Consider the following 56,240-nt stretch of genomic DNA (forward strand, 5'->3'; position numbering starts at 1 on the left):
CTTTTTAACTCATCGGATGAGCTTCATAATCGCCGCCTTTGCCGTACGTACCCTGTAGGCAAGCATGTAATTATGTCTATTTTTTTGAAGGTGAATTGTGATTTTATCTGTAAGGAAGAAGCTCTACTTGGGCTTTGGTGCCATTTTAGCGCTGTTGACGTTAATGGTGAGTATCATTGCTTATGAAATAGTGGAGTCTCATACGGTGGCGGAAGACGTTCGCACGAATGTTGTACCAGAGGTAGTTGCCTACCTAACACTGCTTGATCAAATGGGTGACGTATATCGTGATGCGGTAGGGACCGTTTCTGGAGTGTCAGGTGCTCGAGAAGGTTATTACAGTAATAAGAGACAATTTGCTGAGGTCTTGCTTGAACTGAAGTCATACCAAGATTCGGGCTCAATTGGCTATCAAAATCTGCTCGAGATGGAGCAGTACATGGAGCAATTTACTCAAGCATTTGAGAGTAAGGCTCTGCCGATGCTTAAAGGGGATTATCGCTATTCAGAAGTGATCCCTATGGTGCGCAGCTACTTTGATTCTTATTTGTTCCCGCTTGAGACCATACTTGACGATATTACCAGCGCGGAAGTCGCAAATTCGAGCCATGTGGTTGGAAGCCTTAGTGATTCATTTAAGACCATCGAATACACTATCGCGGTGCTTTTCTCGATCACCGTTATCGTTTCTTGTAGCGTTGCGTATGTGTTGTCACAATCAATTACAACTCGTTTGACTCGCCTTGAGCAAGTTGCACAAAAAGTGGCTGATGGAGATTTATCTGCAGATTCAATTGTTGATAAATCGGGCGATGAGCTTGCAAGTTTGGCTACTTCGATCAATCGAATGCAACAATCATTACTCTCGTTGATTGGCTCAATCAATACAGTCACGGGAGAGGTCAAGTCGGTGACGTCAGGGCTAACAATAGTCAGCCAAGATCTTGTTCAAGGTGCATCTGAACAAGCAGATAAGGCCCAACTAATCGCGACGGCGTCTGAAGAACTGAGCCTAACAATTGCTGAGGTAGCGCAGCAAAGTACCACCACATATGAGCAAGCGAGTAGCTCTGAAGGTGTTGCAAGCTCAGGTCGAGATGTGATTGTTGAGATGGTGACGAGCATCCAACAAGTCAGTGCGCAGATGGAAGAAATGTCTTTGCAAATGAATGCGCTTGGTAGCCATGGTGAGAAGATTGGTTCAGTAATAAAAGTTATTGAAGGAATCGCAGAACAAACTAACTTATTGGCACTTAATGCTGCAATTGAAGCCGCGCGCGCTGGTGAATTTGGTCGTGGTTTTGCCGTGGTTGCTGATGAAGTACGAGCGCTTGCTGAGCGTACTACAAGTGCGACGAAAGAAGTCTCTGGCATTATCCAAGCCATTCAGATTGGTACTCAAGAAGCCGTCATCTGTACAGAAGATAACCGTCGTCTGGTTGAGCTTGGTGTAAGCCAAAGCACAGGAGCGGTCGGTGCGCTTGAAGAAATTGTTGCAGGTGCTTCTCATGTTCAAAGTATGATTAATTCAATTGCGGCGGCAGCAGAAGAGCAAACGGCTGTTACGCGTGAAATTACTGCGGATATTTCGATGATTAGCGATATCTCTAGCCACTCTTTGAAGTTGGCGAGCGATAGTTCTGGTGATATCAAGCAACTGCATGACAAGGTGCTTGAATTGGAAGCGCTGATGAGCAAGTTTCGTTTAGTTTAACTCAAAAGAAGTCCCAATTTACACTCTGTAATCCGCTACGCAACTGTTTTGGGACAGACCATTTAAGTATATACTCTCGGCTCCTAACTGGAGCCGTTTTCATGTTTGATATCTTATACACCCATAATGACTTTTTGATCATTAATAAGCATCCTGGCGTTTCCGTTCATAAAGATACGGGCGAAACGATGCTGCTTGCAGAGGTGGCAAAAGAGAGTGGCGATAAGCAACTCTACTTAGTACACCGTTTAGATAAGATGACCTCAGGCATTTTGTTACTGGCGAGAAACGCACAAGCGGCAAGTGAGCTGTCAAAAGCTTTTGCTGACAGAGCGGTAGAAAAATTTTATTTGGCAATTGGTTCAAAAAAACCGAAGAAGAAACAGGGTTTGGTGATGGGCGACATGGAACGCTCGCGCCGCTCGGCTTGGAAGCTGATTAATTCTCAGCTTAATCCCGCAGTGACTCAGTTCTTTTCAGCCAGTGCCAGCCCGGGTGAGCGCTTCTTTTTGTGTAAGCCTCATACGGGGAAGACCCATCAGATCCGCGTAGCATTGAAATCGGTTGGCTCCGCGATTGTGGGTGACCCTATATACAACGCAGGTAGTGAGGCTGATCGTGGCTATTTGCATGCTTTTGCGCTCAAATTTAGCTACCAGCATGAGCAATACCAATTCGTCTGTGACCCAAGAGAGTTCACAAGCCTTGGCGAAAAATGGCAAGAGCAAGAAATTCAGCAAGGTATTCAAGCTTGGTTGCACCCTTGGCAACTGGCATGGCCGACAATTAAAAAGTAGTTTTATTGATGCAATCTAATCAAATCCCAGTTTTTCTTAACCATGTGGAACAGCAGCTACAAACCGTTCCAGATGAGGTTCGCCGACTATTTCACGGTCGTGGTCGTTGTTGGCAAGGCTTAGATCAATTGACCTGTGACTGGTTACAAGGTCAGCTAATTGTCAATCTATTCAAATCCGTTGATGAAGAATTTTTAGCGCAATTGAAGTCAGGGCTGTTGGCACTGTCAACATCTAAAGTATGGCAAGAGCGCCAAGGGCGCACAATACTGCTGCAGCACCGTTATGCTGATGGTGCGCCATCAGAAGTGTTGCTGGGCGAGTTAGACACAAGACCTGTTGTTGAAGAGTTAGGGCTTAAGTACCAACTTGATATTGGTCGTAACCAAAACTTTGGCTTATTCCTTGATATGCGTTTAGGACGTGAGTGGACTCGAGACAATGCCAAGCATGCCAATGTGCTGAATTTGTTTGCTTACACTTGTGGTTTTTCGCTCGCGGCGATTGCTGGTGGTGCAGACCAAGTCGTGAATGTGGATATGGCGAAAGCATCGCTGAACAAAGGGCGTGAAAACCACAAGCTTAATGATCATAATCTAAATCAAGTTCGATTTATGGGGCATGATATTTTTAAGTCTTGGGGGAAAATTAAAAAATCAGGACCTTATGATTTGATCATCATTGATCCGCCATCATTCCAGAAAGGCAGTTTTGCTCTAACAAAAGATTACGCCAAAATTTTACGTCGCCTACCGGATCTACTTACCGAGCAAGGGACCGTGTTGGCGTGCGTCAACTCACCTGCGGTGGATTGTAATTTCTTGATTGAAGGCATGGCAGAAGCCGCGCCTGAACTAACGTATATTGAACGACTGGATAACCCAGTAGAGTTTGCCGATATCGATGAGCAAGCTTCTCTTAAATGTTTAGTATTCAAAAAATAACAAAAGCCTCGTAAGAGGCTTTTGTTTTATCTAGGTCCACGGTTCAATTGATGTAAGTACAAGTAGTTAACTGAGCGTTTTGTACCCAGCCCATATCCGTGTAGAGGTAGTAAACCAGCAGGCTGCCCCATACACATAGGCGATTAGGCTAAAGTGTTGGGGCAATAAACAGAACAATACAAAGCAGGCGATGGTTTCCGTACCTTCCGTTAAGCCGCTCATATAATACAAAGACTTATTTTTATAGACAGGATTCTCAATCCCTCGTTTACCCGCCATCACCGCGAACGCAAGGAAACTTGATCCGGTGCCGATAAAAGCAAAGATTAAGAAAGCACCTGCCACCGCATTTTGTTCAGGATTGGCAAGCACGAAACCAAATGGAACCAGTGAATAGAACAAAAAATCCAAACTGATGTCGAGAAAACCTCCAGCGTCGGTGATACCGCGAATTCGAGCGATCGCGCCATCCAAACCGTCACAAATCCGATTGATCACAATAAAACACAGCGCTAAAGGGTATTGCTCTAAAGCCAGAGCAGGCAAGCTCATACAGCCAATGATAAAGCCCAATAGCGTGGTTTGATTAGCCGTTACTCCACGAGCACATAATATAGATGCGGCTTTAGTCAGCGGTGTACGTATTATTTTTATACTGAACTTATCGAGCATTGTTATTCTCTATTATCGATTTTTAGCGGTTAAGTTGTTTAAAATCAGGTCGCGTTATTGGTTTTTTGGGGCTATTTAATGTGTCCCATGGCCAAGTGAACACTTGCGCTCCTTGTGGTACATCATCAATGTCGTGCGTCACCAGCAGGGTCGGAATATTCGCTTGTCTAAGCTGCTCAAACACCCAATCTCGAAACTGGACTCTCAAGGCTTTATCTAGCTTACTAAAAGGCTCGTCTAAAAGGGCGGCTTGTGGATTAGCCAATAACATCCGCAATAAGCTCACTCGCGCTCGTTGTCCTCCTGATATTTGTTCAGGGAATGAATCAGCCAGTTCAGCCAGTTGAACGTTCTCTAAACATTCAAACGCTTGTTGTTTACGATCGGCACGTGGAACCGAGTTTGGCAATGCGAATGCAAGATTTTGCCAAATGTTTAAGTGAGGAAAGAGCAAATCGTCTTGAAACAGAATACCGACGTTACGTTGATGAGGCTCACTATTTTCTATCGCAACACTATTGAGCGAAATTTCGCCATGATATTGGAAATCTTCGGATAAGTGACCCGCGATAAGGTTGAGCAGTGTTGATTTGCCGCAACCACTTGGTCCCATGATAGCGACAATTTCACCGGGAGCTATCTCAATGTTTAAGTGCTCAAGCAGTGGTTTTTCACCCGATTTATAGATGGTGAGGTCGTTTAGACAAAGAGTCATGTGCAGTTCGTTCCTTAACGACAGATGGAGAGCGTCGAGTGGTTAATCGGCTAATAAAGAGCGCAGCAGAGAAAAACAGTAGTGGGAGTAGTGCCTGCCAGAGCGCATAAATCGCAGTTACACGTCGGTCAAATCCACTTGAAAGAGCCACGGCTTCGGTGGTGATAGTGGAAATGCGACCGCCACCCAGCATCAAGGTTGGTAGGTATTGCGCTAAGCTAACGCTGGCACCAACAGCCCAAGCGTACAGTAGTGCAGGTAACAGCATTCGTAACTTTACCATAAGGAATATGTGTATTGGTGACTTGCCCAAGCTCAACCCAGCCTTGGTAAAATTATTATCATAGCTTTTCCATGGACCATCTAAGGCGAGATAGACAAAGGGAAAGGCAAAAAACAGATGTGACCAGATCACCCAAAGCGAAAAGTAATCACTCGCCACATACAGAGTCACTACTTGTATACCAAATAGCATTGAAAGTTGTGGGATCAGCATTGGCATGGCAATCAAGTAGTCGGGTAAATGCCAGCGGTGCTTGAGTTTATATTCATGGGCAACTAGAGCAAGTAACAATGCCAAACTGGCAACCACGGTCGCAAGAACAATACTCGTGATCAATGTGGGAACAACATTACTCCATTCGAATTGCCAAAACCGCAAACTGAATTGGCTTGGAATGAGGTCTGGAAAGCGCCAGCGTTGAGCAAGGCTCCAAATGATCAGTAGCGGTAAAATACTCGTCGCCAGTATTACGGATGTTGATAGGAATGTGATACCCGGAAGAGAAGGTCCACGGCGACCTGAGTATTGCCAGCGATTGCACCAGTTAACCATGGTTTTTTCGACAATCACTAGAGCCCCCATGAGCAAGCTTGCCAGAATGAACAGGACAACGGCTCCTGCCGATGCTCTCGGTAGTAGTGATAAGTCAGGGTCATTGAACCATTGCCACACAACAACCGAGAAGGTTGGAGGGTTGGATGGACCTAAAATTAACGCCACATCGACTACCGAAATACCATAAGTAATCACAGCAAACAGAGCGAAGCGCATTTTGGCGAACCACTGTGGAAATACGACCTTGAACCACATTTGATGCGGCGCGTAACCTAGCATGGTTGATGCCTTGTAGGTTTGTTCAAGCTTGAGTTGCTGTAATACCGGAATGCTCATCAGCAGCAAGAAGGGCAGCTCTTTGAAGGCGAGTGCGAAGGTAAGCCCCAGAGCATACGGGTCATTGACCAAGAAAGCATGGCTACTTGGGTCAGTTTGCCAACCAAACAGTTGGAAAGCGGCGCGCGCTATAAACCCTGTAGGGGCAAACAAAAACGCAAATCCAATGGCGAATGCCACATGGGGTAATGAAAGTAGAGGCGCTAATATAGATTCTACTTTGCGCCAATACTTGCTTAACCAAAGCCTTTGCAAAATAGAAAAGCAAAACAGTGTCGCCAGAAGAGTACTTAGAGTCGCACTGAAAATGCTGGCAAAAATGGATGATAGCAACCCATTCCATTGGGTTAATTGGATATAACCGTGCCAATTTAATTCTGTCATCTCTAGCGGGGGAATATAGCCCAGCGACGAGATGATGACCCCAGCTAAGCCAGGGATCATCGGTACACTGCAAACTAAGATTAAAAAGGCGTAAAAAATTCTAAGCATGTAGTTATCTATTCGACTAGTTTCCGTAGCGCTGCAGCCACTCTTTCTCTAGCGCGATTTGCCAACTAGGGTGAGGTTCAGCGATGGATTTAAACAACGTGGTATTTTTAGCCGAACCTTGTAGATATTGGTTTTCAAGAACAGCAGGATCACCCCAAATATTGAGGTCGCCTTTACGAGACTGTGCTTCAGGGCTGAGCAAGAAGTTGATCACCACTTGTGCGCCTTCTGAAGAGTTAGCATTCCATGGAATGGCGAGAAAATGAATATTGGATAGCGCGCCCGATTCCATGGCATAAGCGGTAGTGCTTGGCGCTAATTTTCCCGTAGCTTGAGCTGAGAAAACCGCATTTGGGTTAAAGGTAATGGCAAGGTCAAGCTGACCATCATCAAGCAATTGCGTCATTTCCGAAGAGCTAGCAGGAAATGTTTTACCTTGACGCCATGCCACTTGATGCAAGCTATCTAAGTATTGCCATAATGGCGCGGTGATAAAGCCAAAGTCGTTTTCATTCACTGGCTGGCTTAGCGATGCGTCATTATTAGTGAGTTCAATCAATAGTGCTTTCAGAAAGCTTGTGCCATGAAACTCAGGTGGACGAGGGTAGCTAATACGGTTGGGAAATGCTTTGGCATAGCTGAGCAGCTCAGCAAAGGATTGTGGTGGATTGTTTAGACGCTCTGTGTCGTGAATAAAAACCAATTGTCCCACACCCCAAGGTGCTTCGAGCCCTTGAGTTGGTTCTGAAAAGTCACTATCAACAGGCAGTGATTTATCTACGAATTGCCAACTTGGCAGTTTCTCAACAAATGGACCATAGAGTAGGTCATTGTTTTTCATGGACTTAAAGTTTTCACCATTAATCCAAACCATATCAACACTGCCGGCACTGTTTTTTCCTGCGGCTTTTTCGGCAATTAAGCGTGATGTTGTTTCGGCAATATCCGTGACTTTTACATGCTTAAGAGTGATGCCGTATTGAGAGTCTACTTCACTAGCAACCCAGCGAAGATAGTTGTTGATCTCTTGGCTGCCACCCCAAGCGTGAAAATAGACCGTTTGGCCTTTGGCGCTATCTGTTGTGTTTTGCCAGCTATCAGCAGCGACACTGGTAAAGGGTATAAATAAAGTGAGTAGAAGGGTAAACAACCTTGTCATAATGCTTCCTATGAAAATGGAGTGCTTGATGAATTGCTAGACCGGGGTAAGCAATGATTTCATTCATTATGACCTAAAAAACTTGAATTTTTTTATATATTTGTGTGGCTTGTTACTTAGTTGTTCTAAAATTGTGCGGTGATATAAAAAAGAGCAGCGATTGGCTGCTCTTATTTCTAAAACGGGTAATTAGTTTTTCCAATCACTAAGTTTGAATTCTAAAGTATGAGCTTCGCTAGTTAGCGTAAGGCTATCTTTAGTCAGAGTCATATCACTCCAATCTGAAAGCGTTTTAGAGAACGCGCTTTCAACATTCATTGACTCGCCCATGCACATTTTCATGGTCATGCCCATTTTTTCAATGCGGAACTGGTTGTCTTTAAGCTCAGCTTGACCAAAAAATGTGTTACAACCGGCGTTGCCGTTTGCTGTCATTTTTTCGCCTACTTCTAAGTTCGGTGCTTGTTGGCCTTCCTCAACTTGGATTGCTTTACCATCTACTTGGGTAAGCGTCCAGTTGTGGTGTTGTAGATCAGCTTGAGTAATAGTTTTCACATCATCACCATTGGTTGCGCAAGCAGTCACGAGAACAGGAAGAGAAAGCGCAGCAAGCAACGTTTTTAAACTAAGCTTCATAGTATTAAACTCCAAAAAACAATAAGGTATATCTATGTACACCACGATGACTTTCATCGCCTCTTATTATAGGCAACAAGTTGGTAATTGTGTCAGTATTTAGTCATGGTTTTTTGTTTTAATTATCAAATTCACTGGCTTATGGAGGAAGTATGGAGCAATTAGAGTTTTTTACTGTACCGAGCCCATGCGTTGGCGTCTGTAATGTTGATGAGAAGGGGTATTGCATGGGATGCATGCGTAAAAGAGAAGAGCGTTTTAATTGGCTATCAATGACACCCGCTCAACAATTGCATGTGATAAAACTGTGTCGCCAACGTTATCGACGAAAAATGCTTGCAAACTCTGCTGCGGATAATTCCTCGCTGATTGAGGTCAATAATCCACAGCAAAATCTATTTGATGAGTGATTTTAGGTAGGTAATAAAGCCGCTGCGTCGATTATTTCATACCCCATTTATCGCTTACCCAGCCACCCGCTTGGTCATCAAAGTGACAACCAGAAAAGCGCTGATTCGCGTCAATGCTCCTATCTATATCAGGTTCATCATCAATCATTTTTTGTATATAGGTAGCTAAAGGATCACCGCTGTGCAGTCGTTCCTGCCTAGTCGCAACTTCTTTAATTATTTGAAGACGATAAGAGTTACTGGCACGTTTCATAGCGATGTCCTTTGTTGATCAGCCTCTAAAAAATTTAGAACTGTAGAGAAACACCGTCAATTAAGATTTAGATATTTTTTCTATAAATTGATTGATAATTAACCGTTAATCGCTGTTAATGAATGGTTAATTGTTATATTTGCCATACATTTAACTACGATTGTGAGTGGCTTAAGTGAAAGAAAAAATTCATACAACTGTAATCGTCAAATAACGATTGGCAAAATAATGTGGGTGAGGGCAAATTTAATCAAGGTAGGCAGTGTGCTTTGCCGTACTAACAAAGCACACCTAGAAATAATATTTTTATTGAGTTTTGCAGCTCTCTTTGGTTACAAACTCATCGAGCATGAGTTGTCCGCGACTATTACGCATCTTCAAACGGTAGCTCAAGCCGGCTTCGAGATTTGCTTTCGTGTCTTTATGCGAGCAGTAGTAACTAATACCATTACTGAGCACTAGATTTATTGGTTTAGCCCCTGCTTGGTCTTGGTTATACACCATCATTATCTCTATTGTGCTGCCTTTGGCATTCGCTCGCATAATAGAGAGGGGACCCGCTTCAAGCGGAAGTTCTGCGGAAAGCACACTTGCGCGATTGTTGGCTAGCAATTCTAGCTGCTGTTGATCTGAATTACTGGCGCAACCAGCGAGTGCCACCAAAGTTACTAGGGTAGCAAAAACACGGGTTTTCATGATTAGAATACTTTCTTAAATGGCTTAACGATGACGGATTGATAAACACCGGCCTCAATATAAGGATCAGCGTCAGCCCAGCCTTGGGCATCTTGTAGAGAATCAAATTGTGCGATAACGGTTGACCCTGTAAACCCGGCATCTGCTGGATTTTCTGAATCGATTGCAGGCATAGGCCCGGCAGTGAGAAGTCGCCCTTCATCTTGCAGAGTTTGTAGTCTAGCTAAGTGTTCTGCACGAACCTTTAGGCGTTTCTCAAGTGAATTTTCTACGTCTTGTGAAAAAATGACATACCACATGCGGACTTCCTTTTGATTGGTATTGATTGAACGATTTAACTCTAACTTAATGTTGAGTGTTACAAATGGTCAGTTATCGAAAGTGTGATTGAATTTATAGTTTGTTAGCAATTGATTGCTCGTGGTTTGCCATTACCGTCGATGGCAACATAGTTGAAAGTGGCATCACAAACCATATAACGATCTTCTAAGCCATGTTCTTTGACGGGTTTTACCCACACTTCCAGATCAATGCTCATCGAGGTGCGACCAATTTTCGTACAGTCCCCATAACAGCAAACAACATCACCGACACGGACGGGTTTTTTGAATGTAATGCTAGATACAGAAACCGTAACGATACGTCCGCCAGAAATCTCTTTGGCTAAGATACCGCCCGCTAAATCCAACTGTGACATAATCCAGCCACCAAAAATATCACCATTGGCATTGGTGTCGGCTGGCATTGCGAGGGTTCGCAGAAGAAGCTGCCCTCTAGGTGAGAAAATTTCCTGACTCATTTTGACATCCACAACATAATGACGTTATTACAACGAGTGAACAGTACGTTTCACATTTAAAAAGCGACCAGTATTGGTCGCTTTATAGAATAATTATACCTTACTACCCAGATGAAGGGAAAACCATCTGTGAGCGATGCGGTTATTCTTCCTGGCTTTCTTTCGGAAGGTGCTTGTAGATATAGATTCCCGATAGAATAGTGAAGCCAAACGTGGCTGCGAGCAAACCGAATACTTTAAAGTTAACCCAAACATCGAGTGGTAGTTCATGCGCGACATAGATATTTAATACCGCACAAAATGCAAAGAAAGCCACCCATGCCCAAGTTACTTTTGCCCAAACGGGCTCTGGTAAGGTGAGTTCTTTACCTAGCATGCCTTTGATGGCTGATTTACCGATCATGTGGCTGATGGTTAAGCCAATGGCGAAGATGGCATAGACAATGGTGACCTTCCACTTGATGAAGTTGTCATCGTGAAGAAAAATTGTCATGCCACCAAAGATAGCGACCATTACAAAAGTAATCAGCTGCATTTTTTCGACTTTTTTGTACAAAGCAAAAGTGAGTACTATTTGGATAGCGCTGGCTACGATAAGTGCTCCTGTTGCTACGTATATGTCGAATAGCTTGTAGAGCACGAAAAAGATAATCAGCGGGATGAAGTCTATCAGTTGTTTCATTAGTCACATCAATTTATATCGGGATACCGTCAGTCTACCCAAATCATGGGTTAAGACAAAGTAGTTCGTGGCATTATGAAACATTCTATCAAAATGAGAATCATTTTTGATGAGGGATAGATGCCTTCATTTCTTCCAAATATCCTTCACATCGCAGGCTGTCAACTGCGGAAACTAGCTCTTCATCGCTCATCGCAGAACAGCTTTCTTTACCAATGATTAAGCTTAGATACTGAGGGAATTCAAGCTCACTGAATTGACCGAGACGGTCGATGAGCAAGCATTCGATACCGTGATGAATAAGACCATAATAAGTATGACGATTCATAGTGATGCCTCCTAGTAAGATCCGGCAAGTAATTACCGTTCTGATGGACACCTTATTCAAAGCATATAGAATGCCAACATTATTAACTTGAATCAGCAAAACCGCGTTTCGGGAGTTAACGCAGTGTTTGTTTTCTCAATGTGCAACAAACTTATGCCAACGCAGCCTCTATGGTTTGCTGTAACTCTTTTTTGGTGGTTGGTTTGGATAAGCGACCGTCCATCGTTTGACTAATTTTTTCTAGTTCGATCTTTCCAGATTCGCCAGAGAGTGCATAAATGGGCAGGTTTGGATGTGTTTTCTTAATGCACGTCGCGGCTTCAAAACCATTCATTACGGGCATTTGTACATCCATTAAGATGAAATCTACCGAATTTCCGTCAAGTATATCGATAGCCACTTGTCCGTTATTTGCCAGGATTACGTCATAACCTAATTGTTGCAGTAGCAGTTTCACTAATTGCCTTTGTACTTCTTTATCGTCTACGACCATGACGGTGGGGACGTTAATATTGGCGGTTAATTCTGCACTATCATGGCTTGTTGATGATTCCGTCTCTCTTTGCATTGCTGGAAGGCTAGTAGGCGGTGATGCCAGAGTACTAGCTGGAAAAGAGAGGTGAAACTCGGTGTATTCGTCGAGTTTTGAGTAACATTGTATTGATCCGCCAAACGACTTCATTACACGTCGACAATACCCAAGTCCAAGCCCACTGCCACCACTTTTGCTATAGGTAAAAAAGTCATCAAATATACGATTGAGCAGTGAGTGGGGGATCCCTGGTCCGGTATCTCGGATAACTAAGAAATTTTCATATTTACCTAATAAGGTTGTAATCACTACACGGCTTTCAGGGTAAGAGTCGAAATAGTAAATAGCATTACGCAACAAATTAAAAATGACGAAGTTAAACAAGGTCTCATTGACCTTGGCACTAAAATCAGGGCTGATGTCGACTTTAATTCGCTCTCGAATAACCTCCGACTCATAGGCGTAGCGTTCTACCGCTTGGGTAATGGAATGTCGAATAGATGTGTCACAAGTGGGCTCTTGTTCAAGCGATGAGTCATTGACTTCACGTAGAATGATGTCAATTAACTGGCGCCCTCGGTCGATGGCCATTTGTCCTTTGGAGAGTTCGAGATCTAGCTCTTCTCGACACGCGTTATGATGTAACTTAGCCTCCAATATCTCAAATTGAAATTGGACTTGGGCAAGAGGGTTGCGCATCTCATGGGCAATAGAATTTGCTAAGGCTTGGGCTTGGTGTACTTTTCGGTCAGCATTAATATAGCCTTGCGCTTTAACAAGAACATGCTGCAACGCTTTTATCTCTTCATAAAAGTAAATTCCCCCACCTTGCTTTTTCTTGGCGAGTAACAAATGACTCATGTTGTTGTTGTCATCGAAGATAGGCAGCACCAACGCCACGTTGTCAGCGTGCATTTTGTCATAGATTTTTTTCGACAGTTGGTTGTTTTCACTATTGGTTATAACGATCTCTTCAATCTCTTCAAATATCAGCACGCTATTTTGGTTATACAGTTGTGATGTATAGAGCTTCTCGTCTTGCAGGTTAGAAACCAACTGTAAATCATGTTGTTCAATTCCCAAGGCTTTCGCTATTTCGATGAAGGCATTGGCAGTCGATTTTTGAAATTCATGGTTCAGTGAGCGGATCTGATGGTCTGGTGACAGTTTTTGACCATAGACCAACCGGCTTGAGTATCGGAGCGTTGATTTATATATTTTGTTCCAAGTAAAACCAGTCACAAGGCAACTGACAATAATGACGACAGTGAAGTCGTTGGTAGAGAGGGCATTCACAACCGTCACTATTGGGGTGATGATTACAATGCTGGTCAAGGTGATTGCTATTGCAGAGTAAGCAACATGCTTATTACTATAAAAACGCGATGTGAGTAGGCCATAGCCTATCAATAGCATTTCACTTACTGCCAGAGTTGGTGGTAACCAGACCAGTGAAAAATCGCCCCATAACAGTGGGATGACACCATGCATGACGATGGTTGAGACCATAAATACACATATGCCCGTGAGCATATATAACGACTTAATTAGGTGTAACGCACGTGCTCTTTTTGAGTAAAGTAAGATGTTACGGACGGTGAGCAGCAGTAGAAATACCACCGAGCTGAAGAACCACGTTGCCATCGGACCAACTTCAATAATGAACGAGCCAATACCCTTGACTGAGACCGCAGAAATCGTTTTACCTGGCTGGAGATTTACATAAAGTGCAAACAGAGTTAAACCGCATAGTATGGCGATTTGTAAGTGGCGAGAACGGCGGGTATCGACATCAAAAACCAGAATGTTAGTGATGAGACAAGCAAAGGCAAATGCTGAAAAAGAAACAAGATTTGCAAACAGAGCAAAATTCAGTACCACCGACTCATCGACCCGAGTGAGAAGTGGTGAATAAAAGAATGTGTTGCTCAATACCCAAAGGAGAATGGAGGTGGAGTATGCAATGTAAGAGAAACCGACTCGTTTATCGAAACTAGAACGCGCGATGCGAAATGATCGAATAAAATAGATAAGCCACCCAGCAATGACTGCCGAGACACCAGCCAAGATGACAAAAATAGGGTGCGAAATTGAATCAAACATTTGCCCACTCGGCAGCTTGGAAGCGCTTTTTCATACGATGATTCGCTTGCAGTTGATGGTAAAAAACGACGGTGACTACATCCATATAAATCAGCATTATGTTTAATTACTACTTTTGTCGTAAATTTATCCACATTTTGACCTCTCTTGTAAACTACAGTCATACGCGTTATGTCGCATTATCTACTAGTTTTTTATCAACTCGGCTCATTTTCGAAGTGAGTAGATAATGGCTGGATGACTGGCTGTAGTTTGCTTTGGCTCAAATCGGGTTATTTTATAGCTGGGGGTGAGATAACCAGATGTAATTTATATACTTACCGAGATCTCACAAAATTTTTGTTTTTTACTGTTAGTCTTATATTTTGTTTTGTTGCTAATTTACAGATAAACGAACTGCTATTATTGACAATTGCTAAGGATAATTTCGTATTTCTGACCAAATTAGTAATTATATCTAACTGATTTGTATGAATTTTCGCTATATTGACATAAAAATGTTGGCGAAAATCATAAGGTTGGCATACACTTCCAATTGATATACCTATGTCATTGATTGACGAGGCGAAATGCTTTGGCGCTGTCGTAATGGCAGTGATGTTTAACACAGCTTTTGAGGATTATTCTATGGCGCTCACAAAAGCCGACTTGGCCGAGAACCTGTTTGAAAAGCTTGGATACAGTAAACGAGATGCCAAGGAAACGGTTGAGGCATTTTTTGAAGAGATTCGCAAAGCGCTTGAGAATGGCGAACAAGTGAAACTTTCAGGATTTGGCAACTTTGACCTACGCGAAAAAAATGAACGTCCAGGCCGAAACCCGAAAACAGGTGAGGACATTCCAATTAGCGCGCGCCGTGTCGTAACGTTCCGTCCTGGGCAAAAACTAAAAGCTCGTGTAGAGACGATTGACGGCGAAAGTTAAAGCGTTATCGATGGATCGATTTCCGGCTGTTGCTTAGAATTTATTTTTGTTTGCACGAATTTTTGTACAAAGCTTAAGTAAACGACAAGTGATAGAAAAACACCCAAGCATGCTTGGGTGTTTTTGCATCTATCGAAACGTAGTTAATCGCGTTTCCATAAAATATGACAGAACTTGTTGTCAGGATCACGGCTTACTAGCAAGCGAGCAAAAACATCATCCAAAACGTCATTTTCTTCGTTAACGAGACCAACACGCACTTCCGCATAGGTTTCTTTGTCAACGTCAAAACCCACGTGTGCTACCCAATCGTCACCTGTTTCAACCAGTTCAGCGGCGCCACGATCTTCAAATTGAGCAGTAAATAGAATGACATCAACGGCTTCGAGGTTATCTGGTGCCATTTCCAAGAAAATGTCGTAAGCGGTGTCTATCACATCATCGTAAGAAATCAGTTCAGTCATAATTATGCACGGCTCATGTATTTACGTTCTGCAGTGTTCACAATGATACGATCGCCAGGTGCGATGTATTCAGGAACTTGTACCGTCAAGCCAGTCGATAGGCGAGCAGGTTTTGTACGAGCTGAAGCTGAAGCACCTTTGATTGAAGGGTCAGTTTCTTCGATTACTAGTTCAACTGTTGCTGGTAGTTCAATAGCAACAGGGTTACCGTCAACTAGAACAACCATCACACCTTGAATTTCTTCAGTGATGAACATTAGATCGTCTTCAATGTCCGCTTTCTTAAACGTGAACTGAGTGTAATCTTCATTGTCCATGAAAATGTACTCGTCGCCATCGACGTAAGAGAAAGACACAGCGCGCTTAAACATATCTACTGTTTCAACAACGTCGTCTGATTTGAAGCGCTCGTCAGAACGTGCACCTGTATTCAAATCAACGCAACGTAGCTTATAGATTTTAGCTCCGCCACGACCACCAGGGGTAGTCACTTCGATATCTCTAATTAGTAGAGTTTTGCCGTTTGAATTGATAGCAAAACCTTTCTTTAGCTCACTTGCCTTAGGCATGAACAATTTCCTTCATATGAGTTATAAGGGCGGCATTATATACCCAAGTAAATGGAAGAAGCTATTTCAACTCGCACGGAAATCACGTGAAATGTGCAAATAGCTACTCGATTATCTTGATTGAAAGGGGACAGTGAGAGAACATACTAGGCTAATTGAAATAGCTTCAGATTCTTTGATGATTTTATCGGTAATTGACCCTAAACAACCATTTCAACAAGATTATAGTCAAGCTGTGCAAGATCTCGTCAATTTCTTGCGTTCGGGACTGGGTGATAATCTCCACAGCGTTTATGTGTACGGTAGCGTTGCACGTAAAACTGCCTCTCCACATCGTTCCAATCTTGACGTGATAGTCGTTACTCATCAGAGTTTTAGCCAACAGCGCATGACGCTTTTTAACACCGTAAAATGGAAATTCCAAAAAACTTATTCGCATGTGACAGAAGTTAGCTTCAAAACCGCGTTGGTGAGTGAAGTGGCGTCACTAGACAGTATTTTCTCTTGGGGTTTTCTTTTGCGCCACTGCGCTGTGTGTGTATTCGGTGAAGATCTGTCGGAGTGTTTTGGGGATTATGAGCCAAGTTGGGAGATTGCCAAATACTGGAACAATGATGTTGAAGATTGGCTTGCGGTGTATCGTAATCGAGTTGCACTCGCTAAAGACGACAGTGAACTACTCAAGTCTCAACATCTCATTGCCAAAAAAATGCTTCGAGCGAGTTATTCATTGGTTATTCCAAGAGATCGCGCATGGCATGACTCTCCGATAGCGTGTGGCAAACAGTTCTTGCATTACCACCCTGAAATGCGTGTGGAAATAGAGCGGCTGGTGATCATGCTATCACAGCGCGTTATTGCTAAACGATCAACCATTGGCATGATTGATTCGTACGGGAAATGGTTGGCTGAACGTTATAAAAAAACCGAATTTCGAATTGGTTAGTACTAATTGAGATACCTCACACAATTTGAGGTAATTGATGTGTATACCACTACACTAGCCAGCAACGATTGCTTAAATTGATTCGACTCACATCTTCTTGCAAATTATTGATTTAGTATGAAATTAATGTTTGTTCAAGGATGAGCTACGAGATTGTCAAATAGAGTCGGTCACTATTTTGAAGGATTCAAAAAGCTACTAACGGAGCAGTTGCAGGCTATTCGCGAAGGTTTGCTTTGGATTCTGCCTAGCTTGATGATCATTTCGTTGATCTTATTTGTGGCTTCGCTTGGAGAGTTCATCTTTGGCAAAGATGAACAATGGGTTAAAACCCTATTTGAGCTTTACTACTTCGTTAACGAACTCTTTCCCATCTTACTAACCGCCGCTTTAGCCTATATTCTTGCCATGCGCTGGCGCTTACCTCGTCCACCTATCGCCTTAGTATTGATTGTTTATCTGTCGGTATTTAATCAACTTGTCAGCGTACAAGAGAGCTCTGTTGTCTTTGAGTTATTGATTTCATTAGTGACGCCACTGTATGCTGTCCCAATGATTGCCTATATCTATGGGCTACGTTGGGTAAAGTTTGTCACCAATAACCACTTGGGGCGGATTGTTAAAGAGTCTTTGAACTTAATCTTGCCGTGTATTGTGGTTGGTATCGTCGTTTTAGTCATTAATACTTCGTTGATTCTACTTATTGAATCAAGCAGTTTGCTCACGCTTTTTACCCTCAACTACAGTGATTCTCCGCTCGAGTTTGGCGTGATCTTTGCCATGCTCAATTCATTCTTCTGGTTTCTTGGCGTCCATGGTTATTATGCGCTGCTCCCCTTGGTTGATATATTGCAAAATGCCGTGGATGTGGCGCAATACGATGTCATGACCAATGGCAGTTCTGGATATTTCGTTAATCACTCATTTATGGCGGTGTTTACTTTTGTTGGTGGTGCAGGGTCGACACTTGGGTTAGTGATGGCGTTGCTGCTATTTAGCAACAATCGTGCTTACAGACTGATTGCCATGGCAAGCTTGCCGCTCGGTATGCTCAATATCAACGAAGTGCTGTTATTTGGTCTGCCAATTATATTTAATCCGCGTCTTTTCATTCCTTTTTTACTCGCCCCAGTGGCGAATACTGTAGTGGCCTACTTGGCTGTTAGCTTAGGTTGGGTTGCTGTCCCGGTAACTGGGATGCCTTTTAGTAGTCCTGTTTTTGTTAATGCTTGGATAGTGACGCAAGGTGATATTAATGCCAGTTTACTGCAGCTTTTTAACATTGGGGTTTCTTGTTTAGTTTATGCGCCGTTTGTATTGCTGCACAATCGCACTAGCAGCGCGAAAACAATTCCTTTTTCCTCTTTTGATACTACGTATTCGCGTAGAGCTGAGGAAGCGCATACTTTAAGTGATGATCGTGTGGGTCAGTTGGTGAGTGCGCATAGACATCAGCAAGATCTTGAGAGCAAACTTCACACCTTAAGCGATAAAGAATTTTGTTTGGAGTATCAACCACAAGTGTGTCGGGTTACTGGGCAAGTCATTGGTTGTGAGGCTCTGATTCGTTCAATGGATAAGCAAGGTTCTATTGAATATCCCGGTACGTTTTTACCTGCTTTCGAGCAAGCGGGATTGATGAAAGATATTGATCGCTGGGCCGTCATTCAAGTTGTGCACGATCTAAAAATTGCTATTGCAGAAGGGTGGGCAATACCAACCAGCGTCAACCTAACGCCAGAAACGATACTTGATGCGGATCTTATGGAGCAAATCACTGCGTATATAAGCCGAGTCGGTGAGTATGTGCATGTTGAAATTACCGAAGAATCCTTGCTCAAAGATCGAGATAAAGTCGAGGCTTCACTACATGCGCTGCATAAGGTAGGGGCAAAAATCTATATTGATGATTTTGGTTCAGGCTTCTCTTCTTTGAGTTATCTTACGATGTTTGATGTCGATGCGATTAAACTTGATCGCAGTTTCATTCATACGATTGAGAATATCAAAGGTCAAAAGGTATTCAATGGCTTGATCAGTGTCGCTCAAGATCTTGATTTGGCCGTAGTTGTGGAAGGGGTTGAAACGGAAGCTCAATTGGAGCGTATTCCATTGAGAAACCATTTATCAATCCAAGGCTGGTATTACAGCAAATCCATTCCACTAAAAGCATTGCGCGAATACATTACAACGCGAAATATGACCAATGTGGAACTAGAACAAACCTAATTGCGGCTCGCTAAGGGTTTTAAAATCAAGCCCAATAAATGGCAAAATTGCGTCAGCGACGGGTTTGAGTTGTTTGTCGATGTAGTGTTGATAATCAATCGCGCTTTTTAAATATTCTTTAGGTTCTGGACCATTTAGCGTGATCAAATACTCTATTTGCCCGCGATTTTGATACTGAAGCGGTCGCCCCAGTTGCGCATTAATATCATCAGCCATACGTGCCGCGCGAACTTGTGGTGGTACATTTTTTTGGTATTCACTGAGTTTACGTCTCAGACGCTTTTGGTAGACCAAGCGATCATCGTAGCGTCCAGCTAATGTATCTTCAACAAATTGGCGGACATAAGTACTGGGATCTTCGCTATGAAATACCATTGAATAGAGTTGTTGTTGGAATGATTGTGCTAATGGTGTCCAATCGGTTCTGGCGCTTTCAAGCCCTTTAAAAACAATTCGCTCTTGTTGACCGTCGCCAATCAACCCTGCGTATCGCTTCTTTGAACCTGTCTCTTGCCCACGAATGGTCGGCATCAGGAATTTTTTATAGTGGGTTTCATACTCCAGTTCCAAAATGGAGGTGAGCCCGTAGTCATTAGCTAGGTGTTGAGTCCACCACTGGTTGATGTGTTTGACCAGTTCTAGCCCTATTTTATCGGCTTGCGGCTGAGAAAACTGACCATTAAGAGAGACAAAGGTTGAGTCTGTATCACCATAGATTACTTGGTAACCCTTATCTTCAATCAACGCTTTAGTTTGCTTCATGATCTCATGCCCACGCATAGTAATGCTTGAGGCAAGTCGAGTATCAAAAAATCGACAACCGGAGGAGCCAAGTACACCATAAAATGAATTCATGATGATTTTTATCGCTTGTGAAAAGGCTTTTTCGTTATTGCGTTTTGCTTCATCTCGCGCCGCCCAAAGTGTTTCAATCATCTCGGGTAAGAAATGATGTTGGCGATGAAATTGACCGCCTCTAAACCCAGGAACCGCTTGCTCATTGCCGATACCTATCTCTTGTTTTAATCCTTCAATCAGTCCCATTGGGTCAATGAGAAATGAACGAATAATAGAAGGGTAAAGACTCTTAAAATCGAGGACCAATACCGAATCATACAGATCGGGAATGGAGTCCATCACGTAACCCCCCGGACTGGCTAGCCAATCTTCTGGGTGCATATTTGGCGCCACATACCCAGCGCGATGAAGTTGAGGTAAATAGAGGTTGGTAAAAGCGGCAACTGAACCGCCAATTCGGTCGAGCTCCACACCGGTTAACTTTGAACGCTCAATGGCAAACTCCAACAGGTGAGTTTGGGCGAATATTTTATTCACCAGTACACAATCCTGTAGGTTATAGCGCGCAAGCGAAACTTTATCATGGCGGAACATATGATTGATCTCAGCCATTCGGTCATGCACGTTGTGGATCTGTTTACCTTCGCCCAATAGCTGCTGGGAAACTGATTCAAGTGACCAACGACGAAAGTGATAAGTCGCGGTCTTCAGTGTATCAATGCCATCCATTACCACTCGACCGGGAATAGAGATAAATGATTGCTGGGTGGTATTGGAGGTACGAAAATAACTGGCTTGATTTGCTCGCCCAAGTTGTAGCTTCATTTTGTGCCATTCGGCGCGTTTGTGCAGCAAGCGAAAATCAAAGTCGATAACATTCCAACCGATGATGACATCAGGGTCGTACTGTTCAAACCAGCGCAGCAGGGCGATTAATAGCGCTTTCTCGTCGCTGACCCATTCGATGGGTATGTCCGCATCTTGAGGCTCGCCAACCATAATAACGCGGCTATCCATTGGACTATCGAGACCAATTGAATACAGAATCCCTTTTTCTGAGCACTCGATATCTAATGAGACCACTTTTAGCTTAGGAGCGTAGTCTGATTTGCGACACTTCACTTGAGTGACTTTATGGTAGTGAGACCGTGAGTGAAACTGACCTGTAAATTCAACGCTACCTTGAATAAAGCGTTCCATTAAATATCGGTCAGCTAAGCGAATGTCATTTTCAAAAGCGGTGATATTGTTCAGTTCCAGTGCTTGTACTAAGCGCTGTGTCTCTTTAATTGTGTGGCAATAACAAGCAGACAAGCGAGTTTGATCAAAATGCTTAAGATTAAGTGGCTTGACATCACAGTGTATATTTAATTGTGCGGCGATTTTCGCGACGTCACTTTGGTTCTCTTGTGCAACAAAAAATACCGTCTTTTCACCGTCAATAAGTAACTGGTGAGGACCTTGATCGGTGTTAAGCCAAAGCTCAATTTGAGTTGAACCTTGAATATCACGTGCTTGGCGAGTGAGTAAAAAACCTTGTTGAATAGTCAACGATACATCCCGAAGTTGGTGCGCCTTTTGCGTAATGGATAATACCGATACGAAAAAGGGCGATTGCTCGCCCTATAATAGTTTGCTGCCGCTAGAAGTAAATGATTACGAGAAATCCTTTACTCGCCGCGTTAGAAGTAGATATACGCGGTTAATTTGCCACTCAGTTCTTCATGACCCCAGTGCAGATAACTGACTTCGCTGCGTAGCGCCATATTACGATCCAATTGCCAATGCCAATTGGCGGATGCTTTGGCATTTTGATCAGCATCGCTATCGAGTAGCGCTAAGTATTGACCTTGAATACCGATGCGGTGGTTTTCGGCCAATTGATAAACCACTCCAGCTTCAATACCGCCACCAAGGGTTGCATCATAATCCGTTAATTCACCGCCACTGACTTCACCGGAAAGTAGACCATAAAAATGCAATGATTGTGCGTCACCCCAAGCTTTGCCGTAGCCACCTTGTCCAAACCAGCGACTTTCCAGCTTGCCATCATTAGGCATGCGGTCAAAGCCAATTCGTGCATTCCACGCAAGGCTATCAAACACGCGGTTGCTTGGTGCCAGTGCCATGGCGTCAATAAGGTAGAAACGGTCAAAACGAGAGGTACCTTGCTCATCAACACTCAACTGAGTATCTAAAAAGCTGATTTTTGCACCAGGAATGAAACCTTGCTGAGAGTCTAAAAGATCATGGTAAGCAATACGTCCTTCAAACGTCATCATAACGCCTAGTTGGTCACTGTATTGATAACTAAGACCTGTGCGCGCAGATGCGTGTCCTTTTTCTGGTGAAACTTCAGGTGTAGGCACTTCACTAAATGGTGAGTCGACTTTGATTCGGCTACGTTGGTAGAGCAGCTCAGTTAAGCGTTTCGCTGTTGGATCTCGCTCTAAACCGACGTCGTAAAGCTCAAAGTTGAGCCATTCATAGGCAAATTCGAGTATTGCGGCTCGTTCTTGTTCTGAATATTGCTCAGAGGTAGGGAATTTGCCTTGCTTGGCTTGTATCGCTGCTTCAAATAGCTCGGGATCAATTTCATTTGCCTGATGCAACAAACGTGTACCGAACGACTCGCGATAGGCAGGTCGCTCAAGCAATTGAGCACTGTTGAGCACTTCCACAGTATCCGATGGAATAGCGTGCAGTGGGAATTGATCGATTAGCTGCAAATCATCGCGTGCTAATTCCAATAGCGCTAACAGTTGGTAGGAACAGTTCTCGTCTAAGAAGTAGTAGTCAAACTTGGCGCGCTGCATCTCCCATAGATGAAGCAATATGCGTTCGACTTCTTTTTCATTGAGCTTGAGTTTGTATTCCCAAATGTCACGCGATTCAATGTCGTTGTATTCTCGAACCTTACGATAGTAGGGCATAACGGTAAATCGACCGGGGTAACTACCGACAAGTCCTTTAATGGCATAGAGCGCTGCGTTATCTTGAGTCTCTGGTTCTGCGGCAAAGTTAATCGCGAATGCGACCAGCTCTTTATGACGAGTTTGATCTTTGGCATCAATTCTTAATAATGTATGACCAAACATTGACGAAGGATTGTTCATGAATGCGGTCGGAAAGACCAAAGTCATGCCTTCCGGGTCCAAAACTTCGCGCCATGTCTCCAGCTCAGGGCAATTGAGTTCGGCTTGCTTACCGAGTTTAGATTGCAGCCATGAATAGCGCGCAGGGTATTCACAACGTTTTTGTTCAGCAAGAGTCGCGTCTTCGCTATAGAGCACATCTATCGTCGCTTGCAGTTCTTGCTGAGGAGATGACGCACCTTGTGCAGACAAGTAGAACTCTTCACTGTCAACCGTGCCCTTATATCCAGTAAAAGTGCTGGGAATGTAGTGACCAAGTTTCAACCAATATGGGTCATGAGCAAGCTTTTCTACATTGAGAGAGGTCGCGGAGAACGCAAAAGAAGGCGCGAATAACCCACATCCGATGAGTAGCGCTTTAGAGATAGCTGAAAATTTCATTCAAATCCGTAGAAATATTTTTGTATTTATATAGCTGAGTGTTCTTATCGACCAAACAGTGCCTTGTCCAATGACTAGGGTAAAACACTCAACTATGTAAACAGCTATAAAAAAGTGCCCTAATAAGGGCACTTCAAACTCAATTTGAGTTTAATTAGATTGCGTAACCAGCTAGAGCATCGTTTTGAGCTACTAGGTTGTTTAGGTTAGCAAATACTTCTTGAGAAGTTACGTTCTCTGATTTGAACACTTCTGCGAAGTTTTCTTGAGCTAGAGTGTTGAAAGTTGCTTTGTCAGCTTCTTGAACGCCCCATACTTCAGATAGAGTTGCTAGCGTTTCGCCTTCGCCTTTAGCGATATCGCGAGCAAGGTTATCCATGTTGCCATCGATGAACAGCGCAAGTTTCTCAGAAGAAGAGATAGTGCCGTTACCGTCACAACCTAGAGTACCAAAAGTGATACCGAAAGTTTGGTTACCTGAAGTACCGTTGGTAGTTGCACCTAGCACTTTAAATACTTTGCCTGACTTACCGTCAAAAATCATAGTACCTAGACCACAACCGATGTCTTGATCAGCCATAGCAACTTGAGACAGAGGAAGTGTTGCAGCTAGAGCTGCCACCGCTAGTAGCTTTTTCATAATATGTCCTTAATCGTTATATAAAGCTAACATTAACTTGTTAGCGTTCATGCGCTTGATAATTGGAAATTATCAATGGGAGAAAATAAATGAAATTGGTTTCATTTTCAATGAATGTTACAAAATAAAGAGAGATTAATATCTTGTAGTCGAGATTCTCAACAAGTAAAGGGTAACCCTATGATACTCCGAATATTTGTTGCACTAGCTTCATAACTGAAAATTAGTACTTGCTAAACTTTGCGATTGCGCACATATTTCGGAGTAATGAATTTTTCATTTTTGAGTTAAACTAAGCAACTAATTTGCTATCCACTGTCCTCGGTGGGTGCAGGACCAAAATAATAGTGTGGAGATACAAGTTTGATTAGTGTTTTCCTTGTAGATGATCACGAGCTGGTTCGCACAGGGATACGACGTATTATTGAAGACGTCCGTGGAATGAACGTAGCAGGGGAAGCTGTAAGCGGTGAAGACGCAGTAAAATGGTGTAGAAATAACCATGCTGACGTTGTATTGATGGACATGAATATGCCAGGTATTGGTGGTCTTGAGGCTACCAAGAAAATCTTGCGATTCAACCCAGATGTAAAAATCATCGTTTTAACTGTTCATACGGAGAATCCGTTTCCAACTAAAGTGATGCAAGCAGGTGCCGCAGGTTACCTAACCAAAGGTGCAGGTCCCGACGAAATGGTAAATGCGATTCGCGTCGTAAATAGCGGTCAGCGTTATATTTCGCCTGAAATTGCTCAACAGATGGCGTTAAGCCAATTTTCACCAGCATCGGAAAACCCTTTTGCCGATCTGTCTGAGCGTGAACTGCAGATCATGATGATGATAACGAAAGGGCAGAAAGTCACCGATATTTCTGAGCAGCTAAGCCTTAGCCCCAAGACGGTTAATAGTTACCGTTATCGACTGTTTGCCAAACTCGGTATCAGTGGTGACGTTGAATTAACCCACCTTGCTATCCGACATGGGATGCTAGATACCGAGTCATTATAGTGAGTTCTTCCTTTGATTCGGTTTCTTTCTTAAAGACAGTAACCAACCAACCCGGTGTTTATCGTATGTATAACGCCGAGTTGGTCGTCATTTATGTTGGTAAAGCTAAAGATCTTAAAAAGCGCCTGACGAGCTACTTCCGCAAACAGGTGGATAGTGAAAAAACGCGCGCGCTGGTGAGCCATATCGCCAAAATTGATGTGACAGTGACCCACACTGAAACTGAAGCACTGATCCTTGAGCACAACTACATCAAACAGTATTTACCTAAATACAACGTTTTGCTGCGTGATGACAAATCCTATCCCTATATTTTTATCAGCGCGCACAAGCACCCACGGCTGTCTATGCACCGCGGTGCGAAGAAACGAAAAGGCGAATACTTCGGCCCGTACCCTGATTCCGGAGCGGTAAGAGAAACATTACATCTTATTCAGAAAATATTTCCCGTCCGTCAATGTGAAGATACTGTCTATGGCAACCGTACACGCCCGTGTTTGATGTATCAAATTGGACGTTGTGCTGGACCGTGTGTCAGCACCATTATTTCAGATGATGAATACCAAGAGTTGGTAGAGTACGTTAGGCTTTTCCTACGAGGTAAAGATAAGCAGGTCCTCGAAACTCTAGTTGGCAAGATGGAAGCGGCAAGCCGCGAACTCAAGTTTGAATCCGCCGCTAAATTTCGTGACCAGATTCAAGCGATTCGAAGAGTGCAAGAGCAGCAATTTGTCTCAGAAGACTCAATGGACGATCTCGATGTATTGGGTTTCGCACAAGAGAATGGTATTGCCTGTATCCATATCTTAATGATCCGACAGGGTAAGGTATTAGGAAGTCGTAGCCACTTCCCTAAAATTCCGCACAACACCACTAAACACGAGGTGTTCTATAGCTTCCTCAGCCAATATTACTTGAATCACAATGAGGCTAGGACAGTCCCTACACGTATTATCCTCAATGAAGGTTTACTGGATGACTTATCGTCATTGCAAGAGGCGTTGTCTTCTATCGCGGGCAGAAAAGTGCAGTTTCATGTAAACCCGACAGGGACACGTGCACGTTATCTAAAGCTCTCGAATACCAATGCATTGACTGCGATCACCACCAAAATCAATCACAAGATGACCATTTCACAGCGTTTTTCAGAATTAAGAGAACTGCTGGGTCTAGAGTCAATTCAGCGTATGGAGTGTTTCGATATCTCACATACAATGGGGGAAAGCACCATCGCATCTTGTGTTGTGTTTAATCCCGAAGGACCGGTTAAACAGGAGTACCGTCGATACAACATTACAGGTATTACTGGCGGGGATGATTATGCGGCAATGGGGCAGGCGTTAGAGCGTCGATATGCCAAACAACTTGATATTGAGAAGATCCCAGACATTGTCTTTATTGATGGTGGTAAAGGTCAGCTTAATCGTGCATACGAGGTGATTAGTCACTATTGGGGTGACTGGCCAAAGCGCCCTAGGCTGATCGGTATTGCGAAAGGTGTGACAAGAAAACCAGGTTTAGAAACGCTGATTACCACAGAAGGTGATGAGTTTCATTTGCCTAGCGATGCACCGGCTTTACATTTGATGCAGCATATTCGAGATGAGAGTCATAATCACGCCATTGCAGGGCACAGAGCAAAGCGTGGTAAGACTCGTAGAACTAGTGCGTTGGAAGGTATCGAAGGTATCGGTCCGAAAAGGCGACAAGCATTGCTGAAGTACATGGGCGGTTTGCAAGAATTAAAACGCGCAACTGTCGAAGAAATCGCCAAAGTGCCGGGCATAAGCCATTCTTTAGCAGAAAACATTTATCAAGCATTGAAACAATAGTAAAAATCCAGCACCATAAGAACCTGTTTTTTAGGCAGCAAACAGCGCGCACCATAAGAGCCAATAAATATGCGTTTCAACATCCCTAACATTCTCTCTTTACTACGACTTTTCCTTATTCCAGTTTTTGTCGTAGCGTTTTACTTACCATATAGTTGGGCGCCATTTGCAGCCGCTATGATTTTTTGGGTGGCAGGCTTTACCGATTGGTTGGATGGCATGCTGGCTCGAAAATTAGGGCAGACCTCGCGATTTGGTGCATTTATTGATCCTGTGGCTGATAAAGTGCTGGTGGCTACCGCATTGATTCTGATCACCGAGCATTACCACAGCATTTGGGTGACTATCCCTGCCGTGACAATGATTGGGCGTGAAATTATTATTTCTGCATTGCGAGAATGGATGGCTGAGATTGGCAAACGCGCGAGTGTGGCTGTTTCTTGGGTGGGCAAAGTCAAAACAGTTTCGCAAATGTTTGCTTTATGGGTGCTGATTTGGCGCTACGACGATTGGATGATTTGGTTGGGTTACGCAGCCTTGTACGTGGCGACCGTATTGACATACTGGTCTATGGCACAGTACTTAATGGCAGCCAAAGATGACTTGCTCAATGAAGAGCATCATTGAACAAATACTTAAGAACGGGCGTTAGCCCGTTTTTTTTGTTCCTAAGATAAAAATAGACTTAAAAGTCATGAAATTAAGCGGCTCAGTTGATATAAAAGTAAGCAAATTGGGTGGTTTTGAGTGTAATTTAGCCAAACGATTTAAAATTCAAAAATTAGTGTTGACTCATAAGAGCGAATCCGTAGAATGCATCCCGTACCCAAGAGGAACTCAACGAGAAACCCTTAGGTGATAAAGATGGCGCCTTGGCAGAGTGGCTATGCAGCGGATTGCAAATCCGTGGACCTCGGTTCGACTCCGGGAGGCGCCTCCATCTTTCTTTAGAAAGAATGCGACACTAGCTCAGTTGGTAGAGCGCAACCTTGCCAAGGTTGAGGTCATCGGTTCGAACCCGATGTGTCGCTCCAAATTATAAACAGAATGAGTTAACCAAAGCTGGTTCTGTAGATGGTGTTTTACTTTTCTGTAAAGGCATCACAAATTTAGATTTGTGTGCCCTGGTGGTGGAATTGGTAGACACAAGGGATTTAAAATCCCTCGGCGTTCGCGCTGTGCCGGTTCAAGTCCGGCCCGGGGCACCATCTAACCTTATACGTATGTAATAAACATTGCGACACTAGCTCAGTTGGTAGAGCGCAACCTTGCCAAGGTTGAGGTCATCGGTTCGAACCCGATGTGTCGCTCCAAATTAGAAAATGCCTCGACAACTGTCGGGGCATTTTCGTATCTATTGTGTCAAATTTTCCGTTTTAAAAATCCTTACCCCAATCAAACGTCGAAGCCAGCATTTGCATTTAAAACGTCAATTTGCCTCGCTTGCACTCTGTTTATTATCTGAAATCTTTGAAATGTTACCCTCAGAGTTTGAGCTACTACACAGGCTACACTAAGAAGCGCACACAATTCGCTAAAGCATTATCAATTAACAAGTAATTCCCTTAGCATGAATGTATCAAAATGCATATGAAAGTAAATTAGTATGTATTGCCGAGCTTAATACTCTATTTGAGAGAAGGCTGATGGGTAAAAGTCACGCAGTTATTTGGGCTGGTATATTCTTTAGTATCTCGCTGCTGCCAAAAGTACTCGCCGAATCGATTTCGAGTTATCCGCCTGGATGGGAATATTGGCCAGAGGTCAAAGAAACCATGATATATCCGGCGGCGAGTGAGCTACCGTCAAACATATCGTTATTTAGTCAAGAGTCACTTCGAGCATATAACTGGGTTAATCAATCACAGGGCACAGTCGTAACCATCAGAGTACACCCAGATAAAATGAATCAGTACCTTACGCACGGACCTTATAGTGATGGTCCGACGATTGTCGCTGTGTCTGAAGATGCGCAAATGATCTGGGTTACTGAGCATCTCGGCGGTGAAGCTATATTTGGTAGCTACAATACTAAGGGGCAAGATATTAGTCATACACATCAAACCCTTAAGCCTGAATATTGCGACCGCTGCCATGTATCGTATCAAGAGTTTTGCCCACATGGCGTATGCTCAGATTTTGATGAGCACTTCACTAATATTAGGTAGGATTTACTGCAATGATCGCATTGGTAAAACGGTTAACGGTTAGCCAAACACTGTTTTTGTCTCATCTATTGCTAGCGCTTCTGATCATTTCGGGAATGAGTGTCGCAAGGTATGAGAGTGAGTGGCACCGCCAAATCCGTTTTTCTGCCGCGCTGGCTAAGCAGTCATTGCAGTCGCAAGTTCATATGTTTTCAACTGCGGTTTCTGGTTTGAACTATGCTTCCATGACCCTGACTTCAACCGTTGAAACGCTATCTGCCATTGATGATGCGCTGTTTATTGAAGTGAGTGGTCGATCAGATCACACTAATAGATCCGTGGTAGTTCGTTATATTCCTAAAACGAAAATGGTATGGCGAGCAGATGTTGAAAATGGTGAGATGGATACGTCAATGGCTCGTATTGGCAAGCTTGAAGCCTTGCTAAAACAGGTGGAGTCGTATAATACCCTTGAGTCTCGTAAGCTCAATTACCTATTAGAGAAAGCCCGTTCTGAGCATCGCTTACTCGAAAACAGTGATGTCATGGCAGAATCATACACTTTAGATTGGGATAAGCCGCTGGATGTCGACGAACCCTTTTTCCTTGATGACAATAACTACGTCTTACACGTAGTGTTACCACTGAGAAACAAAAATGGTGGTTTAATATGGGCAGTATTTGATGCACAAGAGCTCGCTCAGTTTAAAACAGCGTTAACTCGTTCAATTGCACTCCAAGCGTTGATTGCGTTGTTTTTGGCGCTTGCCGTCGTTTATTGGGTGGCACATTGGATTGTTAATCCATTAAATAATTTGGCTTCGAGTATGGGGGGCTCCGCTAGCTACCGGAGTTTAGATGCATTTCCTGAGTTAGAACGTGATGATGAAATCGGACAACTGGCTCGAGCATATCGTGGTTTGCTATTAAAAATCGACCAGCAACTGGATTCGTTGAGAGCGAAATCCGATGCTGACTCGCTAACAGGGCTTGGCTCTCGGTATAAATACAGTCGCACGGTACTGCCTTATATAGAGCGCAGCATTCACAGTGGTCAGGTTGTTGGCTTGATGATTTGTGATATCGACAACTTTAAAGCGTACAACGATATTTATGGTCACATGCAGGGAGACAGAGCCTTAGTTAGCGTAGCCAATAGCCTACAAGCACAGTTAACCAACGTAGATATGGCGTTCCGTTATGGTGGTGAAGAGTTCGTTATTTTGTGTTACCGGCATGACAGAAAGGAACTTGAAAGAGTAAGCGAGCTATTAAGGCGCTCGGTGGAAAATACCAATTTGATTCACAGCGGTAATCCAAATTATGAAAAAATCACCGTTTCTATTGGTGGGGCATTGGCACATGTTGATAGCCTAACTGGTGAACCAATTGATTATGAACAGTTGGTTGAATCATTATTTACTACCGCCGACAGAGTGCTGTATGAATGCAAAAGGTCAGGAAGAAATCGTTCAGCTTGGGCAAGTGTATTTAGCACTCAGATCGTCGAAGTTCATTCAGCGACAAGCACTAAGTGATAGATATTCCCTCGGTCAGTCGCAAAAATAATTTTATCATTGGGGGTGAGTACCAATGAGCGTATTCTTTCACCTAAGTGTTGTAAAATTCGCTGCTCATCGACGATTTTATTGTCTGACAGACTGACAATATTGAGATGTGCCAGTTTAAGTGAACCAATAATGAATTTATCGCGTAAGGGCAAGTAACGCTCTCCTCGATACAGAATCATACTACTTGGCGCGATGGACGGTACGTACGTCTTCAGAGGGGAGGTGATCCCAGCCATCTCTTTTGCTTCGCCTACCGCAATCGGCCCCCAATACTCTTTACCATGGGAAGTGACAGGCCAACCATAGTTCTCTCCTTTTGCAATCAGGTTGATTTCATCACCGCCTCTAGGACCATGTTCGATTGACCAGAGTTGGTTGCTATACTCATCATGAAATAATCCTTGTGGATTACGATGACCATAGCTCCATATTGCGCTAGCGATTTTGCCTTGATCGTAAAAAGGATTGGATTGAGGAATGCTGCCGTCAGGGTTTAGCCTCAGAATACTGCCTGCATGAGTTTGTAAATTCTGCCCATTTGCTCGCTCACCACGATCACCAATTGAAAAGAAAATATACTGATCATCAAAAGTAATTCGGCTACCAAAATGTCGTCCAGTCCTCGAACCGGAATGGCTAGTGAACAGATCCGTCAGCTTGGTGAGTTTGTCTTCGGCTAATACCGCTTTGGCGAGTATGGTTTCGATACCAGTGCGAGTGTCGCGACTGTAAGTGAAGTAGAATGTGCTTGGTTCAAATGGAGATCGAGCCACATCGAGCAGTCCGCCTTGTCCTTTAGCGATAACGTTCGGGTAGGTTAAGATCCTTTGATAATTCCTTGATTCGTGATTCAGTATCCCAACATCGCCATTGCGTTCTGTAACCAGTAGGCGTTGCTCATCAATGACCGCCATTCCCCAAGGCACATTAAGACCTGAGACAATGAGCTCCGCTTGCCACTCTTTTGCATGGCTACTAAAGCTGACAAACAGGAGTAGAAGTATCTTGGTTATTTTCATCTTCATGCCATCTATAGCAATGCCTGATGTTGTTATCTTAGCAAATAGGTCGACGTTAAGCATTTGGAGGTTACTTCTTGCTGTGAGGGTAAAGTGCGATCAATACGATTAAATTTGTTTATGGTTAACTTGAAACTGATTCATTTCTGACATATTCTGACGAAGCGTCAAAAATGACGATGCGTCATAAATTGAATTCGGTGGGAAAAATCGAATCGTGTTACAATGGTAAGGTCAAGGAGCATAGATAGACGGGCAAAGAGAATCATGTTTGGTTTTAGCTGTAAAAATAAAGAGCAAAAAAGTAATGGTGGTTGTTCGCTTGGACGAAGCAAAAAACAACAAGCCATTGCAGATAGAGAGATAGAACTTATTTTACTCGCCAAGTCTCTGGTTCAAGAGCAAGGTTTTAGTAATTTAACAATGGATAAGTTAACGGCGTTAAGCCCTTATTCAAAAGGGACTATCTACAACCATTTTTGCAGTAAAGAAGATGTGATTATTGCGCTGTGTATTCATTCGCTCAAATCAGAGGCGTTGTTGTTTGCAAGAACGAACCAGTTTAGTGGTAGTACTCGTGAACAAGTGGTAGCTATGCACGTGAGTTACCGGATCTATGCACGCATGGAACCAGTATTATCAACATGCGCCATCATGGCGAAGAGCCCATGGGTACTTGAGAAAGCCTCACCTGACAGAGTGAAAGTAATGAATGAGTTGGAGGAACAAGTCGTCACTTACGCTGATGGTTTGGTACTTGAAGCCGTCTCTGCTGGTGATTTGCGTTTTTCACCTGGCATAGGCTCAGACTCAATTGTATTTGCTAACTGGGCAATAGCATTTGGATCAAACGCATTAGCTCAAAATGCTTCACAAAGCCATTGTATTAAGCGATTGCAAGACCCTTTCACCGTACTGAATAATGCAAACATGTTGCTTGATGGTCTTAACTGGAAACCTTTGTCGACAGAGTGGGACTATCGGAAAACATGGCAGCGTGTTGAGCAAGAACTATTCAGTGAAGAAATAGCCTATCTTGATTCTGTAGGTCGTTAGAAAGTGAAAGCCCGGATGGGCTTTTATTATGACCATTTATGACGAAGCGTCACTTTTGATGTGACTAATCTGTTCACAGTTAGTCCATATAGCAAGTTCATTAATTAACCAGAGGATTCTGGTTTTTCTATGAACTATTTTGACGAATCGTCACAAATGGAGAGTGTGATGAACACCGATAATTTCAATTCTAACGCTTGGTTCACCTGGCCGACACGGTTTACGTGGTGGGTGCTGAGCATAGCGACCTTACTTATTGTTGTTGCAACAATTGGTGGGAAGAACCTGTATTTTGAGGGCGATTATGAAGTCTTCTTTGATGGTGAAAATAAGCAACTGCAAGCGTTTGATGAAATTCAAGCGACCTTCTCTAAATCCGATAATGTTTCGATCGTTGTGGCGCCGCGTGACAACAATATCTTTTCTGAATCGACTTTAACGCTAATCCAGCAACTCACGACAGAGGCATGGCAGATCCCATACTCGAGCCGTGTTGATTCATTGGCTAATTTTCAACATACCGAAGCAATAGAAGACGATCTCTTAGTCGAGGATTTACTCTATGAAGCTTACCCATTGACGATAGAGCGAATTGAACGTGTTAAGAAAGTTGCGTTCAGTGAGCCTGCACTTGTTGATTCAATGATTTCAAGAGCCGGTGACGTGTCAGTGGTTAACGTGACGATTCAAATGCCGGAGATTGACAAAACGGCGGAGTCAGTGGAAGTGAATGCGTATGTGGATCAGCTGATTGATAGATATTCAGATCAATACCCTCAAGTCGAGTTCTACAAAGCTGGCGTAATAGCATTGAACGATGCGTTTATGGTCGCTGCACAAGATGACAGTGCCACTTTAGTGCCCGCCATGTTTTTGGTGATCTTGGTTTTTCTTACCGTCATGCTGCGTTCGATCTTCAGTGTTATTGCCACACTTATTATCATTTTCGGCTCAGTTGCTGCAACCATGGGGCTCACTGGGTGGGTTGGGATGTATGTCACCACCGCAACTGTGAATATTCCCACCTTGGTGATGACATTGGCAGTCGCAGACTGTGTCCATGTAATTGCAACTATGCGTCATAGAATGAAATTGGGTGATGACAAAGTTAATGCCATTAACCACAGTATCGCGATTAACGCGATGCCAATTCTTATCACTTCAGTGACCACAGCGATTGGCTTTTTGATGATGAACATGTCGGATTCTCCGGTTCTGCGAGACTTTGGTAATGTCGCGGCACTGGGGGTAATGCTGGCTTGTCTGCTCTCTGTTTCACTATTACCTGCCATGTTAAAGCTGTTACCAATCAAAGCGCCAGTTCAAGTCGACCCAGATCAAGCAAAGCCAGTTTTGGTTGATAAGCTGGCAGATATAGTGATTACTTATCGCAAAATACTCTTACCCACATCTATCGTCATCATTGCTTTGACGGCTTCGTTGATCCCTTTGAATAAAGTCAACGATGACTCAGTAAAGTACTTCGATCAAGGTAGTGAGTTTCGTCAAGCGGCAGATTTCATGGAACAACGAATCAGCGGTATGACGAATATCAGTATCGCGATTAAAACCGGAGAGTCGCAAGGTGTCGCGGCACCGGAGTTAATCGCCACGCTGGCTGAATTCACGCATTGGTTACGAGCACAACCAGAGACTGATCATGTCGCCTCACTATCAGACACTTATAAGCGCTTGAACAAAAATATGCACGGTGATGACGCGAGCTATTATCGCTTGCCGGATCAACGTGAATTGGCAGCGCAGTATTTGTTACTTTATGAAATGTCGTTGCCGTTTGGTTTGGATCTCAATAACCAAATCAATATCGATAAATCTGCGGTGAAAGTGGTTGTCACCACAAAGAATTTAGGCAGCGTCGAATTGGTCGACTTAGAGCAGAGGATCTACCAATGGTTCGCCAACCATGCACCACACTATGAGGTGGTCGCTTCAAGCCCTAATTTGATGTTCGCTCATATTGGTGAAACGAATATGGCAAGTATGCTCACCACACTACCTATTACCTTAGTGCTGATTTCTGCGCTAATGATTTTCTCATTAAAATCCTTACGTTTAGGGCTTATTAGCTTAATGCCTAATATCGCTCCAGCAGTGATCGGTTTTGGTCTTTGGGCGCTTATTTCTGGTGAGATAAATCTCGGGCTTTCGGTGGTTGTGACTTTAACTCTCGGCATTGTTGTGGATGATGCCGTGCACTTTCTTTCCAAATACCAACGCGCGCGAAAAATGGGACAGAACGCAGAGCAAGCCGTTCGCTACGCTTTCCATACAGTAGGGCGAGCGCTTTGGATCACCACGGTGGTGCTTGTGGCGGGTTTCTTGGTATTGGCTATGTCGAGCTTTAGGCTCAATGCCGACATGGGGCTATTGAGTGCGGTGGTTATCTTCATTGCCCTGGTGGTGGACTTTGTATTTTTACCGGCTTTGTTGATGAGGTTTGATAAAGCCGACTACACAGTGAACGAGCCTGAGCTTCAGAACTCTCATTCAACTCTTGCGTCAGCAAAGAACTAACAAATTTGATTATAAGGAATTTATCAATGAAGACAGTAATAACACAGGGGTTAAGATTTCTCGCTTTAGCACTACTGGCGAACATTAGTGTAGCGAGTGTTGCCTATGCTGATGCACAAAGAGGTGTTGAGATAGCAAAGGAACGTAAAATACGTGATGAAGGGTGGGGGGATTCGTTGGCCACCATGGAGATGATTTTGATGGACTCACAAGGTGCAAGCAGCACGCGTTTGATGCGGTTAAAAAACCTTGAGGTGGATGGGGATGGGGACAAAGGGTTAACCATATTTGACCAACCTAGAGACGTCAAAGGCACGGCTTTTTTAAACCACTCGCACGTGAAAGAAGCGGATGACCAATGGCTATACCTTCCAGCTCTCAAGCGCGTAAAGCGCATCTCTTCTCGCAATAAATCGGGACCTTTTATGGGCAGCGAATTTTCATACGAAGATCTTAGTTCGTTTGAATTAGAGAAATACAGTTTCAACTATGTGAAAGACGAGCTACTGGGTGAAACCGCTACTTTCGTTCTAGAACAAATTCCCACAGATAAGCACTCAGGCTATACCAAGCAAATTACTTGGTTGGATCAAGATCATTATCGTCCAATAAAAGTGGAGTTTTATGACCGACGAGGTGCGCTATTGAAAACCCTAACTTTCAGTGGCTATCAACAGTATCTCAACAAATTCTGGCGCGCACATAAGATGGTTATGGTGAATCATCTATCAGGTAAAAGTACCGAATTAAACACCAGTGCATTGGCGTTTCAAACTGGGCTAACCGACAAAGACTTTCAAAAGAATGTACTAAAACGCATAAGGTAGCCTGGCATGAGTAAAGGTAGTACCTCTATGAGGCTTAAGCTGGTGAGCGCATTGATAGCAAGCGTTGTGTCACCGGTAATCAATGCAACAGAACTGGCTGGCCAAATTAATATTGAGCATCGACAGTTCTTTGATAATGGATTGCAGGGGCAAGATAAACAGCAAAGTTCGCTTGTTGTTCAGCCAGAATTATATTGGGAGCTGAATGACGGTCAGGCGAGCTTCACCTTAACGCCATTTTATCGTTATGACAGTTTAGATAATGAGCGCAGTCATGGTGACATCCGAGAGGCGTTGTATCTCACTTATTGGGACGACTACGAGCTTAGAGCTGGCATTAGTAAAGTATTCTGGGGTGTCACAGAATCTGCTCATTTGGTCGATGTGGTTAATCAAACAGATGGCGTAGAATCGGTGGATGGCGAAGATAAGCTTGGACAACCCATGCTGCATTTCTCGGCAATAAAGCAATGGGGTACGGTTGACGCGTTACTCCTTCCATACTTTCGTGAACGTACTTTTGCCGGAGATGATGGGCGCCTACGTCCTATTTACCCAGTATCATCTGAGGCTATTTATCAATCATCACGTGAGCAAAAGCACATTGATTACGCCTTGCGGTACAGTGTGATGCTCGATGATTGGGATGTAGGCGTTAGTTATTTCCAAGGAACAAATCGAGACCCCTATTTTCAAGTTGTTGGGCAAGGAGAAGGGCAACAACTGGCTCCTTACTATGCTCAATCAAAACAATTGGGTGTTGATCTACAGGGTATTGTTGGTGACTGGCTATGGAAATTTGAAGGGATCTATCGCGACAGTTTGGACCATCATACAGGTTTGATTGGTGGATTTGAGTACACTTGGGTCGGTGTGTTCGATTCTATTTTGGATATCGGCATGATCTCGGAATATCTCTATGACAGCCGAGGGAATAATGCGCAAAGCATTGGGCAAAATGATCTGTTTTTGGGTAGCCGTTTTGTATTGAATGATGAAGCAGGGACTGAAGTATTGTTTGGTATCACCCAAGATTTAGACAATAGTGACGTTTTCAATGCGAAACTCGAAGCGTCTAGTCGATTATCGAATCATATTAAGTGGCGATTGGATGCGTGGCTGTTCGAAAATAATACCCCAAGTGATCTGCTTTATTTTGCTCGGAAAGATGATTTTGTTGAATTATCTCTGGAGTATTACTTTTGAATTATTGCGCATATCGTACAAATTAATTTAAAAGTAGAAAAAATGAACCAAGGGAGCAGATCAAGCTCCCCTTTTTAGTTTTTAAGTATGGGTTATTACAATAAGTTAGATAGAATGTTACGACTTGATGAACATGATTGCTGAAAACACATTTGTATATTTAGAGGTTCGTTTATGAATTCATTCCAATGGGACAGCTGCTATGAAACTGGCATTGATGAGGTGGACGAGCAACATCAGTTCCTTGTTGATATCATTAATCGTTATGGCTCATTGGTGGCAGAAAATAATATTTCAATCCAAGATATCCGCGCAATCCTATTTGAGTTATCCCAATATTCTGAATTCCATTTTTGTGAAGAAGAAGCCTTGATGCGTAAAAAGGGTATTTACCCGCAGCATTTAGAACGACACATTAAAGTTCACCGCGCATTTATGACTGAAATAATCAGCATGCAGGCATTTGTCTCTGAAGATAATAAACAGGCTTCTGAACTGCTTCTGAACTTTTTAATCCACTGGTTGGCGTATCATATCTTAGGTATCGATAAGAACATGTCGCGCCAGTTAAAAAAAATAGAAAACGGAATCGACCCTAAAATTGCTTTTGAAGAAGAAGAGAAGGCGCAAGATAGTAGTACCGAGCCATTGCTTGCTGCGCTGAACGGTTTGTTTGAGCAAGTTTCCGAGCGCAACAAGGCGTTACTGGAACTTAACCAACGTTTAGAAGATATGGTGGAAGAGCGCACTAAACAGTTAGTGACCGCCAATAAACAATTAGAAGAGTTGTCGCTAACCGACTCATTGACCCAACTACCTAATCGCCGCTTTGCCATGCGTCATTTGCATCAACTTTGGCAGATTTCAGTGGATAAAAATGAACCGCTGGTGGCGATCATGATTGATGTTGATCACTTTAAAGACGTTAACGATAGCGCAGGACATGACGCCGGCGATCTGGTTCTACAAGAAATCGCGATTTTACTTAAGCATCATTTTCGCAATGATGATTTGGTTTGTCGTCTCGGTGGAGATGAGTTTTTTGTAATCTGCCCAAATACTGATCAAGAAGGTGGCTTGTATGTTGCCCGCCAGGCGCAATGCTCTATTTCTGAACTGCAACTCGATCTAGGTAAGGCATTTTGGCGTGGCAGTATTAGCGTTGGTGTCGCGCAGCGGAATGAACATATGGAAACCTACCACGATTTGATCAAAGATGCGGACAATGCTGTCTATATGTCCAAATCAGAAGGGCGGAATCGGGTTTCTGCTTGGTTGAGCGTTGAGTAAGCTCAACGACTTGTCAGCTTACAATCGAACATGGTGGTATTGGCTGGCGGAGAAATGATCAACGCCAACCTGATAATCATTAAAGCGGTTTAATCATCCAAACATCACAGCCATTATGCTCGGTGCCCGCCATTGGCTCTTCCAAATGAGAGAATCCCAACTTTTCGTACAGGGTTACGGCTGAAGTCATGATGCTCAGTGTATCAAGATAACATTGCTGAAAGCCTTGCTGAGTCGCAAACTGCAAACATTGCTCACTCAATTGTCGACCTAGTCCTAACCCGCGCCCTTGAGGCAGTAAAAATAGCTTTTTCAGCTCACAGGTATCGATTGAGCCATTAAAAGGTGCAATACCGCAACCACCGACTATTTTGCCATCGACAGTCGCGACTAAATACAAACTTTGCTTTTCCAAGGTGTAGTACTCGCTCATGGCGAGTACTTCTGGATCGGAAGGACCAAACCCTTCGCCAATAGCGCCAAATTCTTCACCTACTGCTTTGATTATTTTACAGATTTCTTCATTGTTTTGCTGCGTGATTGGTGAAATGACTAGCGACATGTTTACTTCCTTGCGGTTGGTTTTGTTTTATAGATGTGGGTATAAAACTCCCAACAATCAATATTAGAGCTGAATTTTTACGCAAAGGCAGTTAGATTCGTGATTTCAGTTTGGATTTAGACTGAGCATTCGTTACTATGTACAGCTATTTAAAGACCCAAGATCCCTGTCGGGACGCTTATGGACACTACCACTTATGCTTAAAAATCGGAGTTAATCTCGGGTTAGGGCATAGGTAGATGAGGAAACGATGCAACATCTAGAAGAGATCATTGCTAATGCGAGCACAGCAATTGAAGCTGCGCAATCGCTAGTCGCACTTGATGAAGTGCGTGTTCAGTATCTAGGTAAAAAAGGTGAGCTTACTGCTCAACTTCAAAGCCTAGGTAAACTGCCACCAGAAGAGCGCCGTGAAGCTGGTCAAGAGATCAACAAAGCAAAAGGCGTAGTACAGCAAGCTATCGCAGCTCGTAAAGATGCACTACAAAGTGCTGAGCTAGAAGCGAAACTTGCTGCCGAAACAATCGACGTGACTCTACCAGGTCGTCGTATTGAAAATGGTGGTCTACACCCAGTTACTCGTACTGTTGAACGTATCGAGAAATTCTTTGGCGAGCTTGGTTTTAGCACTGAGTCTGGTCCAGAGATCGAAGATGCATTCCACAACTTCGACGCACTGAATATTGCTGCGGATCACCCAGCACGTACTGATCACGATACCTTCTTCTTTAACCCAGACTTGATGCTTCGTACTCACACATCTGGCGTACAAATCCGTACGATGGAGAATGGCAAGCCGCCATTCCGTTTCATCGCGCCGGGTCGTGTATACCGTAATGACTACGACCAAACGCACACGCCAATGTTCCACCAAGTGGAAGGTCTGCTTGTTGATGAGAACGTGAACTTCGCACAGTTGAAAGGCGTTTTACACGACTTCCTATGTAACTTCTTCGAAGAAGAAGTGGAAGTGCGTTTCCGTCCTTCTTACTTCCCATTCACAGAGCCTTCAGCAGAAGTTGACGTGAAAGGTAAGAACGGTAAGTGGTTAGAAATTCTAGGTTGCGGTATGGTTCACCCGAACGTACTACGCAGCGTAGGTATTGACCCTGAGAAATACTCTGGCTTTGCATTCGGTATGGGTATCGAGCGTCTAGCTATGCTTCGTTACGGCGTAAACGATCTACGTTCGTTCTTCGAAAACGATCTTCGTTTCCTAAAACAGTTCAAGTAATCCAGGGGATTTATCACAATGAAATTCAGCGAATCATGGCTTCGTGAGTGGGTGAATCCTGCGATTACCACTGACGAACTAACACATCAAATTACCATGGCTGGTCTAGAGGTTGACGACGTTCTTCCTGTAGCTGGCTCTTTCAATGGCGTGAAAGTTGGTCACGTTGTTGAGTGTGGTCAACACCCAGATGCAGACAAACTACGTGTGACGAAAGTAGACGTAGGTGAAGAAGAACTTTTAGATATCGTCTGTGGTGCAGCTAACTGTCGCCAAGGTCTAAAAGTTGCAGTAGCAACAGTTGGCGCTGTTCTACCGGGTGACTTCAAAATCAAAAAAGCGAAACTACGTGGTCAACCGTCTCACGGCATGCTTTGTTCATTCACTGAGCTGGGTATCGACGTTGAGTCTGATGGCATCATGGAACTAGCAGAAGACGCAGTTATTGGTACAGATTTCCGTGAATTCCTAGCATTAGACGACGTAACTGTTGATGTTGATCTGACAGCAAACCGCGCTGACTGTTTCAGCATTCGTGGTATGGCTCGCGAAGTGGGTGTTTTAAACCGCGCTGACGTGACAGAGCCTTCAGTTGAAGTTGTTGCAGAATCTATCGCAGACACTGTTTCAATCGAAATCAAAGCGACTGAAGCTTGTCCACGTTACCTTGGTCGTGTGATCAAAAACGTAAACGTGCAAGCGGAAACGCCACTATGGATTCAAGAGAAACTGCGCCGTTGTGGTATGCGTTCAATTGATCCAATCGTTGACGTAACAAACTACGTGATGCTAGAGCAAGGTCAACCAATGCACGCATTCGATCTGGCGAAGATCGAAGGTGGCATCGTGGTTCGTCTAGCAGAGCAAGGCGAGAAGCTGGTACTTCTTGATGGCAGCGAAGCTGAATTAAACGCAGACACTCTTGTTGTTGCAGACCACACTAAAGCACTGGCAATTGCGGGTATCTTTGGTGGTGAAGATTCAGGCGTTAATACTGAAACAAAAGATGTACTACTAGAGTGTGCATTCTTTGCTCCTGACCATATCCGTGGTCGCGCACGTAGCTACGGTTTACACACTGATTCTTCAATGCGTTTTGAGCGCGGTGTGGACTATGCTCTACAGTTCAAAGCTGTTGAGCGTGCAACACAGCTTCTAATTGAAATCTGTGGTGGTGAAGTTGCGCCTATCGTGGCGGTTGAGTCTGAAGCAGACCTACCTAAACCAAACCAAGTAGCTCTACGTCGTACTAAACTAGACAACCTATTAGGTCACCACATTGCAGACAGTGATGTTGTTGAGATTCTAGAACGTCTAGGTATGACGGTAGAAGTTAACGCAGAAGGTTGGTTTGCCGTTGCTCCGACATGGCGTTTCGATATCGCTATCGAGCAAGATCTGATTGAAGAAGTAGGTCGTATCTACGGTTACGACAACATTCCAAATCAACACCCAATTGCTGCGCTTAAGATGCACAACCAAGTTGAAGCGGCTCAACCGCTAAAACGTGTTCGTGATCTACTGGTTGATCGTGGTTTCCACGAAGCAATTACCTACAGCTTCGTTGAGCCAGAACAGCAAAAATTGGTTGTACCAGGTGTTGAGCCACTGATCCTGCCATTCCCAATTTCAGCAGACATGTCAGCAATGCGTCTTGGTTTGATCCAAGGCCTACTGAACACTGTTGTTCATAACCAAAAACGTCAGCAGCCTCGCGTTCGTCTATTCGAATACGGTCTACGCTTTATTCCATGTGAATCAGCTGAAAACGGTATGCGTCAAGAGCCTATGCTAGCTGGTGTTATTGCGGGTACTCGCGGTGAAGAGCACTGGGATATGGCGACAGCGACTGTTGATTTCTTCGATCTTAAAGCGGATCTAGAAGCGGTACTTGAGCTAACGGCGAATGAGAAAGCATACTCATTTGCAGCAGCTAAGCACCCAGCATTGCACCCAGGTCAATCAGCGGCAATCATCGTTGATGGTAAGCAAGTTGGTGTGATTGGTACAGTACACCCAGAGCTTGAGCGTAAGTTTGGTCTTAACGGTCGTACCATCGTATTTGAAATCGAATGGGATGCGATCAACACTCGCGTGATTCCAGAAGCGGTTGCACTGTCTAAGTTCCCAGCTAACCGTCGTGATATCGCAGTTGTGGTAGACGAGTCTGTAGCTTCTGGTGACATCGTTGACGCTTGCCTAGAGCAAGGCGGCGAGTTCCTGAAAGATGCGAAACTGTTTGATGTCTACGTAGGTAAAGGCGTAGAGGAAGGCAAGAAGAGCCTAGCTATCGCACTGACACTACAGTCACTAGAACGTACGCTTGAAGATGCTGATATTGCTGGTGCAGTAGAAGCTATCGTTGCTCACGTATCTGAGAAGTTTGGCGCGGCACTTCGCGACTAACACTCTAATTAATTAAAAAAACCTGCCTATCTAGGCAGGTTTTTTTTTCGTCTGAGTATTAGATCTTAAAGCGTTTTGCGAGCTCTTCTAGTTGAGTTGAAAGCGTATTGAGTGTTTCACTGCTGCCTGAAAGGTAGTCAGCGGATTGAGCGGTTTCATCAGTCAGGGTGCTGATTTCATTGATGTTCATATTGATATCGTTTACTACCGTTGATTGCTCTTCAGTTGCTGTTGCTACGAGTGTGTTTTGGTCATTAATCATTTCAATGAACGTGTTAATTTGATGCAGTGAATGGCGAACCACTTCAGATTGCTCAACAACTACTAAGCTCTGGTCATGACCGCGAGACATTGAATCAACCGCGTTCTGAGATTCCTGCTGTAGTCGGTCAATTACGCCTTGGATCTCTTCGGTAGAGTCAGCAGAACGGCTAGCAAGATTGCGCACTTCATCGGCAACCACCGCAAAACCGCGTCCTTGCTCGCCTGCGCGTGCAGCTTCAATTGCCGCATTAAGTGCCAATAGATTGGTTTGTTCAGAAATGCTGCGAATGGTTTCTAGAATGGAGCTGATATCTTCAACTTGAACAGCCAAAGAGCTGACGACATTTTTCGCACCATCAATTTCTTGAGACAAAAACTCAATTGCCCCTTTGGTTTCTTCAACCTTGTTAGTTCCGGTATTGGCTTCTAATGTCGCATCCTTGGCGACGTTAGCCGCATTGGCAGCGTTTGAAGATATCTCTGATACTGTAGCGCCAAGTTCATTAATCGCAGTTGCTACTTGAGTGGTACGGTCACGCTGAGAAGTACAAATAATCTGAGTTTGTTGCGCTTGAGCCGATAATTTCTCAGCCGCCTCTGACATTTGATGGCTACTTGATATTATCTCGGTAATGGATTCATGCACGCGGGTCATTAAGGTATTAAAGCTTCTTGCGATATCACTAAGCTCGTCTTTTGTAGAATCGTCTAAGCGTACATCCAGAGCAAGATTTTGCGCGGCGAAATTCATATTCTCTTTTAGTGAATCTACTTTCTTTCTCATACCGCTCACAACGATATAGGCGATAGAGAAAGAGATGATTAAGCCGATAATAATCGCCGTTAAAAGTGTGTATTCGCCAGTTAAGAAAGATTCTTCGCTTTGAGCATGCTGCGTTTCCGCTTGAACTAACAATCCATTCAAGATTTTGTCTGCTTGCTTGCGCAATGTGCCGTAACTTTTTGCGTACTTAGCTTGGTAAATAGCACTTGCTTGAGCCATATCACCACGTTCAAAAGCCTCTAGCATAGGGGTTAGTTCTTGGGTGACCATGGTTTCCATTGCTAACTTGAGCGCTTCAACATCTTGCTTCATTTGCGGATTAACTTGAGCGGAAACAGCTTGTTCAAGGGATGTGATCAGTTGAGGAATGTCTTCTTCGCGCGTCTCTTTGACGCGAGTCATAACTCCCTTTTTGTCTTTTAGATAATCGGTTTGCTGTAGCAGCATCATATCGATACCTACGCGCATGCGTGGGATTCGCGAAGCAACTTCTGCCATTGAACGCATTGGGTCAGCGGTATTGAGATAAATGGCTTCGGTCTGAGTTTGGATTTTACCCATTGAATTGACGCTGATTAAAGCGACGATGAGCAGCGCTAAGCACGGAGCGAGAACCGCTAAAATGAGTCGTGTTCTAAGGGTGGTATTATCTAAAAACATAGTGGGTTCCTATTTGAAATCAAATATCTCAAGGGAGTATGACGTAACGAGCTGCTTGGTAAAAAACAGTGTTTGTGAAGCAGTCGTTTGAATAGTGACAGTTATATGAAACTTAGATATTGCGGAATGTGAGCTAAAGATTGTTCTAGAATTAACCACATTAAGAATTGAGTTAAATGAGATGGGATACGCAATTATTATCGATGTTGAAGAAAGGGTTTAAAGCGAGTGGTTTAGGAAAAGGGAAATCGAGTCAACGTTCACCCCAACGCGTGTTACCTCTTCGTTGGGATGAGCGACCTGAGCTCCTTAGTCTCCAAGATCTAGGAGCTCTTTAAAAAAGTACGTTTAGATTTTGAAGCGGCTAGTTAGCTTTTCTAGCTGAGTTGATAGTGCATTAAGTGTTTTACTACTGTCGGAGAGTTGATCAGCGGACTGCGCGGTATCATCGGTCAGGTTGCTGATTTCAGTGATATTGACATTAATGTCATCGACGACAGTTGATTGCTCTTCTGTTGCCGTTGCAACTAAAGTGTTTTGATCGTTGATTTGTTCAATGAATGAATGGATTTGTTGCCATGCTTGGTTCGCCATTTCTGCTTGTTCGGCAACAGTGCCACTTTGTTGATGACCTAAATTCATCGACTCAACGGCTTTTTGAGACTCTTGTTGCAAGCGGTTTATGACACCTTGAATCTCTTCGGTTGATTCGGCAGAGCGGCTTGCGAGGTTGCGAACTTCATCTGCTACTACTGCAAATCCACGTCCTTGCTCACCCGCACGAGCCGCTTCGATTGCGGCATTGAGTGCCAACAAGTTGGTTTGTTCTGAAATACTACGAATAGTTTCCAATATTGAGCCAATATCATCGACTTGCTGTGCTAACGAACCAACAATTTGCTTGGTATCATTAAGCCCACTAGAAAGGCTGTCGATGTTTTGTTTCGCATTAGATACTTCACTCACCCCTGTATTGGCTTCCGCTTTCGCATCTTGTGCGACATTTGCAGCATTCGATGCATTGTTTGAAATTTCTATCACGGTCGCACCAAGTTGATTGATTGCGGTGGCTACTTGAGAGGTTCTATCACGCTGGTCAATACAGATACGTTGTGTTTGATTAGCTTGCTGAGCAACCATCTCAGCTGCTTGAGACATTTGGTGACTGCCGGTAGCGATCTCCGTAATCGTCTCATGCACTCGGCTCATGAGTGTATTGAAACTACGTCCAATATCACTAAGCTCATCATTTGATGAGACATCGAGGCGAGTATCTAACGCAAGATCTTGCGCGGCTTTATTCATGTTGTATTTTAGTTGCTCAACTTTGTTTCTTAGCCCTCGGATAACAATCAGCGAAATAATAATCGATAGAGAGAGTGCCAATAAAATGGATGTATATAGGGTGTATTGAGCCGTGGAAGCGGTTTCTAAGCTCTGTTGATGTTGGATTTGAGCTTGTAGTAGCAGGGAATCGAGGATCTTATTAGCTTGCTTACGCAAAGTACCGTAACTGCTAGCATACTTTGTTTGATAGATTTGGCTCGCAGTTTTCATATCACCACGTTCAAAGGCTTGAAGCATCGGTTCTAATTCTTGGCTTATCATCTGTTCCATTGAGCGTTTTAGTGCAATGACATCTCGTTTCATTTGTGGATTTACTTGAGCCTCGACGGCTTGATTTAGAGATGTTATTAACTCAGGAATATCTTCTTCTCTTGTCTCTTTTACTCGAGTCATTACTCCTTTCTTATCTTTTAAGTAGTCGGTTTGTTGTAACAACATCATATCAATGCCGACACGCATGCGTGGAATTCGGGATGCGACTTCAGCAAGTGCGCGCATTGGATCGGCGGTGTTTAAATAGATAGCTTCGGTTTGAGTTTGGTTCTTACTGATGGCGTTCAAGCTGATTGCAGCAATGATAACCAGTGCGATACATGGAGCAAGTACAGCTAACACCAGCCGAGTTTGTAGGGTGGTTTTCTTGAGTAACATATATCCGTGTCCTGTAGAAAGTACAAAAGTAGATGAGCTAAATTTATTTCAGCGCCCACCTGAAGCCCGTATTTATAATAAAGTTAATAAGCTAAGTATATGACTTGGTAATATTTAGAAGGAAATCATGTGAAAAGCCGCAGTATTTGAGAGGTACGGCACAAAAATCATTATCATTTGCCTTAAGGTGTTGATATAAGGCAACTAAGTTGTCGGCTTAGGTTTTTGTTTTATTGTCTTGTATTTATTTGTAATTATTGATTGGGTAGGAAGAAGCTGACACATATAGAAATATGTCGGTATTTAAAGATAGGTTTGTTGATTAATTATCGTGATGATAAAGAGTAATTAGCCCAGAAATATCAGGGCTAATTTATTTTTATTACAAAGAAGTTAGTTGATGTATTTAACCAGTGCTGCTTGCGTCGGCAGTGCTGTCATCGCCCCTTTTTGCGTGGTGGCTAAAGCGCCGCAACCATTTGCCCAACTCACGGCTTGGAGAATAGCAGCTTCGTTCGCCCAATCTAGTTGTTGAGAGAGTTTGGCTAACAAGCCACCGACAAATGCATCGCCTGCTCCTGTGGTGTCTACAGGTTTAACCGCTTGACCAGAAACTAACTCTTGCTTGTCACCAAAAATCACCAATGCACCTTTTGCACCTTGTGTTACCAGCACCAACGTATTATTGAATACTTTCAATGCCTCCAAACCGACGTTTAATGAGTTGGTTTGTGTTAAGTGCATCAGTTCATCATCTGAAAACTTCACCACATCTGCCAGTTCAATAGCTTGGCGAACAACAGGGATAAGCTCGCTTGGATTTGCCCAAACCTCTTCTCGCAGGTTCGGGTCAAAACTGACAAAGCCGCCAGCTTGTTTAATTAAGCGCATCGCTTCAAGCGTTGTACTGCGGCTTGGTTCATTGGCAAGGGCAATAGAGCAAACGTGTAGCCATTCGCCTTGGGCAAAGGAGGGTACGTCACTTGGTTGTAGAAATTGGTCGGCGCTGGGTTTGACCATAAAAGTAAAACTACGCTCGCCAGAGTCATCTAAATCGACAATGACAGTCGACGTTCGGTGAGCATCATCCAGTAATAGGGCGTCAGTATTTACATTTTCATTGTTTAAGGTTTGCTGCATAAATCGACCCAGCGGGTCTTGACCAACACGGCCAAAGAACGCCGCTTCTCCGCCTAAGCGCGCGATTGCAACCGCGACATTTGCTGGGGCACCACCGGGGCATTTTAAGTAGGTATGTTCGCTGTCAGGGATCAAGTCAACAACCGCATCACCAGTTAGCCATACTTTGCTCATCGTTTTTGCCTTTTAAATTTGTTCAAAACAGGTTTGTTGCTATAATTGCTAAAACGGTTTAGCAAATCAATATTGTTGTTTATTCAAACGTGAATTTGAATTGAAATTGTGATCAATGACGATCTTTGCCCCTAAGACTAATCGATATGGAAATTTAACTGGGCAGCAGCACTGACAGTGAGCAGTTGAGTGAGTACCATAGCGGCAAATCGCACTCATACGGAATCTTGATGAGTAATAAAAAACTGAAGTTGGCGGATATTGCCGAACTAGCGGGTGTTTCTAAGTCGACGGTGAGCTTTGTGCTTAATGGTCATGCGCAAAAACATCGAATAACCGCTGAAACCGTTGAAAAAGTACAGCGCATTGTTGAACAACATAACTATGCGCCAAGTCTTTATGCCCGTGCATTAAAATCAAACAAGACTTATACCGTCGGTTTGGTGATCCCTGATCTGGCTAATATGGGGTTTGCCACTACTGCCAAAGCTTTAGAAAATTTGCTGCGAGAGGCGGGCTACCAATTGCTGATCGCCTCTTCTAATGATGATGAAGAGCAAGAGAAGCAAGCGGTGGAAGGTTTGATTAATCGCCAAGTAGATTTACTGTTGGTTGCTTCAGCAATGTCGAGTGAAGACTTTTATCGAGAAATTAAAATGACCACACCGGTTATTTTCTTTGATCGTACTTTTAGCAATAGCCAGTTTATCAATGTGAAAAGTGACGCAAAATCAGCGACGGAGCAGTTAGTTCGCCGCTTAGTCACTGGCTTGGATGAATGTGTTTATATTGGTGGGCAGTGGTTATTGTCACCGAGCCAAGAGCGGCTCACGGGTTATAAAGCCGGCTTGCAAGCGGCGAATATACCATTCGATGAAAAGCTGGTTTTTAGTAAAGATTACCAGCCACAATCAGGTTATTTGTTAATGGCGCAAGCTGTTGCTCAATTGGGGCGAGAACCACAAGCGGTATTTACCGCTTCCTATTCATTGCTTGAAGGCGTGCTTCGTTACCTAACCGAGCATCAACTGCTGACCAGCGCGATTCGTATTGCTACTTTTGATAACTATGATATTTTGGATTGCTTACCGATTAAAATTGATTCGATTGAGCAACAAAGCGATGCAATTGCTCTAGAGCTGTTTACACATGGCACTGAATTAATGAAGGAGCCGAGAATCAAGGCTGAAACGATAGCCATCCCTGCAACGGTCCATTTTCGACGCGAACAATAGAGCGCAAAGATAAAGCCAATCAACGCTGACCTTATCTTTGCTTGTTTAGCTTAACGGCAAACCGACCGTGCCATACGTGCATAAGTATGGCGTACGCCACGAATAGCGATACTGTACTCACGGATGTTTTCTGGAGCGGCAATGCCAATGCTACAACCAGTATCACCAATGTGATGGATATCGGCGCCTGCCATTTTACTCATCAAGGCGATTTGTCGAATGCTCTCAACACTTGCTCCCTCTTGTGAGGTGCCTATTGCTGTCATCGCCATAATGCCAAGATCATGGGCATAGTCGATAAGACTCGCCGCGTACTCTTGGCTTATGCCCGCAATCGTTCCAGGAGCGGGGATCAGTACAATATCAACACCGCTATCAGCAAACTCTTTGATGTCAGCTTGAGTGATGATCTTTTCACTACCAGAGCGAAGAATCCCTGCGGCATGCATTTTACCGGCGATGAGTACCATCTCATTCCCAACCGCTTCACGTATTGAACGCAAGCTGTGAGAAATGGCTTCATTGCTAACGCCATTTCCCGGATTACCAGTAATAGTGATAAAACGGGCACCCATAGCAAAGAGCTTTTGTGCGTTTTCACCAGTGGCTAGTCGCCCAGCAGAAACCTGCCAAAAATCTTGATGGCTTTGTTGAAAGTCAGGTGCGACCGCTTCCAAATTAACGCCGACACTGCGTCCAGTAAACTTTGCTAATTGTTGCAGCAAATCATTAGCGGCAATGGTTTCAGGCATGCCTTTGATTTCGGGTTGGTCAGCATCAAAAAGATTCAGTAGGAGAAGGTCGGCACTCTGGCTAGCTGCCAGTTCCGCATTGCTGACCGAAACCAGCATCGGCTGCAGTGCGCCAATAGTCTCAGCCATAACAATGCGACCTTCGCTCATACGTAAAGAGTCAAGTAAAGACTGCCCCTGTAGTTGAGCAATCTCTGAAGCCGAACAATCTAGATAACGTTTGGTCATAACAACACCCTAATGTAATTTAGTGTGGTGAACAGGGTCAGGGTGCCCAACACACTAAAAAAGAAAAGACGAACGGATGTTATCAATACTAGTGGTGTAAAAATGCTTCGATGGTTAGTTTTTAGAAACTGTTAGCATAGATAGGCTGGATAATTATAAATTTAGTCAAAACAAAGGATTATGTGCTACAAAACTATGTTTGCAGCAATGAAGCGCGCATTAGGCTGTTTATCTAGTGACCGATACCAATCTGCAGGCATCGACTCTGCAAGCCCAAGCGATTTTAAGCACTGTTTTTCTGCTTTGCTGATCACGGCAAAATGTAATAAACAATCAATGATGCGTTGCGTCGACTGACGAGAGAGTTCGCCATCGCGCTCATGACGTTTTAGTTCACCGACGATAGATGCTAAAGGTACCAATGGTTCAAGTTCGGTATGCTTGGTTGTCGTGACTGAGTTTGAGCGAGGGCAGCGCTCTCTGGCAATTTGCCAGTCAGGTTTGCCTGTTTTAGAGACATGCCCCTCACGAAAACAGAAATAACTCAGTAGGAACCGCTCAACCATTTCCCAGCGTTGCGCGGATATCTCCAGCATTAGGTGTTCAAATTCAAGTTCGGTATCATTCATTTTCTATTTGCCGCTTGTTCAACGATTGTGTCGCTTAATGGTTAGTACCAATTGCCCTAACAGTAATACACCGGTTACGGCTAAGCCAATACCAATACCTCCCCAAATACCACCGAGCTGGTAAGGCTTTAGCAGAATCCAAGCTGCGGGTAAACCAAATGCCCAGTAGCCAATGGCGGTCATGATGGTTGGCGCAATGACAATTTTCATTCCACGGAGTAGGTTGATGGCGAGCAATTGCCAAGCATCAACTACAAATGCCAATGCCACCACCCAAAGTACAGAGACCAGCAGGTCGGTTAATTGAATATCTAGGTTGAATAGGGTGGCGATAAATTCAGGCCATAACATGAAGCCACCTGCGAGAACAATGCTGATGACCGTCGTTAGAGTGAAGCTACGAATCGCGGTTTGTTTAATACCGGAATAATTTTCTGCGCCAAAATCCTGCCCAACTAAAATGGCAGCAGCTTGGGAGAAACCAAAGTTAATATTCCACGTAAAGCCAAGACACTGAAGTAAAATTTGGTGTAGTGCGAGCGCCGCAATGCTCACTGTCCCCGCCATTAACGTGCCGCCATAGATCAAGCCATGTTCAAGCAGTGCGGCTAAACCAATCGGCAGCCCCATGGCAAGCAAGGGACCCATTAATGAAAAGGAATACTCGTGAAGGTTTTTCCATGGTGCAAAGGATTCAAATTCAGCGCGCGAAAACACCCAATAGCCGTAAGCAATCGCAACCATGGTTGCCGCCAAAGCGGTACCCGCTCCTAAGCCTGTTAGACCCAATTTGAAGTTGAATGCGAGTAGGTAACTGATGGGAATATTTAGCAATATTGTTGCCACTGACATCAGCATGATAGAGCGCACGTTACCAAATGCGCTAGTTAGCCCACGCAGTATCAATAGCACTAACGATGGTAGCATCGCCCATTTTAGAGCATCGACATACTGCATAGCCGGTGCAATGACTTCTTTGGGTTGGTTGGCTATGCGTAATAAGTTCGCACCAAACGTAAAGCAAGCGAATAACAGGACCGACAGTATAACCGCGAGCAGCACTGCGCCTTTTAAGGCAAAACGAATTTGTTGGTTGCCAAACTCGGGTCTTGCAACTCGTTGTCCAAATGCGATGGCGACAAGGTTGGCGACACAACCGACAGTACTACTGGCGATGATAAAAACAAAGCTATAGATAGACGCACCTAGACCGCCTGCGGCTAAGGCAGACATACTCAGTTGCGACATCATCCAAACATCAGTTAATACTAATGCCATAGAGATGAGCTGAGAGATGATAAGAGGGAATGCTAAAAAGAGAATTTTTCTCATGACGGCTCAAATGTAGATAAATAAAAGTATCTGTTACGGTGTGATAAGCGCCAATTAAACGATTAAATGCCTTCGCCATCAAATGATAAATATGTCACCCTGGCATGAGTTGAAGTCATGTGAAGAGAAGAATGAAGACTTATCCCCATTTACCTTTTAGTCATAATGGTTTTAAGGTGTTTGAATCAGTCGCGAGGTTGTTGAGTTTTACTCAAGCTGCCCACGAGTTGAACGTGACACAGAGCGCTGTAAGCAGACAAATCAAGGCTTTAGAGCAGGAGCTGAATGCATCGCTAATTATTAGAAAACATCGTTCTATCGAGTTGACCGATAAAGGCATGGCGCTGTTTGAAGTATTGCGGAGTAATTATTTAGAGCTGCAAGCCTTATTGGAAAAGTGGTCGCTTCCAGCGAAAAAACGCTTAGTGATAAAGAGTGCAGTGAGTTTTGCCACCCGTATTTTGATCCCGCGGGTTAGAGAGCTAAATGAGCGTTACCCAGATTATGAAATCGTTATTATCCCGCTGATTGAAGGTGATTGGGATTTATCGCGAGAACAGAGTGATTTAGCCATCATCAATACCCGCCGACCTGAATTATATCGGGGGCACCCCAAAGCATGGTTCTTGCGCGATGAATATATGGCGCCTATCTATACCTTAAGTGAAGGGCAAAACAGTAAGCAATTGCCTGAAGTATTGGCAATGCCTCGGTTGCATGCAACCGATGACCACTTAGATTGGCGCTCCTGGTTATCACAAGAAGAAGACATAGCGGTGAAACCGAGCCGAGATACCTCGTTTGTTAGTTTGGATTTAGCCATTAGTGCATGCCTAGCTGGCCACGGTGCCACGGTGACCGATTTATTGTTAGTGCTTCCTGAGTTGGAAAGAGGCTTTCTTAAAACGCCAAGCTTTGCGCCAATACGAACCAGTACTTGGCAGTACTTTGCCTTTCTCCCACAACAAAGTGACATTGCCAAAGACTTACTCTCTTGGTTGCAAACACTGTTTGAAGAGGAGTTGTCGCGTTTAACTCAATTAGCTCAAAAACACCAATGGCAGCTGTTATAAGTGATTGGATGTTATAACAGACCGCTGTTTCTCTAGGTCTGCTTCACCAACACTACTTCGCCAACACAACTTCACTAACACGGTTTCGAAAATCTGTTTCGCAAAGTCTAGTTGCAGTAAAACATTGTGCAAACCCATCATGTATGATGAAAAATCACCGTTCATTGAAGAGGAAAGGGCATGTTAGAGATACAACCGAGTGTATGGATAGTTGATGGTAACGATGTCCCATTTTTAGGTTTTGCCTATTCGACTCGAATGACGGTGATCCGCTTAAACGATGGAAAACTTTGGGTGCATAGCCCCATCGCCTTAACGCCTTTATTGAAAGAACAAATTGATCAACTAGGCGAAGTGAGTTTTCTTATCGCCCCTAATCATTTGCATCACCTCTTTATTGCTGAATGGCAAGCTCAGTACCCGCAAGCGCTGACATACGGAACGGCGCAAGTGATTAAAAAAAGGCAAGATTTACGTTTTGAGAATTCACTGGCTGAGTCTGCCACTTTTCCTTGGGATGACGAAATAACCCACTTATTGTTTACCGGTTCTTCAGTGATGCAAGAAAGCGTATTTCTACATAAGGCAAGCCAAACGCTCATTGTGACCGATCTGATTGAAAATTTTGACCCTCAGAGGTTTAAGCCGCTGCAACGAAGCATCGCCAAAGTGGTGGGTATTCTTGCTCCAAATGGCAAAATGCCGTTGGATTGGCGGCTTACGTTTCAATTTAGCAAAGCCTCTGCCCGTGAACACCTATTGACGATACTGGCTTGGCAACCGCAACGAATTATCATGGCTCATGGTGAAATTATTCAAACAGACGCGGTTGGATTTCTCTGTCACTCCTTCGCATGGTTAGGCGACTTGACTCAAGGTTATGGCGTAAACCGCCCAAGTTGAGCCTACAGACGCGACTCGTTGCTGAGATGTGTAATGGGGTAGAGGCGGGCAATTGTTTTTTGTCGTATTGATTTCGTAAAATTATGCGTCAGGTATCCCCTTTCTATTAATTAGTCTTAGAAAGCGTTAAATTTCGGCTAAATCAACTGCTATCATGTTGTTATCAGTTAGTTTTCCTTCTGGCTCTAGGCGTCACAAAGCGATGATAGCCAGCGAATTCTTGAGGCTACATGTTAGAAACGAAACGATTAATACTTAGGCAGTGGGAAGATGCCGATTACCCGCATTTCGCACGTATGTGCGCAGACCCAGAAGTGATGCGGTATTTCCCCAGTGTGCTTAACGAATCTGAAAGCCATCAACTGGCAGATAGGATCCGAGCATTGATAGATCAAAATGGTTGGGGCTTTTGGGCGGTTGAGCTTAAAAGTAGCGGGGAGTTTATCGGCTTTGTTGGTCTGAACACGCTTGATGGTGAAAGCGGGGTCCCTAACGCGCCATTGCTTGAGATTGGTTGGCGTACGGCAAGCCAGTATTGGCATAAGGGTTATGCCACTGAAGCCGCCGAGCAGGCTATTCGCTACGCCTTCTTTGTGCTGGGTGTTGATGACGTCTACTCTTTTACTGCAAAAATAAATATACCGTCGCAAATGGTGATGAAGCGCTTAGGAATGGTCAATACCCGTTTAGATTTCAACCACCCTAAGTTGCCAGAGGGGCATGAGTTACAATGTCACTGTTTATATAAAATTGATAAACAAGCCATCATGACAGGAAGACCATTAGGGGTGATTATCTAACATGCCTTATTTTGCATTTGTATTTGAATAAGTAGGGGCGGGGATCAAAACACACGCAGTAGAGTAGAGGTTAATTAAGAGAAGAATCGCGCAATCAAAACCAACTCTTCTCTTAACCTAAAGCCCTTATTCTCTAACGCTATGATTGTTAAATCTTGCCTTAAAGCGTGGCTTTAAACTGTTGTAACAGATCTTGCTGTTGCTCGGTTAAATTGGTTGGCGTATCGACTTGAATGGTCACTAGCAAATCGCCTGTTACCCCTTTTCGATTGGTAACACCTTTACCCGATATTTTAAATTTACGTCCACTTTGTGTGCCCGCAGGGATTTTTAGTTTAAAACGGCTATCTAGTACATGCACATCTGCTTCGCCACCCAACGTAGCGCTGACCATATCCACGTGAGTAGTGCAAATGAGGTTATCACCATCACGTGTAAGGAATGCGTGTGAGCGAGTGGTGATCACCAACAATAGATCGCCAGCAGGACCGCCATTAATGCCTGCTCCGCCTTTGCCTGAAAATCGAATTTTTTCACCGTCTTTGATGCCCGCTGGGATCTTAACGTTGATCTTTTTTTGCTCGCCGTTGATTGGCAACTCAACGACCTTTTCAGCGCCTTGTATCGCATCAACAAAATCAACGGTTAAGGTAAACTCGCGATCTTGTCCTTTTTGTGGACGGGCACTTCGACCACGGGCATGGGAGAAAATGTCTTCGAAACCGCCAAATCCACCGCCGCCGAACCCGCCACCAAAGCCTTGACCTTGTTGTCTAAAACCGCCGCCAAAGATATCCTCAAAACCACCATGACCATGCTGAGAATGACCACCGAAGCCACCGCGACTGTTATCAAAAGCCGCATGCCCAAATTGATCGTATTGTCGACGCTTATCAGCATCGGTGAGAATTTCGTAAGCTTCTTTTATCTCTTTAAATTTTTCTTCTGCTGTTGCATCACCGGGATTTTTATCGGGATGGTACTTCATCGCTAACTTTTTATAGGCTTTTTTAATCTCTTTTTCTGAATCGGTTTTTGAGACACCTAATACTGTGTAATAGTCTCGTTTGGACATGTTAGCCTCTTACTATAATCCTAACTGCAATGGAAAAGGGCGCATGAGTCACCTCTTACGCCCTAAATACCAATGTTGATGTTGTTATAATACCGCTCAGCTACTCTAGAGAGAACAAATAGTTGAGCTTAGGCGTTATTTCACTTCTTCAAACTCTGCATCAACCACATCGTCGCTCTTAGAATGAGCATTCGCATCAGCGCCTTCAGCTTGTTGTGCTTGAGCTTGTTGCTGAGCAATTTCCATTAGCTTTTGAGCCGCAGCCATTAGCGCTTGTACTTTTGCGTC

49 protein-coding genes and 4 tRNA genes are annotated in these 56,240 nt (G+C 43.8%); 27 read left to right on the top strand and 26 right to left on the bottom strand.

Translation table 11 applies throughout. The annotated features are described in order from the left end of the window. Positions 1 to 97: 97 nt before the first annotated feature. The 3 genes from H2O73_RS09670 to H2O73_RS09680 all read left to right on the top strand — a co-directional run bounded on the left by H2O73_RS09670 (position 98) and on the right by H2O73_RS09680 (position 3,455). Positions 98 to 1,714, top strand: a complete 1,617-nt coding sequence (locus H2O73_RS09670) for a methyl-accepting chemotaxis protein (RefSeq protein ID WP_182108641.1) — start codon at positions 98 to 100, stop codon at positions 1,712 to 1,714. 101 nt (positions 1,715 to 1,815) lie between these two features. Then, on the top strand, positions 1,816 to 2,511 hold the full coding sequence (locus tag H2O73_RS09675) for a TIGR01621 family pseudouridine synthase (RefSeq protein ID WP_182108642.1): 696 nt from the start codon (positions 1,816 to 1,818) through the stop codon (positions 2,509 to 2,511). 8 nt (positions 2,512 to 2,519) lie between these two features. Beyond that, positions 2,520 to 3,455 carry a class I SAM-dependent methyltransferase gene (locus H2O73_RS09680; protein ID WP_182108643.1) on the top strand — a complete coding sequence of 312 codons (936 nt, stop codon included), beginning with the start codon at positions 2,520 to 2,522 and terminating at the stop codon, positions 3,453 to 3,455. Between the two features lie 66 nt (positions 3,456 to 3,521). Here H2O73_RS09680 and H2O73_RS09685 read toward each other — a convergent pair whose 3' ends face one another. The 5 genes from H2O73_RS09685 to H2O73_RS09705 all read right to left on the bottom strand — a co-directional run bounded on the left by H2O73_RS09685 (position 3,522) and on the right by H2O73_RS09705 (position 8,303). Then, positions 3,522 to 4,127, bottom strand: a complete 606-nt coding sequence (locus H2O73_RS09685; protein WP_182108644.1) for a CDP-alcohol phosphatidyltransferase family protein — start codon at positions 4,125 to 4,127, stop codon at positions 3,522 to 3,524. A 22-nt stretch (positions 4,128 to 4,149) separates the two neighbouring features. Beyond that, complete coding sequence (locus H2O73_RS09690) at positions 4,150 to 4,842, bottom strand: ATP-binding cassette domain-containing protein (protein ID WP_182108645.1); 693 nt, start codon at positions 4,840 to 4,842, stop codon at positions 4,150 to 4,152. Further along, positions 4,808 to 6,508 carry an ABC transporter permease gene (locus tag H2O73_RS09695; RefSeq protein ID WP_182108646.1) on the bottom strand — a complete coding sequence of 567 codons (1,701 nt, stop codon included), beginning with the start codon at positions 6,506 to 6,508 and terminating at the stop codon, positions 4,808 to 4,810. The genes H2O73_RS09690 and H2O73_RS09695 overlap by 35 nt, the downstream gene beginning before the upstream one ends. Positions 6,509 to 6,524: 16 nt before the next feature. Then, positions 6,525 to 7,667 (bottom strand): ABC transporter substrate-binding protein, encoded by a 1,143-nt coding sequence (locus tag H2O73_RS09700; RefSeq protein ID WP_182108647.1) that lies wholly within the window; start codon positions 7,665 to 7,667, stop codon positions 6,525 to 6,527. Between the two features lie 189 nt (positions 7,668 to 7,856). Continuing rightward, a complete protein-coding gene (locus H2O73_RS09705; protein WP_182108648.1) occupies positions 7,857 to 8,303 on the bottom strand; it encodes an META domain-containing protein in 447 nt (148 codons plus the stop codon). A 152-nt stretch (positions 8,304 to 8,455) separates the two neighbouring features. Here H2O73_RS09705 and H2O73_RS09710 point away from each other — a divergent pair, with 152 nt between their 5' ends. Then, positions 8,456 to 8,713, top strand: coding sequence for a DUF1289 domain-containing protein (locus H2O73_RS09710; RefSeq protein WP_182108649.1), 258 nt, complete (start codon positions 8,456 to 8,458; stop codon positions 8,711 to 8,713). Positions 8,714 to 8,744: 31 nt separating this feature from the next. Here H2O73_RS09710 and H2O73_RS09715 read toward each other — a convergent pair whose 3' ends face one another. From H2O73_RS09715 to H2O73_RS09745, 7 genes are all read right to left on the bottom strand, one after another. Then, entirely contained in the window at positions 8,745 to 8,966 is a 222-nt protein-coding gene (locus tag H2O73_RS09715) for a hypothetical protein (protein ID WP_182108650.1), read from the bottom strand. Between the two features lie 306 nt (positions 8,967 to 9,272). Continuing rightward, positions 9,273 to 9,662, bottom strand: coding sequence for a GspS/AspS pilotin family protein (locus tag H2O73_RS09720; RefSeq protein WP_182108651.1), 390 nt, complete (start codon positions 9,660 to 9,662; stop codon positions 9,273 to 9,275). Positions 9,663 to 9,664: 2 nt separating this feature from the next. Further along, positions 9,665 to 9,961: a YciI family protein gene (locus H2O73_RS09725; protein ID WP_182108652.1), complete on the bottom strand. Its 297-nt coding sequence runs from the start codon at positions 9,959 to 9,961 to the stop codon at positions 9,665 to 9,667. A gap of 104 nt (positions 9,962 to 10,065) precedes the next feature. Next, positions 10,066 to 10,461, bottom strand: a complete 396-nt coding sequence (yciA, locus tag H2O73_RS09730) for an acyl-CoA thioester hydrolase YciA (protein ID WP_182108653.1) — start codon at positions 10,459 to 10,461, stop codon at positions 10,066 to 10,068. 142 nt (positions 10,462 to 10,603) lie between these two features. Then, positions 10,604 to 11,143 (bottom strand): septation protein A, encoded by a 540-nt coding sequence (locus tag H2O73_RS09735; protein WP_182108654.1) that lies wholly within the window; start codon positions 11,141 to 11,143, stop codon positions 10,604 to 10,606. Between the two features lie 100 nt (positions 11,144 to 11,243). Further along, the gene (locus tag H2O73_RS09740) at positions 11,244 to 11,477 is read right to left on the bottom strand and encodes a hypothetical protein (protein ID WP_182108699.1); all 234 of its coding nucleotides are present in this window, start codon (positions 11,475 to 11,477) and stop codon (positions 11,244 to 11,246) included. 145 nt (positions 11,478 to 11,622) lie between these two features. Then, the gene (locus H2O73_RS09745; protein WP_182108655.1) at positions 11,623 to 14,106 is read right to left on the bottom strand and encodes a hybrid sensor histidine kinase/response regulator; all 2,484 of its coding nucleotides are present in this window, start codon (positions 14,104 to 14,106) and stop codon (positions 11,623 to 11,625) included. A 627-nt stretch (positions 14,107 to 14,733) separates the two neighbouring features. Here H2O73_RS09745 and ihfA point away from each other — a divergent pair. Further along, positions 14,734 to 15,030 carry an integration host factor subunit alpha gene (gene ihfA / locus H2O73_RS09750; protein WP_182108700.1) on the top strand — a complete coding sequence of 99 codons (297 nt, stop codon included), beginning with the start codon at positions 14,734 to 14,736 and terminating at the stop codon, positions 15,028 to 15,030. A gap of 143 nt (positions 15,031 to 15,173) precedes the next feature. On the opposite strand, the gene H2O73_RS09755 is transcribed toward ihfA, so the two are convergent. Beyond that, complete coding sequence (locus H2O73_RS09755) at positions 15,174 to 15,494, bottom strand: HI1450 family dsDNA-mimic protein (RefSeq protein WP_182108656.1); 321 nt, start codon at positions 15,492 to 15,494, stop codon at positions 15,174 to 15,176. Between the two features lie 2 nt (positions 15,495 to 15,496). Then, positions 15,497 to 16,063, bottom strand: a complete 567-nt coding sequence (gene yeiP / locus H2O73_RS09760) for an elongation factor P-like protein YeiP (protein WP_182108657.1) — start codon at positions 16,061 to 16,063, stop codon at positions 15,497 to 15,499. A gap of 178 nt (positions 16,064 to 16,241) precedes the next feature. On the opposite strand from yeiP, the gene H2O73_RS09765 reads away from it, so the two are divergent. Together H2O73_RS09765 and H2O73_RS09770 are read left to right on the top strand one after the other, a co-directional pair. Further along, positions 16,242 to 17,009, top strand: a complete 768-nt coding sequence (locus H2O73_RS09765) for a nucleotidyltransferase domain-containing protein (RefSeq protein WP_182108658.1) — start codon at positions 16,242 to 16,244, stop codon at positions 17,007 to 17,009. A 153-nt stretch (positions 17,010 to 17,162) separates the two neighbouring features. Next, positions 17,163 to 19,238: an EAL domain-containing protein gene (locus H2O73_RS09770; RefSeq protein ID WP_246335881.1), complete on the top strand. Its 2,076-nt coding sequence runs from the start codon at positions 17,163 to 17,165 to the stop codon at positions 19,236 to 19,238. Here the strand turns inward: H2O73_RS09770 and H2O73_RS09775 are convergent. The 3 genes from H2O73_RS09775 to H2O73_RS09785 all read right to left on the bottom strand — a co-directional run bounded on the left by H2O73_RS09775 (position 19,224) and on the right by H2O73_RS09785 (position 24,212). Continuing rightward, complete coding sequence (locus tag H2O73_RS09775; protein WP_182108659.1) at positions 19,224 to 21,587, bottom strand: DNA polymerase II; 2,364 nt, start codon at positions 21,585 to 21,587, stop codon at positions 19,224 to 19,226. The two genes, H2O73_RS09770 and H2O73_RS09775, sit on opposite strands and share 15 nt — an antisense overlap. A 131-nt stretch (positions 21,588 to 21,718) precedes the next feature. After that, a complete protein-coding gene (locus H2O73_RS09780) occupies positions 21,719 to 23,572 on the bottom strand; it encodes an Lnb N-terminal periplasmic domain-containing protein (protein WP_182108660.1) in 1,854 nt (617 codons plus the stop codon). Between the two features lie 154 nt (positions 23,573 to 23,726). After that, the gene (locus tag H2O73_RS09785; RefSeq protein WP_182108661.1) at positions 23,727 to 24,212 is read right to left on the bottom strand and encodes a DUF3015 domain-containing protein; all 486 of its coding nucleotides are present in this window, start codon (positions 24,210 to 24,212) and stop codon (positions 23,727 to 23,729) included. 363 nt (positions 24,213 to 24,575) lie between these two features. Here H2O73_RS09785 and uvrY point away from each other — a divergent pair, with 363 nt between their 5' ends. The 9 genes from uvrY (at position 24,576) to H2O73_RS09830 (ending at position 30,737) form a co-directional block, all read left to right on the top strand. Further along, positions 24,576 to 25,220: a UvrY/SirA/GacA family response regulator transcription factor gene (uvrY, locus tag H2O73_RS09790; protein ID WP_182108662.1), complete on the top strand. Its 645-nt coding sequence runs from the start codon at positions 24,576 to 24,578 to the stop codon at positions 25,218 to 25,220. Continuing rightward, entirely contained in the window at positions 25,220 to 27,052 is a 1,833-nt protein-coding gene (uvrC, locus tag H2O73_RS09795) for an excinuclease ABC subunit UvrC (protein WP_182108663.1), read from the top strand. The genes uvrY and uvrC overlap by 1 nt, the downstream gene beginning before the upstream one ends. Positions 27,053 to 27,121: 69 nt before the next feature. Further along, positions 27,122 to 27,679 carry a CDP-diacylglycerol--glycerol-3-phosphate 3-phosphatidyltransferase gene (pgsA, locus tag H2O73_RS09800; protein WP_182108664.1) on the top strand — a complete coding sequence of 186 codons (558 nt, stop codon included), beginning with the start codon at positions 27,122 to 27,124 and terminating at the stop codon, positions 27,677 to 27,679. A gap of 239 nt (positions 27,680 to 27,918) precedes the next feature. Further along, positions 27,919 to 27,992, top strand: a tRNA-Cys gene (locus H2O73_RS09805). A gap of 18 nt (positions 27,993 to 28,010) precedes the next feature. After that, positions 28,011 to 28,086 (top strand) — tRNA-Gly (locus H2O73_RS09810). Positions 28,087 to 28,173: 87 nt separating this feature from the next. Then, a tRNA-Leu gene (locus H2O73_RS09815) sits at positions 28,174 to 28,260 on the top strand. A gap of 29 nt (positions 28,261 to 28,289) precedes the next feature. After that, positions 28,290 to 28,365: transfer RNA gene (locus H2O73_RS09820), tRNA-Gly, on the top strand. 333 nt (positions 28,366 to 28,698) lie between these two features. Then, complete coding sequence (locus H2O73_RS09825; RefSeq protein WP_246335883.1) at positions 28,699 to 29,220, top strand: hypothetical protein; 522 nt, start codon at positions 28,699 to 28,701, stop codon at positions 29,218 to 29,220. Positions 29,221 to 29,231: 11 nt separating this feature from the next. After that, complete coding sequence (locus H2O73_RS09830; RefSeq protein ID WP_182108665.1) at positions 29,232 to 30,737, top strand: GGDEF domain-containing protein; 1,506 nt, start codon at positions 29,232 to 29,234, stop codon at positions 30,735 to 30,737. Here the strand turns inward: H2O73_RS09830 and H2O73_RS09835 are convergent. Then, the gene (locus H2O73_RS09835) at positions 30,713 to 31,795 is read right to left on the bottom strand and encodes a PQQ-dependent sugar dehydrogenase (protein ID WP_182108703.1); all 1,083 of its coding nucleotides are present in this window, start codon (positions 31,793 to 31,795) and stop codon (positions 30,713 to 30,715) included. The two genes, H2O73_RS09830 and H2O73_RS09835, sit on opposite strands and share 25 nt — an antisense overlap. A gap of 261 nt (positions 31,796 to 32,056) precedes the next feature. Between H2O73_RS09835 and H2O73_RS09840 the strand changes: the two genes are divergently transcribed. The 5 genes from H2O73_RS09840 (at position 32,057) to H2O73_RS09860 (ending at position 38,703) form a co-directional block, all read left to right on the top strand. Beyond that, positions 32,057 to 32,845: a TetR/AcrR family transcriptional regulator gene (locus tag H2O73_RS09840; protein ID WP_182108666.1), complete on the top strand. Its 789-nt coding sequence runs from the start codon at positions 32,057 to 32,059 to the stop codon at positions 32,843 to 32,845. Between the two features lie 168 nt (positions 32,846 to 33,013). Continuing rightward, positions 33,014 to 35,380, top strand: coding sequence for an efflux RND transporter permease subunit (locus tag H2O73_RS09845; RefSeq protein ID WP_182108667.1), 2,367 nt, complete (start codon positions 33,014 to 33,016; stop codon positions 35,378 to 35,380). 26 nt (positions 35,381 to 35,406) lie between these two features. Next, positions 35,407 to 36,207, top strand: coding sequence for an outer membrane lipoprotein-sorting protein (locus H2O73_RS09850; RefSeq protein ID WP_182108668.1), 801 nt, complete (start codon positions 35,407 to 35,409; stop codon positions 36,205 to 36,207). 27 nt (positions 36,208 to 36,234) lie between these two features. Beyond that, positions 36,235 to 37,413, top strand: coding sequence for a hypothetical protein (locus H2O73_RS09855; protein ID WP_182108704.1), 1,179 nt, complete (start codon positions 36,235 to 36,237; stop codon positions 37,411 to 37,413). A 174-nt stretch (positions 37,414 to 37,587) separates the two neighbouring features. Beyond that, positions 37,588 to 38,703 carry a GGDEF domain-containing protein gene (locus tag H2O73_RS09860; RefSeq protein WP_182108669.1) on the top strand — a complete coding sequence of 372 codons (1,116 nt, stop codon included), beginning with the start codon at positions 37,588 to 37,590 and terminating at the stop codon, positions 38,701 to 38,703. 79 nt (positions 38,704 to 38,782) lie between these two features. Here the strand turns inward: H2O73_RS09860 and H2O73_RS09865 are convergent, their stop codons facing one another. Beyond that, the gene (locus H2O73_RS09865) at positions 38,783 to 39,265 is read right to left on the bottom strand and encodes a GNAT family N-acetyltransferase (RefSeq protein WP_182108670.1); all 483 of its coding nucleotides are present in this window, start codon (positions 39,263 to 39,265) and stop codon (positions 38,783 to 38,785) included. 250 nt (positions 39,266 to 39,515) lie between these two features. Between H2O73_RS09865 and pheS the strand changes: the two genes are divergently transcribed. Then, complete coding sequence (gene pheS / locus H2O73_RS09870; protein ID WP_182108671.1) at positions 39,516 to 40,499, top strand: phenylalanine--tRNA ligase subunit alpha; 984 nt, start codon at positions 39,516 to 39,518, stop codon at positions 40,497 to 40,499. 18 nt (positions 40,500 to 40,517) lie between these two features. Next, positions 40,518 to 42,905 carry a phenylalanine--tRNA ligase subunit beta gene (pheT, locus tag H2O73_RS09875; RefSeq protein WP_182108672.1) on the top strand — a complete coding sequence of 796 codons (2,388 nt, stop codon included), beginning with the start codon at positions 40,518 to 40,520 and terminating at the stop codon, positions 42,903 to 42,905. Between the two features lie 58 nt (positions 42,906 to 42,963). Here the strand turns inward: pheT and H2O73_RS09880 are convergent, their stop codons facing one another. From H2O73_RS09880 to cscK, 3 genes are all read right to left on the bottom strand, one after another. Further along, complete coding sequence (locus H2O73_RS09880; protein ID WP_182108673.1) at positions 42,964 to 44,613, bottom strand: methyl-accepting chemotaxis protein; 1,650 nt, start codon at positions 44,611 to 44,613, stop codon at positions 42,964 to 42,966. 348 nt (positions 44,614 to 44,961) lie between these two features. Beyond that, positions 44,962 to 46,611: a methyl-accepting chemotaxis protein gene (locus tag H2O73_RS09885; RefSeq protein ID WP_182108674.1), complete on the bottom strand. Its 1,650-nt coding sequence runs from the start codon at positions 46,609 to 46,611 to the stop codon at positions 44,962 to 44,964. Between the two features lie 393 nt (positions 46,612 to 47,004). Then, positions 47,005 to 47,925 carry a fructokinase gene (cscK, locus tag H2O73_RS09890; RefSeq protein ID WP_182108675.1) on the bottom strand — a complete coding sequence of 307 codons (921 nt, stop codon included), beginning with the start codon at positions 47,923 to 47,925 and terminating at the stop codon, positions 47,005 to 47,007. 230 nt (positions 47,926 to 48,155) lie between these two features. On the opposite strand from cscK, the gene H2O73_RS09895 reads away from it, so the two are divergent. Next, positions 48,156 to 49,160, top strand: coding sequence for a LacI family DNA-binding transcriptional regulator (locus tag H2O73_RS09895; protein ID WP_182108676.1), 1,005 nt, complete (start codon positions 48,156 to 48,158; stop codon positions 49,158 to 49,160). 50 nt (positions 49,161 to 49,210) lie between these two features. Here the strand turns inward: H2O73_RS09895 and H2O73_RS09900 are convergent, their stop codons facing one another. The 3 genes from H2O73_RS09900 to H2O73_RS09910 all read right to left on the bottom strand — a co-directional run bounded on the left by H2O73_RS09900 (position 49,211) and on the right by H2O73_RS09910 (position 52,101). Then, entirely contained in the window at positions 49,211 to 50,140 is a 930-nt protein-coding gene (locus tag H2O73_RS09900) for a DUF7916 family protein (protein ID WP_182108677.1), read from the bottom strand. Between the two features lie 185 nt (positions 50,141 to 50,325). Then, positions 50,326 to 50,769 carry a hypothetical protein gene (locus H2O73_RS09905; protein WP_182108678.1) on the bottom strand — a complete coding sequence of 148 codons (444 nt, stop codon included), beginning with the start codon at positions 50,767 to 50,769 and terminating at the stop codon, positions 50,326 to 50,328. Between the two features lie 18 nt (positions 50,770 to 50,787). Continuing rightward, on the bottom strand, positions 50,788 to 52,101 hold the full coding sequence (locus tag H2O73_RS09910) for an MATE family efflux transporter (RefSeq protein ID WP_182108679.1): 1,314 nt from the start codon (positions 52,099 to 52,101) through the stop codon (positions 50,788 to 50,790). A gap of 131 nt (positions 52,102 to 52,232) precedes the next feature. On the opposite strand from H2O73_RS09910, the gene H2O73_RS09915 reads away from it, so the two are divergent. From H2O73_RS09915 to H2O73_RS09925, 3 genes are all read left to right on the top strand, one after another. Continuing rightward, on the top strand, positions 52,233 to 53,174 hold the full coding sequence (locus H2O73_RS09915; protein WP_182108680.1) for a LysR family transcriptional regulator: 942 nt from the start codon (positions 52,233 to 52,235) through the stop codon (positions 53,172 to 53,174). A 180-nt stretch (positions 53,175 to 53,354) separates the two neighbouring features. Further along, complete coding sequence (locus tag H2O73_RS09920; RefSeq protein WP_182108681.1) at positions 53,355 to 54,077, top strand: DUF4336 domain-containing protein; 723 nt, start codon at positions 53,355 to 53,357, stop codon at positions 54,075 to 54,077. Positions 54,078 to 54,307: 230 nt separating this feature from the next. After that, positions 54,308 to 54,877, top strand: a complete 570-nt coding sequence (locus tag H2O73_RS09925; protein ID WP_182108682.1) for a GNAT family N-acetyltransferase — start codon at positions 54,308 to 54,310, stop codon at positions 54,875 to 54,877. A gap of 160 nt (positions 54,878 to 55,037) precedes the next feature. Here H2O73_RS09925 and H2O73_RS09930 read toward each other — a convergent pair whose 3' ends face one another. Further along, a complete protein-coding gene (locus tag H2O73_RS09930; RefSeq protein WP_182108683.1) occupies positions 55,038 to 55,952 on the bottom strand; it encodes a DnaJ C-terminal domain-containing protein in 915 nt (304 codons plus the stop codon). Positions 55,953 to 56,240 lie beyond the last annotated feature (288 nt).

Source organism: Vibrio marinisediminis, from assembly GCF_014050145.1.
Lineage (GTDB): Bacteria > Pseudomonadota > Gammaproteobacteria > Enterobacterales > Vibrionaceae > Vibrio > Vibrio marinisediminis.

Bases quoted from the DNA above. Each gene is read 5' to 3' on its own strand.
- H2O73_RS09755 (WP_182108656.1), bottom strand. From the start codon at position 15,494: ATGACTGAACTGATTTCTTACGATGATGTGATAGACACCGCTTACGAC.
- pheT (WP_182108672.1), top strand. From the start codon at position 40,518: ATGAAATTCAGCGAATCATGGCTTCGTGAGTGGGTGAATCCTGCGATT.
- H2O73_RS09845 (WP_182108667.1), top strand. From the start codon at position 33,014: ATGAACACCGATAATTTCAATTCTAACGCTTGGTTCACCTGGCCGACA.
- pheS (WP_182108671.1), top strand. From the start codon at position 39,516: ATGCAACATCTAGAAGAGATCATTGCTAATGCGAGCACAGCAATTGAA.
- H2O73_RS09695 (WP_182108646.1), bottom strand. From the start codon at position 6,508: ATGCTTAGAATTTTTTACGCCTTTTTAATCTTAGTTTGCAGTGTACCG.
- H2O73_RS09710 (WP_182108649.1), top strand. From the start codon at position 8,456: ATGGAGCAATTAGAGTTTTTTACTGTACCGAGCCCATGCGTTGGCGTC.
- H2O73_RS09855 (WP_182108704.1), top strand. From the start codon at position 36,235: ATGAGGCTTAAGCTGGTGAGCGCATTGATAGCAAGCGTTGTGTCACCG.
- H2O73_RS09910 (WP_182108679.1), bottom strand. From the start codon at position 52,101: ATGAGAAAAATTCTCTTTTTAGCATTCCCTCTTATCATCTCTCAGCTC.
- ihfA (WP_182108700.1), top strand. From the start codon at position 14,734: ATGGCGCTCACAAAAGCCGACTTGGCCGAGAACCTGTTTGAAAAGCTT.
- H2O73_RS09830 (WP_182108665.1), top strand. From the start codon at position 29,232: ATGATCGCATTGGTAAAACGGTTAACGGTTAGCCAAACACTGTTTTTG.
- H2O73_RS09720 (WP_182108651.1), bottom strand. From the start codon at position 9,662: ATGAAAACCCGTGTTTTTGCTACCCTAGTAACTTTGGTGGCACTCGCT.
- H2O73_RS09925 (WP_182108682.1), top strand. From the start codon at position 54,308: ATGTTAGAAACGAAACGATTAATACTTAGGCAGTGGGAAGATGCCGAT.
- H2O73_RS09745 (WP_182108655.1), bottom strand. From the start codon at position 14,106: ATGTTTGATTCAATTTCGCACCCTATTTTTGTCATCTTGGCTGGTGTC.
- H2O73_RS09920 (WP_182108681.1), top strand. From the start codon at position 53,355: ATGTTAGAGATACAACCGAGTGTATGGATAGTTGATGGTAACGATGTC.
- H2O73_RS09765 (WP_182108658.1), top strand. From the start codon at position 16,242: ATGATTTTATCGGTAATTGACCCTAAACAACCATTTCAACAAGATTAT.
- H2O73_RS09930 (WP_182108683.1), bottom strand. From the start codon at position 55,952: ATGTCCAAACGAGACTATTACACAGTATTAGGTGTCTCAAAAACCGAT.
- yeiP (WP_182108657.1), bottom strand. From the start codon at position 16,063: ATGCCTAAGGCAAGTGAGCTAAAGAAAGGTTTTGCTATCAATTCAAAC.
- H2O73_RS09780 (WP_182108660.1), bottom strand. From the start codon at position 23,572: ATGAAATTTTCAGCTATCTCTAAAGCGCTACTCATCGGATGTGGGTTA.
- H2O73_RS09735 (WP_182108654.1), bottom strand. From the start codon at position 11,143: ATGAAACAACTGATAGACTTCATCCCGCTGATTATCTTTTTCGTGCTC.
- H2O73_RS09905 (WP_182108678.1), bottom strand. From the start codon at position 50,769: ATGAATGATACCGAACTTGAATTTGAACACCTAATGCTGGAGATATCC.
- H2O73_RS09785 (WP_182108661.1), bottom strand. From the start codon at position 24,212: ATGAAAAAGCTACTAGCGGTGGCAGCTCTAGCTGCAACACTTCCTCTG.
- H2O73_RS09885 (WP_182108674.1), bottom strand. From the start codon at position 46,611: ATGTTACTCAAGAAAACCACCCTACAAACTCGGCTGGTGTTAGCTGTA.
- H2O73_RS09700 (WP_182108647.1), bottom strand. From the start codon at position 7,667: ATGACAAGGTTGTTTACCCTTCTACTCACTTTATTTATACCCTTTACC.
- pgsA (WP_182108664.1), top strand. From the start codon at position 27,122: ATGCGTTTCAACATCCCTAACATTCTCTCTTTACTACGACTTTTCCTT.
- H2O73_RS09850 (WP_182108668.1), top strand. From the start codon at position 35,407: ATGAAGACAGTAATAACACAGGGGTTAAGATTTCTCGCTTTAGCACTA.
- H2O73_RS09685 (WP_182108644.1), bottom strand. From the start codon at position 4,127: ATGCTCGATAAGTTCAGTATAAAAATAATACGTACACCGCTGACTAAA.
- H2O73_RS09900 (WP_182108677.1), bottom strand. From the start codon at position 50,140: ATGACCAAACGTTATCTAGATTGTTCGGCTTCAGAGATTGCTCAACTA.
- H2O73_RS09835 (WP_182108703.1), bottom strand. From the start codon at position 31,795: ATGAAGATGAAAATAACCAAGATACTTCTACTCCTGTTTGTCAGCTTT.
- H2O73_RS09675 (WP_182108642.1), top strand. From the start codon at position 1,816: ATGTTTGATATCTTATACACCCATAATGACTTTTTGATCATTAATAAG.
- H2O73_RS09680 (WP_182108643.1), top strand. From the start codon at position 2,520: ATGCAATCTAATCAAATCCCAGTTTTTCTTAACCATGTGGAACAGCAG.
- H2O73_RS09915 (WP_182108680.1), top strand. From the start codon at position 52,233: ATGAAGACTTATCCCCATTTACCTTTTAGTCATAATGGTTTTAAGGTG.
- H2O73_RS09725 (WP_182108652.1), bottom strand. From the start codon at position 9,961: ATGTGGTATGTCATTTTTTCACAAGACGTAGAAAATTCACTTGAGAAA.
- H2O73_RS09865 (WP_182108670.1), bottom strand. From the start codon at position 39,265: ATGTCGCTAGTCATTTCACCAATCACGCAGCAAAACAATGAAGAAATC.
- H2O73_RS09895 (WP_182108676.1), top strand. From the start codon at position 48,156: ATGAGTAATAAAAAACTGAAGTTGGCGGATATTGCCGAACTAGCGGGT.
- cscK (WP_182108675.1), bottom strand. From the start codon at position 47,925: ATGAGCAAAGTATGGCTAACTGGTGATGCGGTTGTTGACTTGATCCCT.
- yciA (WP_182108653.1), bottom strand. From the start codon at position 10,461: ATGAGTCAGGAAATTTTCTCACCTAGAGGGCAGCTTCTTCTGCGAACC.
- H2O73_RS09880 (WP_182108673.1), bottom strand. From the start codon at position 44,613: ATGTTTTTAGATAATACCACCCTTAGAACACGACTCATTTTAGCGGTT.
- H2O73_RS09840 (WP_182108666.1), top strand. From the start codon at position 32,057: ATGTTTGGTTTTAGCTGTAAAAATAAAGAGCAAAAAAGTAATGGTGGT.
- H2O73_RS09690 (WP_182108645.1), bottom strand. From the start codon at position 4,842: ATGACTCTTTGTCTAAACGACCTCACCATCTATAAATCGGGTGAAAAA.
- H2O73_RS09860 (WP_182108669.1), top strand. From the start codon at position 37,588: ATGAATTCATTCCAATGGGACAGCTGCTATGAAACTGGCATTGATGAG.
- H2O73_RS09825 (WP_246335883.1), top strand. From the start codon at position 28,699: ATGGGTAAAAGTCACGCAGTTATTTGGGCTGGTATATTCTTTAGTATC.
- H2O73_RS09715 (WP_182108650.1), bottom strand. From the start codon at position 8,966: ATGAAACGTGCCAGTAACTCTTATCGTCTTCAAATAATTAAAGAAGTT.
- H2O73_RS09705 (WP_182108648.1), bottom strand. From the start codon at position 8,303: ATGAAGCTTAGTTTAAAAACGTTGCTTGCTGCGCTTTCTCTTCCTGTT.